Origin of the sequence: Cryobacterium sp. Hh7 (assembly GCF_004403155.1) — a bacterium.
Taxonomy (GTDB): Bacteria; Actinomycetota; Actinomycetes; order Actinomycetales; family Microbacteriaceae; genus Cryobacterium; species Cryobacterium levicorallinum.
Genome location: NZ_SOHG01000019.1, coordinates 1 through 56587 on the forward strand (window position 1 = coordinate 1; position 56587 = coordinate 56587).

Annotated in this window: 56 protein-coding genes (1 of these 56 cut by a window edge); 24 read left to right on the forward strand and 32 right to left on the reverse strand. The window is 63.0% G+C overall.

The genetic code is table 11. The features are described from left to right. Positions 1-447: 447 nt before the first annotated feature. The 3 genes from E3T43_RS07675 to E3T43_RS07685 all read right to left on the reverse strand — a co-directional run bounded on the left by E3T43_RS07675 (position 448) and on the right by E3T43_RS07685 (position 3115). Positions 448-1389, reverse strand: coding sequence for an endonuclease/exonuclease/phosphatase family protein (locus E3T43_RS07675; RefSeq protein ID WP_134471963.1), 942 nt, complete (start codon positions 1387-1389; stop codon positions 448-450). Between the two features lie 1036 nt (positions 1390-2425). After that, positions 2426-2719, reverse strand: coding sequence for a putative quinol monooxygenase (locus E3T43_RS07680; RefSeq protein ID WP_134471964.1), 294 nt, complete (start codon positions 2717-2719; stop codon positions 2426-2428). A gap of 33 nt (positions 2720-2752) precedes the next feature. Next, positions 2753-3115: a DsrE family protein gene (locus E3T43_RS07685; protein WP_241978868.1), complete on the reverse strand. Its 363-nt coding sequence runs from the start codon at positions 3113-3115 to the stop codon at positions 2753-2755. A gap of 65 nt (positions 3116-3180) precedes the next feature. Between E3T43_RS07685 and E3T43_RS19565 the strand changes: the two genes are divergently transcribed. Continuing rightward, on the forward strand, positions 3181-3735 hold the full coding sequence (locus E3T43_RS19565; RefSeq protein WP_092448667.1) for a TetR/AcrR family transcriptional regulator: 555 nt from the start codon (positions 3181-3183) through the stop codon (positions 3733-3735). A gap of 212 nt (positions 3736-3947) precedes the next feature. Here the strand turns inward: E3T43_RS19565 and E3T43_RS07695 are convergent, their stop codons facing one another. Next, on the reverse strand, positions 3948-5309 hold the full coding sequence (locus E3T43_RS07695) for an NAD(P)/FAD-dependent oxidoreductase (protein WP_134471965.1): 1362 nt from the start codon (positions 5307-5309) through the stop codon (positions 3948-3950). Further along, entirely contained in the window at positions 5306-5605 is a 300-nt protein-coding gene (locus E3T43_RS07700) for a thioredoxin family protein (protein ID WP_134471966.1), read from the reverse strand. The genes E3T43_RS07695 and E3T43_RS07700 overlap by 4 nt, the downstream gene beginning before the upstream one ends. A gap of 54 nt (positions 5606-5659) precedes the next feature. On the opposite strand from E3T43_RS07700, the gene E3T43_RS07705 reads away from it, so the two are divergent. Then, the gene (locus E3T43_RS07705; RefSeq protein WP_134471967.1) at positions 5660-6064 is read left to right on the forward strand and encodes a heavy metal-responsive transcriptional regulator; all 405 of its coding nucleotides are present in this window, start codon (positions 5660-5662) and stop codon (positions 6062-6064) included. A gap of 788 nt (positions 6065-6852) precedes the next feature. Here E3T43_RS07705 and E3T43_RS07710 read toward each other — a convergent pair. After that, positions 6853-7203 (reverse strand): hypothetical protein, encoded by a 351-nt coding sequence (locus tag E3T43_RS07710; protein ID WP_134471968.1) that lies wholly within the window; start codon positions 7201-7203, stop codon positions 6853-6855. Positions 7204-7318: 115 nt separating this feature from the next. On the opposite strand from E3T43_RS07710, the gene E3T43_RS07715 reads away from it, so the two are divergent. Genes E3T43_RS07715 through E3T43_RS07725 form a run of 3 tightly spaced genes read left to right on the forward strand, consistent with a single transcriptional unit; the run spans position 7319 to position 8476 of the window. Next, a complete protein-coding gene (locus tag E3T43_RS07715) occupies positions 7319-8035 on the forward strand; it encodes a GNAT family N-acetyltransferase (protein WP_241978869.1) in 717 nt (238 codons plus the stop codon). Continuing rightward, the gene (locus E3T43_RS07720) at positions 8016-8219 is read left to right on the forward strand and encodes a type II toxin-antitoxin system Phd/YefM family antitoxin (protein ID WP_304998994.1); all 204 of its coding nucleotides are present in this window, start codon (positions 8016-8018) and stop codon (positions 8217-8219) included. Before E3T43_RS07715 ends, E3T43_RS07720 begins: the two co-directional genes overlap by 20 nt. Next, entirely contained in the window at positions 8216-8476 is a 261-nt protein-coding gene (locus tag E3T43_RS07725; protein WP_134471970.1) for a Txe/YoeB family addiction module toxin, read from the forward strand. The genes E3T43_RS07720 and E3T43_RS07725 overlap by 4 nt, the downstream gene beginning before the upstream one ends. 889 nt (positions 8477-9365) lie before the next feature. On the opposite strand, the gene E3T43_RS07735 is transcribed toward E3T43_RS07725, so the two are convergent. Genes E3T43_RS07735 through glyA form a run of 6 tightly spaced genes read right to left on the reverse strand, consistent with a single transcriptional unit; the run spans position 9366 to position 17255 of the window. Continuing rightward, the gene (locus E3T43_RS07735) at positions 9366-10739 is read right to left on the reverse strand and encodes an L-serine ammonia-lyase (protein WP_092448676.1); all 1374 of its coding nucleotides are present in this window, start codon (positions 10737-10739) and stop codon (positions 9366-9368) included. Further along, on the reverse strand, positions 10730-11392 hold the full coding sequence (locus tag E3T43_RS07740) for a sarcosine oxidase subunit gamma (protein ID WP_134471971.1): 663 nt from the start codon (positions 11390-11392) through the stop codon (positions 10730-10732). Before E3T43_RS07740 ends, E3T43_RS07735 begins: the two co-directional genes overlap by 10 nt. Continuing rightward, complete coding sequence (locus E3T43_RS07745; protein ID WP_134471972.1) at positions 11385-14333, reverse strand: 2Fe-2S iron-sulfur cluster-binding protein; 2949 nt, start codon at positions 14331-14333, stop codon at positions 11385-11387. Before E3T43_RS07745 ends, E3T43_RS07740 begins: the two co-directional genes overlap by 8 nt. After that, positions 14330-14677 carry a sarcosine oxidase subunit delta gene (locus E3T43_RS07750; protein ID WP_134471973.1) on the reverse strand — a complete coding sequence of 116 codons (348 nt, stop codon included), beginning with the start codon at positions 14675-14677 and terminating at the stop codon, positions 14330-14332. Before E3T43_RS07750 ends, E3T43_RS07745 begins: the two co-directional genes overlap by 4 nt. Positions 14678-14709: 32 nt before the next feature. After that, positions 14710-15930 (reverse strand): sarcosine oxidase subunit beta family protein, encoded by a 1221-nt coding sequence (locus tag E3T43_RS07755; RefSeq protein WP_092448680.1) that lies wholly within the window; start codon positions 15928-15930, stop codon positions 14710-14712. Further along, positions 15927-17255 carry a serine hydroxymethyltransferase gene (glyA, locus tag E3T43_RS07760; RefSeq protein ID WP_134471974.1) on the reverse strand — a complete coding sequence of 443 codons (1329 nt, stop codon included), beginning with the start codon at positions 17253-17255 and terminating at the stop codon, positions 15927-15929. Before glyA ends, E3T43_RS07755 begins: the two co-directional genes overlap by 4 nt. Before the next feature lie 133 nt (positions 17256-17388). Here glyA and E3T43_RS07765 point away from each other — a divergent pair, with 133 nt between their 5' ends. After that, the gene (locus E3T43_RS07765) at positions 17389-18051 is read left to right on the forward strand and encodes a GntR family transcriptional regulator (RefSeq protein ID WP_134471975.1); all 663 of its coding nucleotides are present in this window, start codon (positions 17389-17391) and stop codon (positions 18049-18051) included. A gap of 26 nt (positions 18052-18077) precedes the next feature. Here E3T43_RS07765 and E3T43_RS07770 read toward each other — a convergent pair whose 3' ends face one another. Then, positions 18078-18767 carry a GntR family transcriptional regulator gene (locus E3T43_RS07770; protein WP_134471976.1) on the reverse strand — a complete coding sequence of 230 codons (690 nt, stop codon included), beginning with the start codon at positions 18765-18767 and terminating at the stop codon, positions 18078-18080. A 120-nt stretch (positions 18768-18887) separates the two neighbouring features. On the opposite strand from E3T43_RS07770, the gene purU reads away from it, so the two are divergent. The 8 genes from purU to E3T43_RS07810 all read left to right on the forward strand — a co-directional run bounded on the left by purU (position 18888) and on the right by E3T43_RS07810 (position 32582). Further along, on the forward strand, positions 18888-19802 hold the full coding sequence (gene purU / locus E3T43_RS07775; RefSeq protein WP_134471977.1) for a formyltetrahydrofolate deformylase: 915 nt from the start codon (positions 18888-18890) through the stop codon (positions 19800-19802). 56 nt (positions 19803-19858) lie between these two features. Further along, the gene (locus E3T43_RS07780; RefSeq protein WP_134471978.1) at positions 19859-22351 is read left to right on the forward strand and encodes an FAD-dependent oxidoreductase; all 2493 of its coding nucleotides are present in this window, start codon (positions 19859-19861) and stop codon (positions 22349-22351) included. A 357-nt stretch (positions 22352-22708) separates the two neighbouring features. Further along, on the forward strand, positions 22709-24703 hold the full coding sequence (locus tag E3T43_RS07785; RefSeq protein WP_134471979.1) for a BCCT family transporter: 1995 nt from the start codon (positions 22709-22711) through the stop codon (positions 24701-24703). 506 nt (positions 24704-25209) lie between these two features. Beyond that, a complete protein-coding gene (gene betA / locus E3T43_RS07790; protein ID WP_134471980.1) occupies positions 25210-26907 on the forward strand; it encodes a choline dehydrogenase in 1698 nt (565 codons plus the stop codon). Between the two features lie 62 nt (positions 26908-26969). Then, a complete protein-coding gene (locus E3T43_RS07795) occupies positions 26970-28460 on the forward strand; it encodes an aldehyde dehydrogenase family protein (RefSeq protein WP_134472023.1) in 1491 nt (496 codons plus the stop codon). Further along, on the forward strand, positions 28457-29491 hold the full coding sequence (locus E3T43_RS07800) for a glycine betaine/L-proline ABC transporter ATP-binding protein (RefSeq protein WP_092448690.1): 1035 nt from the start codon (positions 28457-28459) through the stop codon (positions 29489-29491). The genes E3T43_RS07795 and E3T43_RS07800 overlap by 4 nt, the downstream gene beginning before the upstream one ends. Further along, positions 29491-31536 carry a proline/glycine betaine ABC transporter permease gene (locus E3T43_RS07805; RefSeq protein WP_134471981.1) on the forward strand — a complete coding sequence of 682 codons (2046 nt, stop codon included), beginning with the start codon at positions 29491-29493 and terminating at the stop codon, positions 31534-31536. The genes E3T43_RS07800 and E3T43_RS07805 overlap by 1 nt, the downstream gene beginning before the upstream one ends. Positions 31537-31601: 65 nt before the next feature. Then, positions 31602-32582, forward strand: a complete 981-nt coding sequence (locus tag E3T43_RS07810) for an ABC transporter substrate-binding protein (protein ID WP_174844332.1) — start codon at positions 31602-31604, stop codon at positions 32580-32582. A gap of 202 nt (positions 32583-32784) precedes the next feature. Here E3T43_RS07810 and E3T43_RS07815 read toward each other — a convergent pair whose 3' ends face one another. After that, complete coding sequence (locus E3T43_RS07815) at positions 32785-33717, reverse strand: LysR family transcriptional regulator (RefSeq protein WP_092448692.1); 933 nt, start codon at positions 33715-33717, stop codon at positions 32785-32787. Between the two features lie 155 nt (positions 33718-33872). On the opposite strand from E3T43_RS07815, the gene E3T43_RS07820 reads away from it, so the two are divergent. The 3 genes from E3T43_RS07820 (at position 33873) to fdhA (ending at position 37950) form a co-directional block, all read left to right on the forward strand. Continuing rightward, positions 33873-35177, forward strand: a complete 1305-nt coding sequence (locus E3T43_RS07820; protein WP_134471982.1) for an SRPBCC family protein — start codon at positions 33873-33875, stop codon at positions 35175-35177. Continuing rightward, positions 35174-36589, forward strand: a complete 1416-nt coding sequence (locus E3T43_RS07825) for a ferredoxin reductase (RefSeq protein WP_134471983.1) — start codon at positions 35174-35176, stop codon at positions 36587-36589. Before E3T43_RS07820 ends, E3T43_RS07825 begins: the two co-directional genes overlap by 4 nt. A gap of 140 nt (positions 36590-36729) precedes the next feature. After that, positions 36730-37950 (forward strand): formaldehyde dehydrogenase, glutathione-independent, encoded by a 1221-nt coding sequence (fdhA, locus tag E3T43_RS07830; protein WP_134471984.1) that lies wholly within the window; start codon positions 36730-36732, stop codon positions 37948-37950. On the opposite strand, the gene E3T43_RS19195 is transcribed toward fdhA, so the two are convergent. Continuing rightward, positions 37858-38310, reverse strand: a complete 453-nt coding sequence (locus E3T43_RS19195) for a HipA N-terminal domain-containing protein (protein ID WP_255454186.1) — start codon at positions 38308-38310, stop codon at positions 37858-37860. The two genes, fdhA and E3T43_RS19195, sit on opposite strands and share 93 nt — an antisense overlap. Positions 38311-38316: 6 nt before the next feature. After that, entirely contained in the window at positions 38317-38991 is a 675-nt protein-coding gene (locus tag E3T43_RS07840; protein ID WP_134471985.1) for a haloacid dehalogenase type II, read from the reverse strand. 351 nt (positions 38992-39342) lie between these two features. Between E3T43_RS07840 and E3T43_RS07845 the strand changes: the two genes are divergently transcribed. Then, the gene (locus E3T43_RS07845; protein ID WP_134471986.1) at positions 39343-40170 is read left to right on the forward strand and encodes an SDR family oxidoreductase; all 828 of its coding nucleotides are present in this window, start codon (positions 39343-39345) and stop codon (positions 40168-40170) included. A gap of 247 nt (positions 40171-40417) precedes the next feature. Here E3T43_RS07845 and E3T43_RS18955 read toward each other — a convergent pair whose 3' ends face one another. The 10 genes from E3T43_RS18955 to E3T43_RS07895 form a co-directional block, all read right to left on the reverse strand. Beyond that, positions 40418-40687: a hypothetical protein gene (locus E3T43_RS18955; protein ID WP_174844333.1), complete on the reverse strand. Its 270-nt coding sequence runs from the start codon at positions 40685-40687 to the stop codon at positions 40418-40420. Positions 40688-41157: 470 nt separating this feature from the next. Further along, positions 41158-41466: a hypothetical protein gene (locus E3T43_RS07855; RefSeq protein ID WP_134471987.1), complete on the reverse strand. Its 309-nt coding sequence runs from the start codon at positions 41464-41466 to the stop codon at positions 41158-41160. A 103-nt stretch (positions 41467-41569) separates the two neighbouring features. After that, complete coding sequence (locus tag E3T43_RS07860) at positions 41570-42517, reverse strand: cell wall metabolism sensor histidine kinase WalK (RefSeq protein ID WP_134471988.1); 948 nt, start codon at positions 42515-42517, stop codon at positions 41570-41572. Next, positions 42517-43197 carry a response regulator transcription factor gene (locus E3T43_RS07865; RefSeq protein WP_134471989.1) on the reverse strand — a complete coding sequence of 227 codons (681 nt, stop codon included), beginning with the start codon at positions 43195-43197 and terminating at the stop codon, positions 42517-42519. The genes E3T43_RS07860 and E3T43_RS07865 overlap by 1 nt, the downstream gene beginning before the upstream one ends. Positions 43198-43346: 149 nt before the next feature. Continuing rightward, positions 43347-44009 carry a DedA family protein gene (locus E3T43_RS07870; RefSeq protein WP_241978871.1) on the reverse strand — a complete coding sequence of 221 codons (663 nt, stop codon included), beginning with the start codon at positions 44007-44009 and terminating at the stop codon, positions 43347-43349. Between the two features lie 63 nt (positions 44010-44072). After that, positions 44073-44903 carry a hypothetical protein gene (locus E3T43_RS07875; RefSeq protein WP_134471991.1) on the reverse strand — a complete coding sequence of 277 codons (831 nt, stop codon included), beginning with the start codon at positions 44901-44903 and terminating at the stop codon, positions 44073-44075. 130 nt (positions 44904-45033) lie between these two features. Continuing rightward, complete coding sequence (locus E3T43_RS07880) at positions 45034-46047, reverse strand: HAMP domain-containing sensor histidine kinase (protein WP_134471992.1); 1014 nt, start codon at positions 46045-46047, stop codon at positions 45034-45036. Next, positions 46044-46718: a response regulator transcription factor gene (locus E3T43_RS07885; protein WP_134471993.1), complete on the reverse strand. Its 675-nt coding sequence runs from the start codon at positions 46716-46718 to the stop codon at positions 46044-46046. The genes E3T43_RS07880 and E3T43_RS07885 overlap by 4 nt, the downstream gene beginning before the upstream one ends. Next, a complete protein-coding gene (locus tag E3T43_RS07890; protein ID WP_166791267.1) occupies positions 46708-47295 on the reverse strand; it encodes a phosphatase PAP2 family protein in 588 nt (195 codons plus the stop codon). The genes E3T43_RS07885 and E3T43_RS07890 overlap by 11 nt, the downstream gene beginning before the upstream one ends. 370 nt (positions 47296-47665) lie before the next feature. Continuing rightward, complete coding sequence (locus E3T43_RS07895) at positions 47666-48571, reverse strand: dihydrodipicolinate synthase family protein (protein WP_134471995.1); 906 nt, start codon at positions 48569-48571, stop codon at positions 47666-47668. 66 nt (positions 48572-48637) lie between these two features. Here E3T43_RS07895 and E3T43_RS07900 point away from each other — a divergent pair, with 66 nt between their 5' ends. From E3T43_RS07900 to E3T43_RS18715, 4 genes are all read left to right on the forward strand, one after another. Then, on the forward strand, positions 48638-49246 hold the full coding sequence (locus E3T43_RS07900) for a helix-turn-helix domain-containing protein (protein WP_198414327.1): 609 nt from the start codon (positions 48638-48640) through the stop codon (positions 49244-49246). 13 nt (positions 49247-49259) lie between these two features. After that, positions 49260-49979, forward strand: a complete 720-nt coding sequence (locus E3T43_RS07905) for a B3/4 domain-containing protein (protein ID WP_134471996.1) — start codon at positions 49260-49262, stop codon at positions 49977-49979. A 39-nt stretch (positions 49980-50018) separates the two neighbouring features. Next, positions 50019-50180 (forward strand): hypothetical protein, encoded by a 162-nt coding sequence (locus E3T43_RS18710; RefSeq protein WP_166791268.1) that lies wholly within the window; start codon positions 50019-50021, stop codon positions 50178-50180. 166 nt (positions 50181-50346) lie between these two features. After that, positions 50347-50508, forward strand: a complete 162-nt coding sequence (locus E3T43_RS18715) for a hypothetical protein (protein WP_166791269.1) — start codon at positions 50347-50349, stop codon at positions 50506-50508. 147 nt (positions 50509-50655) lie between these two features. Here E3T43_RS18715 and E3T43_RS07915 read toward each other — a convergent pair whose 3' ends face one another. The 5 genes from E3T43_RS07915 to E3T43_RS07930 all read right to left on the reverse strand — a co-directional run bounded on the left by E3T43_RS07915 (position 50656) and on the right by E3T43_RS07930 (position 54017). Beyond that, the gene (locus E3T43_RS07915) at positions 50656-51117 is read right to left on the reverse strand and encodes an SRPBCC domain-containing protein (RefSeq protein ID WP_166791270.1); all 462 of its coding nucleotides are present in this window, start codon (positions 51115-51117) and stop codon (positions 50656-50658) included. 172 nt (positions 51118-51289) lie between these two features. Beyond that, on the reverse strand, positions 51290-51433 hold the full coding sequence (locus E3T43_RS18720) for a hypothetical protein (RefSeq protein ID WP_166791266.1): 144 nt from the start codon (positions 51431-51433) through the stop codon (positions 51290-51292). 208 nt (positions 51434-51641) lie between these two features. After that, entirely contained in the window at positions 51642-52226 is a 585-nt protein-coding gene (locus E3T43_RS07920; RefSeq protein ID WP_134443878.1) for a helix-turn-helix domain-containing protein, read from the reverse strand. A gap of 113 nt (positions 52227-52339) precedes the next feature. After that, positions 52340-53278, reverse strand: a complete 939-nt coding sequence (gene speB, locus E3T43_RS07925; RefSeq protein ID WP_134471998.1) for an agmatinase — start codon at positions 53276-53278, stop codon at positions 52340-52342. A gap of 70 nt (positions 53279-53348) precedes the next feature. Beyond that, positions 53349-54017, reverse strand: a complete 669-nt coding sequence (locus E3T43_RS07930) for a cyclase family protein (RefSeq protein ID WP_134471999.1) — start codon at positions 54015-54017, stop codon at positions 53349-53351. Positions 54018-54112: 95 nt separating this feature from the next. Here E3T43_RS07930 and E3T43_RS07935 point away from each other — a divergent pair, with 95 nt between their 5' ends. Together E3T43_RS07935 and E3T43_RS07940 are read left to right on the forward strand one after the other, a co-directional pair. Further along, the gene (locus E3T43_RS07935) at positions 54113-55687 is read left to right on the forward strand and encodes a cytosine permease (protein WP_134472000.1); all 1575 of its coding nucleotides are present in this window, start codon (positions 54113-54115) and stop codon (positions 55685-55687) included. 2 nt (positions 55688-55689) lie between these two features. Then, positions 55690-56094 (forward strand): nuclear transport factor 2 family protein, encoded by a 405-nt coding sequence (locus E3T43_RS07940; RefSeq protein WP_134472025.1) that lies wholly within the window; start codon positions 55690-55692, stop codon positions 56092-56094. A 471-nt stretch (positions 56095-56565) separates the two neighbouring features. Here E3T43_RS07940 and E3T43_RS07945 read toward each other — a convergent pair whose 3' ends face one another. Then, positions 56566-56587, reverse strand: partial view of a type II toxin-antitoxin system HipA family toxin gene (locus tag E3T43_RS07945; protein WP_198414328.1) — the end only. 1085 nt of this gene lie beyond the right edge of the window; only the last 22 of its 1107 coding nucleotides appear in the window; the start codon falls outside the window, past its right edge; its stop codon occupies positions 56566-56568.

Genomic DNA, 56587 nt, shown 5'->3' on the forward strand with positions numbered 1-56587 from the left:
CACGGCGGCCCGGGCACCAAGCCCGGGCCGCTACCACCTCGTCAGAACTTTGCTACCAATTACCTGGACTGGCGCTACCATCAAGCGCTACTCGCCAGTGAGTCGGGCCGTGCCGGTCGCCTGCTATATCGCTGCGCGGCGCGCGGCCTCCAGATCGTCGCCCGCCTTTGCTGCTTTTGCTGAGCAGCGTTTTTTCTTTGCTGCAGGTGATGCTCATGGTCTTCCTTTCGCCAGCAGATCCATGCCCCCAATTTAGGCGGGTGCAAGCGGATGTAGGCGCTGCATCCGGGCTGGTCAACTTCTTCGATCAAATACGACGCCGGGCCTCGGCGTTCTCGTTGCCTGGCGCGCCGACCGGACCAGATCGCCGATGCGTCAAAGAGAGGATTCTGATCGCGGAATACCTGAGCTCGCTCCCCGGTTTTGCACACGCTGAGAGAAGGTGGCTCATGGAGCCAGCTGGAATTCAACCCACAACGGAAAGTGGTCAGAGATCCGCCAGGAGACCTCGGTGCGTGTCAGGCTACCGAGCAGGTGTGGCAGAAAGTTGAACGAACCCGCCCGCAGGGTGTAGGTCAGGGAGGTCAGCAGGGATTTTCCGTCTGGGTCCGAGAACCATGCGATCTGGTCATAGAAGTGCCTCGAGGTGTCGTTGTCGAACACCGTTCGTGGGATGTCATTCAGCTCGGTCGGAGGCCACAGCCCGGTCGATACAAATGCTTCAAACAGCGGGTCACCAATGCGGTCGAGGTTGAAATCGCCCAGCACGAGAAGGTTTTGGTTCCATCGGTCGGTCCGATCCGCCCAGGCACGCATCCACTCCGCGAACGCCGTGATCTCCGGCAGCCGCGCAGTCGGGTCAGCCCCCCAGATGACGTGCACGGTGGTCAAGGTGAATTCCGCTGAGCCGCGCACAAAACTGGCGGCGTACGGCGTTCGGGCGAACTGTTCGGCCGGCCCCTCGACCTGTGCTGGCAGCACGATCTCACCCACCAGTCCCGAAGGCTGCACCCGAGTCGAGTCATACAGAAACGTCAACCGTTCTCCGTTTCCTGGACCGCCCTCGGTGACGTCGGAGACGACCACTCTCCAGTCATCTCCGAGCAACTCGAGCAGAAATTGCAGGGCGGTTGTGTTGCGACGCACTTCTTGAACTGCCATCACATCAAAGCAGGCCACGACCGCAGCGATGCACGCGAGGGAGTACCAGTCCCGCTTGGGAGTATCCCCCGGTTCGGCGTGCCACTTGGCTGTCAGATCCCCCAATGCCCGAAGGTTCCAGGTCGCGATCAGTAGATCGGCGGGGTGCTTCGGCGGCACCACTGCGGCCAGCGCTGCTCTGAAAGCGATCAGGTTTTCCGCCACGTCGGGCGGCATTGTTGTCGTCATGATTTGTGAACCAAACTGCTCCGCCCACATGGATGGGCCGTACGGCACTCAGTAATGGAAATCTGAAAAGATCATATCTCCGCCCACTCACGTACGTAAGGTAGCGGCCGCCGCCAGGAACGGTAATTTATCGAACTGGTGGCGACCGCACTTGCGCACCACGCGCCGGCATTGCGCAGCCAGTTCAGGACGTACTCCGAAGCCGTGTCGGCGGCCTCGAGAGCGAACGCGAGGACCGGTCCATCCATCCGTCCATCCATCCGTCCATCCGTCCATCCGTCCATCCGTCCAATACAGCTCGGAGCCGACAATATGCGCATGGGCATGCTCGGCGCTGGACGGTGGCAACGTATTATCCGAGCGCGCGTGCACGATCAGCGTCGGGCACGTGACGCGGTCCAGCGATGCCGGAGTGAACGGACGGAAGTCGTTCTCCACGCCCCGCCGACGTCGCTTCGCACCGAGCGACGCGCGAAGCGTCGCCTCCAGCTGCGCTGTGCGGTCGGGGATCGCCGCGAGCAGCGCAGCGCGATCGGACGCGACCGCCCTGGACTCGCTGCCCAATACGAGGAACAGTGCAGTGAGCGTAGGACTGGTCGCGTGGGTCAGTACTCGTTTGCACTGGTCATCCTGCCGGCATCGACCGTCGCAGTCATCCCGAATGGGGAACGTCTTGCGGGACGCTTAGCCGGGAATGCCCTGGCGTCCCGGTGCGGCTCAGGGGCGCGTACGCGTATTTCCGATGGCGGTAAGGACTCCATCAACGGATGCACCGGCAGTGCATACGAGGAACGTGATCGCGGTGGTCCAGCCAGCAGGGCCGGCCATCACAAAACCTTGACCGCCTGCACGCTGCCCGTTACAGGCTCGCCGCAACGGCCACGAGGCCAACAAATCGTGAGCATGCTCGGGGTCTCCGCCCTTGGACCCGCGCCTGCATCAGGCGTCGGCACCCTGCAGGCTCCACGTCCGTGACACGCGACACATAACGGCGCAGAACCGAGGTCTACCTCAGGTCTGCGCCGCATGGCGTGATTTAGATGTCGGTGGCGATCTCGAACTGCGAGACCTGCGGGGCGCTGACGAGGAGTGAGCCGAGCTCGGTCGCACCCGCGCCGGCACGCCAGGCACGGTAGGCCGAGTCGGCTTCGGCGGAGGCCCATCGCTCCAGCAGGATCAGGTGGGAGGGATCTTCGGCATCGACTAGGACGTCGACACCGAGGCAGCCGTCAAATGCCCGCGTACCGGTGAGGATGTCTCTCAGCATGGCCGGTGCATTGGCGACAGCCTCTGCTTTCAGACGAAGGTCGAGTAGAACGGTGAGTGCCATGGATGCTCCGATCAGTTGGGGTTAGCGTAGCGTCTAGAAGCTGAGGATCTGGTAGCCCTGAACGACCAGGTTGCGGGTGCTCGCTTCGCCCTTGTAGTCGGTGAGTAATGGCCATCCGCCGGTCTCGATCGGGTCGGAGACCCCGTGGGAGGTGACGCAGAAACCGCAGGCACCCAGGATGTTGTCCTGAAGCGCGACGGCGAGCGGGTTCATCTTGTGCTTGGGGTCGGAGATGGCGGCGAGAGACTCAACGCCGGAGCCGTCAAAGACCACCACGACCTCATCGCCGGCCTCCTTGAATTCAAGGGCGGTCTTGAGGCCGCGGTAAACGCGTGAGGTGTCGGAGCCGATGGGCTCGTAGATGACAACGGCGATCTTGAGTTCGGACATAAACATGTACCTCCTAGGTAGACCGATCTGGCCACTATCAACTATACCGATCTGTCTGGTATTGTCCAATCATGGGATCCACGACTACCGCTGCGACACGCAGCGCCCGGGAACGCCTGCTGGCATCCGCGGCTCAGCTGTTTCAGGAACGCGGCATCAACGCGACCGGAATCGACCTCGTCGTTCGCAACGCAGGAGTAGCAAAGGCCAGCCTGTACAACAACTTCGCGAGCAAGGAAGCGCTCGTCGTGGCCTATCTGGAACAAGAGTTGGACGGCTGGGTTCAGCACTCGCGCTCTCTGGACGACCCGTTCGGCGCGCGCCCGGAGCGCGTGGCTGCCCTGTTCGAAGCGCTGGCGGTCTCAGTCGAATCCCACACCTTTCACGGCTGCCCGTTCACCAACGCGGTGATCGAGCTGCCCGAGTGCGTCAGCGTGCGCCGGGTAGCCGAACACTACCGTGAAGTCGTTCGCGCCCACCTCGCTTCCATCGCCGGCGAGGACCCAACCTCCACCTTGGTGTCTCGCCTCTTTCTGCTCTACGACGCGGCCATCACGGCCGCTAAAGTGGGCCGCGACGCTGGACTCGTGCGCCAGGCCAGCACCATGGCACAAGAACTCGTCTAAAACTCAGCTTCCAGGGAAGCGATCAATGAAGACATCAGCTGCGTTGCGGGCATTCGAGCTCAACACCCGACCGGTGCACCCGCCCTTCCGGGTGGCGCCCGACCAACGCTGGGAGGAAGCGACCTCAGAACGCCACCAAGTAGCGCCAAAGACCACATACACGCGTTGATGAGCGTGGGTGCTCCATGGACGGTCGTCTGCGGAGACCTGGGTCAGAGCATGGAGCCAAGGTCGGAACCGACGGACGGATAGGTCGCGGTCGCCGATTTTAGTTGTCGGGTGGTTAGGCCCAGCTTGATTGCGAGGCCGAAGATGTTGATCACTTCCGAGTAGCCGGGGCCGAGCAAATGTGCGCCGAGAATCTGATCGGTTGCTGTATCAATGATGACCTTCGTCGCCGCGACGGTCTCACCGACTCGGTAATTGGCGTACCAACTGCTGGTGTCGTTGTAGCGCACAGCGATATCACGGCCATCACGCACGGCTTCGTGCTCGAGCATGCCGACGCGGTTCAGTTCCGGGATCGTGAACACTGTGGTGGGGACGCCGGCATAGTCCGGCACGGTCATCGTGCCCTTGAGCATGTTGGATGCTGCGACCTTGCCCTCAAAAACGGCGACGGGCGTGAGGCGTTCTCCGGGAGTGTCGGCGGCGTCGCCGGCGGCGAAGACCGACGGATTACTGCGGCTTTGCAGGTGTCCGAACACATCGATCCCCTTCGGGCCCCAGGCAATGTTTGCCGCCGCCAGATTCAGGCCGTCGATGTTGGGCACCCGGCCTGCGCCGTGCACCACCAGATCTGTCTCGACGACGGTCGTGACGCCGTGCTGCTCGACGCTCACTTGAAGCCCCGTGGTGGTGCGCGCCACTGCACTGACCGTGGTGCTGTGCTTGACGCGGATGCCGGCTTGCTCACTGCGCTGCACGAGCAGATCGACGAGATCGGGGTCGAACGCGCGTAACGGCCGCGCCCCGTGATCGATGACCACGCAGTCCACACCAGCGCGGGCTGCGATGTGGGCGAACTCGAAGGAGACGAACCCGCCCCCGACGAATACGATCCGGCCGGGAAGCTCCTCGAGGTTGAGAAAGTCGGTGCTATCGATGAGGTGCTCGTGTCCGGGGAAATCGAGGGGGCGCGGTCGGGCACCAGTCGCTATGAGAAACCGCTTCGCCTGGTGCCGCACGCCGTTGATTTCGAGGTGATGGGGCCCGGTGAAGTGAGCGGCACCGTGAAAAGTGCTCACACCGTTGCGCAGAAGTTCGTCTTCCATGCTCTGAGGCACACCGTCGGTGAAACCGCGCTTGTGACGCATCAGCGCCGCCCAGTCCAGCGTGAGCTCATTCTCGCTGATGCCTTTGCCCTGCATCAGATGGGCGGCGTCGATCACTTCCGCTCCCCGACGGAGAATCTTTTTCGGGTCACACCCGCGCAGCGCACACGTGCCCCCGTACGGCAGGGCATCAACGATCCCCACGCGCCATCCCTGTGCAGCGCACCTATTGGCTGCTGTGGTGCCGGCCATTCCGGCGCCGATCACAAACAGGTCGTATTCCTCAAACGTGTCGCTCATGCTGTGGCGATCGCATCGCGCAGTTGCTCCAGAGTGGGGGCGCCGGCTAATCCCGTGGGAGTCTTATAAATGCGGCACGCCATCCCGACCGACGCCGACTGGTCCGGAAAAAGGTCTGTTCCCCCCACCAGAATGCTCGGGGATCCCCGAAAATTGATTGCCTCTGCGTCTTCCAGATTCTCGACCAACCGCCGGGTCACGACGGTGCCGGGGCGTTCGACTGCGATCACCGCTAGCCGCTCAGCGGTAATTTTCCAGTTCGGGCACCCATTGAAGTACTGCAACGTAATATCCATGCCCTTACCGTAGACGTTGCACCATGGTGCAAGGTCAAGTGGTGGAATGGGACTATGCAAATTAGAGACCTGGCCATCGCGAGTGGCGCAACCGCACAGACCATACGGTTTTATGAGCGGCGCGGTCTGTTGGATCCCGCCGAACGTGCGGGGAACGGTTACCGGCGGTACAACGAAGCGGCCCTCTCGCGTCTGCAGTTCATTCGGTCTGCCAAGACGGCTGGTTTAACCTTGTCCGAAATTGGCAGCATCATCACGGTGAGAGAAGCAGGCGAGGTGCCGTGCGGGCACGTCTTAGACCTTCTCTCGGCGAAACTGACGGATGTGCACCGCCGCCAGCAGGAACTTGCACTTCTTGAATCAGAGTTGCACCACCTCATCGAAGCGAGCCAACCTCTTGATCCGGGCGATTGCGAAGCGGGCAGTGTCTGTCACCTCTTCACCCAAGCTCACCATTAGCGCACAACGTTCATTCACGCCATTAATCGGTGCGAATTCACCGCCATTTACCGCTGCAATTCAGACGTGGAACCATGCGGACTGTCTTCGGCACATGGCCGAGGGACACAAGGGGGACTACAGCAAAATTGGTGCTCCCTCGGGCAAGAGCTGGGACACTTTCGCGAAGTGGTGCATCGGGCAAACTCTTGGTTCTCCGTCGAGTGCGACGTATCAAAAGTCCAACGCCACTTACCTGTTCCAAGCGCCGGTTCAGATTTGGAACAACGGGACTCTTCAGAAGGCTTATCAGAACCGAGTGACAGTACGCACAAGCGACCGGGTCATCGTGACCTCATACATTTCTCGAGCTTAGGGTTAGAGATCATGCCTACTTCGGTCTCGAGCACTGCACTCCTTGATGAACTTTTCTACTACCTCGACGAGTTCACTCCGCCCATCTTTAGCGCCAATCGTGCGCTCACTGTCGTGTCGGTTTCAGCGCCGGACGCCAGTGAACCATCGCCGGTCCTGACTTCCGCTAGTGAGTTCTCATCGCTCTACAGTGAGCTCCTTTCATCCGCGGTAGACGATCCGGCGCCGGTCTCACTTCGAGTAAGGGCCTTCCGTCTGTTTTCGGTCTTGCTCCAGGAAGCAGCGTGGGACCTGTCGGACCCAGGTTCGCGAGGCTACAGACTAGCTAAAGGCAAGTTCATCCCCTGGGACTAGAGCTTGATCAGTGTCACACCGCACGCGAACGTCAGAAGCCCGTGTGAGGCAGTAAGTCTTGTACCGGGCAAAGAAAGCACTCAATTCGGCCGGTCGCTGCCGTTACTGGTGAGCAAGAAATTGGAGGCCGCTGCAGTTGCGGCGGCATGGACGTGCCGGTCGTGGGCATCAGAGCCGTGGAACGCGATGAACCCGTCAAAGTCGGCGATAATCTCGTCAAAATTCTCGATGAGGTCATCGTCGATACGACGGGTGATGTTTCCGTCGAGTTCAGGCTTCACGCCCCGTCGACCACGAACTATTTTGGTGACGACGTCAATCGTTGCGTGGAGCTGGAACAACTGCTGCGTCTTGTTGAGCATGAGGAAGAGCCAGTCACGCGTCGTTCGACTCAGCAAGACATTGGCGTCGACGAAGACTCTGTGAAGCATGAGCCTCAGAGTATCGGTTGAGCAACAGCCACTACTTGTGTCCCCGTCCAGGTTCGGCTACCGGGACACAGTGTGTGCCGCGCGGTCGGGCCAGTCACGATGAGATGCTAGTTCTGTGGAATTGAACCAGGGCACCGATGCGCAAGCCGTTTTCATCCGCCCCTATGGTCAAGCGGATGCCGCAGACACATTGGCAATATTCCTTGCTGCGGTGACCGAGACCGCTGCCGCCGACTACTCGCCGGAGCAGATTCAGGCGTGGGCTCGGCCAGAAGCGCGAGATCTGCCCACCTGGCATGCGTCGATGCAGGATCGGAACAGTTACGTGGCCACCGTGGATGGCGCACCAGCAGGCTTCTCCGATGTGAACCCTGCTGGGTATATCGACATGCTGTTCGTTGCCCCTCGATACCAGCGACAAGGGGTAGCACGACAACTGATCGGACGCGTTGAGGTCCACGCGCGTCAGGCGCAGCTGACAGAACTGATCGCCGACGTCAGCATCACAGCCCGCCCGTTCTTCGAGCGCCAGGGATTCACCGTCGAGGTAGAACAGCACTCGATGATGGGCGGCGTGTCGCTGACCAATTACAAGATGAAAAAGAAGCTCCTCGACAGCGCGGTGTGCCTGAGCGGGCAGCTTGTCTGCCACACCCAGGACCAGGCGAACACTGTCCGGGATCACCTACCACTGCACCTTGCCCTGACCCGCGCCGAACCGGGATGCTGTTCGTTTAACGTCACCCCGACGAGCGATCCGCTGGTCTGGCAGGTCGAGGATTACTTCGAGCACGCAGCCGCCGTCAAGGCTCATCCAGCAGGTCAACGATGACCACACCGTTGTCGAGGTCGCCTCCCGGCACGGAAACGCGGTGATCATGTCGAAAGACGACTACGACGCGATAACCGAAACTGCCTACCTGCTTCGGAACCCTGCGAATGCCGAGCGGCTGCTCACGGCGATCGAGCGGGTGCGGCGCGGAGAGTTCGAGCAGCACGACCTGACAACCGAGTGAGTCGGACTGTCGCCTTCGACCCGAATGGGTGGGACGACTACATCTACTGGCAAACCCAGGACCGCAAGACTCTGAGGCGCATCAACCAGCTAGTCAGCGACGCGTTGAGCGATCCGTTCGCGGGGAGAGGCAAACCTGAGCCCCTCAAGCACATCCTTGCCGGCGCGTGGTCCCGCCGCATCGACGACACGAATCGGCTGGTCTACTACGTCACGGATGACCACATCATCATCCTGCAAGCTCGCGACCGCTACTGACCCGAGGTCTACGTGTCCTGCAAGAGGTCTCCCTGTGGCACGGCTCGACCATCGGAATGACTGCTGCCGGTATCTGGGTTCGGTTCTCCCGTTGCTGAGTTGCCTCGCCCGACAACACGATGATGCGATCGATCTCGAGCGCATCGAGCAGCGCTGCCATGGCGTAGCCCTGCTGCGCAAAGGTCTGCCCCGTCGCAAGCGGTGTTCCCAGACACCCAGGCATGCTCGGAACAATGATTCGGAACCCGTTCACGCGCAGGTACTCGACCACCACGAGCCCTCGATCCCACCCGCCGAGGATGCCGTAGATGGCGAGAATCGGCTCGCCCCTGCCTCGCTCGGCGAACTCAACCGGTCCCGATGCCGTTGAAACGGTTCGCGGGTTTTCCGCCAGGCACGCGCGCAAGTCTTTGGACGAGGGCGATCTCAACGCGGTGGCCAGGACCCACTATCGCTTCGACGGCATGCGTGGTCAATGGCGCGAAATTCCGCGCGTGCAATTTCAGAGCGGATGCTGGCCCGCGCTCCCAACACAGGCTCGCGCTCATCCGTGGCGAGCGCACTATTCGCCCGGGCACCGTCGAGTGTCACCTCCGTGGCCTCGACGGTTGACCGAACGCTACCCGCGACGGCATGACGCGAGACGGCCCATCCGAATATGAAACAGACAGGGATGGCCTTCGCCTCACGGCCGACAGCCGACAGCCGACAGCCGACAGCAAATCAGCGCCAGCCCTGACCGCATCCTCGCCGGAGCCGACTCGATCACCGCACTGGTACATGTACCTCGATCGAGACGAGCGCCATCGCGTCGCTCAAGTCGCTGTGCAGCATACCGGCACGGTGCCCGTCATCGTCGGGATCGGCACCGGGCGGATTGGATGCTCCTTCAGCACTCGATCACGTTCACCGCGAGGCCACCTCGGGACGTCTCCTTGTACTTGGTCATCATGTCGGCACCGGTGTCCCGCATGGTCTTGATCGCTTTGTCGAGTGACACCTTGTGGCTGCCGTCTCCGTGCAGGGCGAGGCGGGCAGCGTTGATGGCTTTCACGCTGGCAATAGCGTTGCGCTCGATGCACGGGATCTGCACGAGCCCGCCCACGGGATCGCAGGTCAGGCCCAGATTGTGTTCGATTCCGATTTCCGCAGCGTTCTCCGCCTGGATGGGAGTTCCTCCCAGCGCTTCGCAAAGGGCGCCGGCGGCCATGGAGCAGGCCGCGCCGACTTCGCCCTGGCACCCGACTTCAGCGCCTGAGATGGACGCATTGAGCTTGAACAGGATTCCGATCGCCGCGGCCGTCAGCAGGAAACGCACGACACCGTCGTCGTCGGCCCCCGGGACGAACTTCACGTAGTAGTGCAGCACGGCTGGGATGATCCCGGCCGCCCCGTTGGTGGGCGCCGTGACGATCCGCCCACCGGCCGCATTTTCCTCGTTGACGGCCAGCGCAAAAAGATTCACCCATTCCATCGCCCGCAGGGGGTCGGTGGTGTCCTCCGGCGCCTGCAGTGCGCGGAACAGCCCCGGTGCCCGGCGCGTGACCTGCAGGCCACCAGGCAGAATACCGTCGGCAGCGCATCCGTTGGCCACGCACGTCTGCATGACGGACCAAATGTTCAGCAGCTTCGTGCGTAGCTCGATCTCCGTGTGCCAGGTGCGCTCGTTGGCCAGCATCACGTCGGAGATGCCGAGTCCCTCCCGGGCGCAGATTGCCAGCAGTTCATCGGCCGTCGTAAACGGATGCGGCAGGACGGTTTCGTCCACAACCACACGATCCGCACCCACGGCATCCTCATCCACGACGAAGCCTCCACCGACGGAGTAGTAGGTGCGCTCCCGCACCACGCCACCATCGTGGCTCATGACCCGAAAGATCATGCCGTTCGGGTGTGCGGGCAATGATTTGCGCCGATGTAGGAGCACGTCCTCGGTGAAGTTGAAGTCGATGCCGTGCCTACCGGCCAGCATCAACCGTGCGTCGAGTGCGGCCGCCGCCACCTGGTCGTCGGCCGTTGCCGTGTCCACGGTTTCCGGGTCCAGGCCCTGGAGCCCGAGAACCACAGCCTTGTCCGAGCCATGGCCACGGCCGGTCGCGCCCAGCGAGCCGAACAGCTCTGCCTGAACCCGCACGATTCCGTCGAGCAGACCGTCCCGCGCCAGACCCTCGGCGAAGCGTTTCGCCGCGCGCATCGGACCCACCGTGTGGGAGGACGAGGGCCCGATGCCCACGGAAAAAAGGTCCAACACGCTCAATGCCATGTCGTGCTCTCCGCTACCGTGAACTCGCGCATCCCGTCCAGGAGCCAGCGTCCCAGGTAGTCGGCAAATGATGCCCGAGGGAATGCGCGGAACGTTTCGTTCTCAGTTTTCCACAGGACGACCGGAACGTTGCCGATCACGGTGGCGATTGCCACGCCGGTCGAGAAGGCGCGGGGATGCAAGTCGGCCGCGCAGCTCTTCTCCAACACTGCCCGGGCGGAGGGGCCGGCTAGTTCGAACGTCGTGCGGTTGCTGGAGAGATCGACGGTTTGTCCGGCTCCATCGCCGAGGGCCGCCACTAGCTCGGCAGCGAGTGTGCCGTCAAGTGCCTCCTCCTCGGCAACCAGCAGAAACTCATCCGGACCCAGCCACAGCACGGCCATTCCGGCGACCCCTGTGGTCACCTGCCCACACGCGGTCGGCAGCCCTCCGGTGACGGCGCCGATGCGGCGACCACCCTCGGAGAGCGGGTCGACACGGATGCCCACCATGACTTGGAAGGGGATCTCCCGGAGGGAGACCCGAGCCTCGGCCGACGCGGTTTTCGCGAATTCCGCCCAAAGATGTTCCGCGGGACTGTGGCGACGCGCCGTCAGGTGCGTTTGCTGGACATCCGTTATTTGAGCATCCGTGCTTTCAATCGTGTTAACCATCTCGGCGCTTCCCTTCGGCATCAAAAAGTACTGTTTCCCCAACGACGACGTCCACGAGCTCTGTTCCGAAGACGGCCACCAGGTGTTCCCCGATCCGGTCTCGACCGTTCTTGATCAGCGCGAGCCCGAAGGACCGGCCCAGAGCAGCACTGTGATAACTCGACGTCACAAAACCCTGCATCGGAACGGGTCCGACTGCGGGGGTGATGGGCACACCGGCGTCGATGAGTTGGGTACCTTCCGGCAACCGGATCGTCCCATCCGTGGGCATTACGCTCACCAGGTGTTTCCGGCCCTCCGAGCGCACACCGGCACGCTCATATGAGCGTTTGCCGATGAAGTCCTTGACCTTGGACACCACCCATTCCATGCCCGCGTCCTGCGGGGTGACGGTACCGTCGGTGTCCTGGCCGACGATCGGGTATCCCTTTTCTGCGCGCAACACGTGCATGGTTTCCGTACCGTATGGGGTGATCGTGAACTCTGCGCCGGCCTCGGTCACGTCTTCCCAAGTCTGCAGCCCGTACCAGGCGGGAACGTTGATCTCGTAAGCCAGCTCGCCGGAAAAGGAGATTCGGCAGATTCGAGCGGCAACGCCGGAGGCGAGCACCGTTTCGCGGAACGTCATAAAAGGGAAGGCCTCGGTAGACAGATCAAGCCCCGGCGCCAGCTTGCCGAGCACCGCACGGGACTTCGGCCCGACGACGGCGATCGTGGTCCATTGCTCCGTCACTGACGTGCAGCTCACGTCCAGCTCCGGCCACTCGGTCTGCAGCCATTCCTCGAGCCAGTCCAGCACCTTCGCTGCACCGCCGGTTGTGGTGGTCATGAAGTAGCGGTCGTCATCCAGTCGAAGCGTCACGCCGTCGTCGAAGATCATGCCGTCGGGGGTGCACATGACGCCGTAACGGGCAGAGCCGGGCGCGAGCTTCTTGAAGGCATTGGTGTAAATGCGGTTGAGAAACTCCCCCGCTCCGGTGCCGCGGATTTCAATCTTGCCCAGAGTCGTGGCATCCATGTAGCCCACAGAGTCGCGCACAGCCGCGCATTCGCGCAGCACGGCAGCGTCCATGTCCTCGCCCGCAAGCGGGTAGTACCACGGACGTTTCCACTGGCCGACGTCCTCGAACAGCGCACCGCGCTGTTCATGCCAGGTGTGGATGGACGTCCGGCGAGCGGCGTCAAACAGGTCCCCGCGCTTTCGACCGGCCAAGGCCACGAACGACACTGGCGTGAACGGAGCACGGTACGTCGTGGTGCCGATCGAGCCGATGTCGGCGTCAACGGCGGTGCCCTGCCGGCGAAAAGCAGCAGCAATGACGCCGATCGCGTTCACACCAGAGGTCTTTCCCTGGTCATTGGCGGTGCTGATAGAGGTATAGCGCTTGATGTGCTCCACGCTGCGGAGCCCCGCCCCCGTAGACCGCCAGACATCGGCCACGCTTTGGTCGCGTTGAAAATCGACGAAGTGGTGGTTCCAGTCGGACGTCGTCCCTTTGGTTCCGCCGACCAGCCAGAGGGCACGGGTCGGCGCGACGGGCTGCGCCGGACGAGCGGGACGGGCCAACGTGGCGATGGCAGCAGCTACGGCCGCTCCCGTGGAGAAACCGGCGTTGACAGCGGCAATCGCTCCCGCGGAGACACCCTCGGCGATACAGTCGGCCAGTGCATAGCTCCCCCGCGCTGCGCCGACGACCTGCTGCTCGCGAACCACCGTCGACGGTACGAAACCGACGAGATCCTGGTCCCAACGCACCTTGCCCTGGGCCTGACTGTGCAGGTGTACCACGGGGCTCCAACCGCCGGAGATTGCCAGGAGGTCAGCCTCGAATTCCTCAATGCCACCCACCGGCGCACCGTCGTCGTCGATCCGGGCGACCGAGACCCGCGCCAGGCGCTGCTCACCCACGGTGTCAACCACAGCACTGCCGTAGAGAACGCGTACGCCCGTTTTGGCCGTCACGAGCGCTGCGAGCGCCGACGGCGCTGGCCGAGCGTCGACTACCGCTGCCACCTCTATACCCACCGCACACAGGTCGGACGCGAGCAGGTATGCGCTGTCGTTTGTGGTCCCGATCACGACGCGGGAGCCCGCTGCCACACCGTACCGGTTGAGGTACGTGCGGGCAGCAGACGCCAGCATGATGCCGGGGCGGTCGTTGTTTTCGAAGACGATCGGTCGTTCGTGCGCGCCGGTCGCCAGCACCACCTGGTTCGCACGGATGTGCCAGATGCGCAGGTGCGAGACGCCGTCGGCCGGGGCCGTCTGCAGATGATCGGTACGGTTCTCGACGGCGATGAGGAAGTTGCTGTCGTAGGAGCCGAACACCGTGGTGCGGCACAGGATCGTGCACTCGGGGATGCTGGCAAGTTCGGCTCTGATGTCGGCGACCCACTCGAGGGCATCGACGCCGGCTACCTGCTCATCACGGCCGGAAAGCAGTGTTCCGCCCAGCTCGGGCTGGTCGTCGATAAGGATTATGCGGGCGCCAGTGCGGGCCGCCTCCCGTGCCGCTGCCAGCCCGGCTGGACCGCCGCCGACCACCAGAACGTCGGTGTGAACATACTTCTTGTCGTACACCGCTTCGTCATCGCTCGGGTCGAGCTGACCCAGACCGGACAGGAATTCAGCCTCAAGACCGTCAACCAAGTCCACGGTCGTGGCTGGGAGCATAGATTCGGCGACGTGGCCGGGGAATCGTCCCGCCACCTTGACCAGCGCATTGGACTCCTCCACGCCGGCGGACATGATGCCGCGCGGTCGGTTCGCATACAGAGAATTGCCAACCGACACGCGGCCTGCGGCGAGCAGCGCGGAGGCCAGAGTGTCGCCAGGATGGCCGGCGTACCCGACGCCGTCCACGGTGAAGTTGAAAACCGTACCGCGGTCAATTCGTCCGCCATGGCTGAGCCGATTGGATTGAGTGTGCTGACCGGTCATAGCTGGACTCCTTCCGGTGTTCCTTGGCGGGTAGTACTCGTGGCCAGACCGGTCGTGGGTTGCGACGTCCGCAGGACTGGCGGCTCCTGGCCAATGCGATAGACGGCCGTGATGTCATAGCTCACGGTGTCCCGGAGCATATTGAACCACTTTCGGCATCCCGCACTGTGCACCCATCGCTCCGCAAAGAGCCCTTTCGTGTTCTGGCGGTAGAAGAGGTACTCCGCCCACTCCCGGTCGGTGAGTTCTGCCGGATGCTCGGGGTAGGCCACGTGGGCTTGTCCCCCATAATGAAATTCGGTTTCGTTGCGCGGCCCGCAGTTGGGGCATGGAAACAGCAGCATGGCGTGCTCCTTACGTTCTGGGGGGTCGATTTCTAGTGAGCCACGGCGGCGGCGCCGTGCTCGTCGATCAGGGCGCCGGTTTCGAAACGTTCCAGAGAGAACGGCTTGTTCAGGGCGTGCGGGGCCCCGGTGGCGATGGTGTGGGCGAAGGTCAGGCCCGCTGCCGGCGTTCCCTTGAAGCCGCCGGTTCCCCACCCGCAGTTCACGTACATATTCTCAACCGGTGTGGTCCCGATGATGGGCGAGGCATCCATTGTGGTGTCGACGATGCCGCCCCAGGTGCGCAGCACATGGGCCCGGGCGAAGATCGGAAACAGCTCGACGGCGGCGGCCATCTGCTCTTCGATGACGTGGAAGGATCCACGCTGGCCATAGCCGTTGTACGAGTCGACTCCGGCCCCCATCACCAGTTCGCCCTTGTGGGCCTGGGAGACATACACGTGTACCTGATTCGACATCACCACCGTCGGGTGAACGGGTTCGTGCAGCTCGGACACCAACGCCTGCAGCGGGTGGGACTGGATCGGCAGCCGAAACCCGGCCATTTCGGCGAGCAACGAACTGTGTCCGGCCGCGCACAGTCCCACTTTGCCGGTGCTGATGGTGCCACGGCTGGTTTCCACGCCCGTGACCCGCTCGCCGTCTTTGATGAAGCCGGTGACCTCACAGTTCTGGATGATGTCGACCCCCAGCTCGTCGCATTTGCGGGCAAACGCCCACGCCACGTGATCATGCTTGGCGATGCCGGCCCGGGGTTGGTAGGTGGCACCCATGACCGGGTAACGGATGTTGTCGCTGATGTTCAGGATCGGGCAGAGTTCCTTCACCTGCTTCGGGTCGAGCCATTCGGCGTCGACCCCGTTGAGTTGGTTGGCGCCGACCCGACGGATGCTTTCACGAACGTCCCCAAGAGTATGGGCGAGGTTCATGACGCCACGCTGGCTGAAGAGAAAGTCGTATTCGAGCTCTTCCGGCAGGATCTCCCAGAGTTTGAGCGATTGCTCGTAGATCGCCGCGCTCTCATCCCACAGGTAGTTAGAGCGGATGATGGTGGTATTGCGGGCCATATTCCCGCCCGCCAGCCAGCCCTTCTCCAGGATCGCGATGTTCGTCATCCCGTGATTCTTCGCCAGGTAATACGCCGTCGCCAACCCGTGACCGCCGCCACCGATGATCACGGCGTCGTACGACTTCTTGGGATCGGGGTTGTGCCACAGGAACTCCGGGTGCTCCTTCAGCTGTTGGGTACTCACTGGGCGACTCCGCTCAGCACGGCCACGATTGGTTCTTCGGACGATACCGGCGCGGATAGCTGCGGATACAGCGGAAATTTCTCTGTCAGCTTCCGAACCCGCTCGCGCAACAGGATCGCGGAATCCTCACTCAGGTCACCCGAAATGGCGGCCGCGATAATGTCAGCGACCTCGGTGAATTCGGCACGGCCAAATCCGCGGGTGGCCAGTGCCGGTGTGCCGATCCGCAGCCCGGAGGAAATCATGGGCGGCCTCGGGTCGAACGGAACGGCGTTACGGTTCACGGTAATGCCAATGCGGTGCAGCCGATCCTCGCCTTGCTGGCCGTCAAGGGCGGAGTTGCGTAGGTCGACCAACACGAGGTGCACGTCCGTGCCGCCGCCCACCACGGAGATTCCGTATTCCGCGACATCCGGGGCGAGCAGACGTTCGGCGAGGATTTTGGCACCCTCGAGGGTGCGTTCCTGGCGCTCGCGGAAAGCTTGCGTGGCGGCAATTTTGAAGGCGACCGCCTTCGCGGCGATGACGTGTTCCAACGGGCCGCCCTGCTGACCGGGAAACACCGCGCTGTTGATCTTTCGTGCCAGGGACTCACGGCTGAGGATCACCCCGCCCCGAGGGCCACCCAGGGTCTTGTGTGTCGTCGTGGTGACGACGTCGGCGTACGGAACCGGGTTCGAGTGCAGACCAGCAGCTACCAGCCCGGCGAAGTGCGCCATATCCACCATCAGATATGCGCCGGCGAGGTCTGCGATGCGGCGGAACTCCGCAAAATCGAGCTGTCGGGTGTATGCGGACCACCCGGCCACGATCAGTTTGGGTTGGTGTTCCAACGTGAGCGCTTCCAGTTCGGCCATATCCACGGTCATGTCTGATTCGCGCACGTGGTAGGCAATGGCGTTGTACAACTTGCCGGAGAAATTCAGCCGCATGCCGTGCGTCAGGTGCCCGCCGTGGGACAGGTCCAATCCCAGGATGGTGTCGCCGGGGTTTAGGAGCGCCGCCATGGCGGCAGCGTTGGCTTGCGCGCCCGAGTGTGGCTGCACGTTGGCGGCCTCGGCACCAAAGAGTGCCTTCACTCGGTCGATCGCCAGCTGTTCAATCACGTCAATGTGCTCGCAGCCACCGTAATAGCGCTTGCCCGGGTAACCCTCCGCGTACTTGTTGGTCAGTACCGAGCCCTGTGCTTCCATGACGGCTGCGGGGGCGAAATTTTCAGAGGCGATCATTTCCAGTGTCGATTGCTGACGAGCCAGCTCTCGAGTGATGGCCTCGCCGACCTCGGCATCTACGCTGGACAGAGTACCGGTGAGCACATCGGCCATGGGTTAGCTCCTTGCAAATCGCCGCTAATACGTAACTATTAGCCAATTGATATATTAGATTAAGTGCAACAATATAGTGCGGCCAGTTCGACGTCAAGGACTTCCTCTGGGGCAAGCGACCCGAGGAGAAACCATGACGAGCACTACAGCAGCGGCTGAACCGGATCTGTCGTTGTCAGAGCATGCCTACCGCAGTCTGCGCGACCAGCTGATCATGCTGGAGATACGCCCGGGCGATGCCATCAACGATTCAGCCCTGGCGGCGAGCCTCGGTATTGGGCGCACCCCCGTGCGCGAGGCGCTCAAGCGACTCGAGAGCGATCACCTCGTCGTCTCGTACCCGCGCCGCGGAACTTTTGCCACTCGCGTCGACTTCACCGAGTTGGCAGACATTTCGGAGATCCGCCAATTACTGGAGCCACTCGCGGCCCGACGTGCGGCGCGGAACGCCACGGCGCCAATGCGCGCAAAATTCCGAGATTTAGCCGCTAATATTGCCTGTTCAGAACCTGGCAACTCGGACCAGCATGACCTGATGCGCTTTGACATCAAAGTACACCGGCAGATCTATGCCGCAGCCGGCAATGCGCATCTGGAAGACGTGCTGATCCGGTACGATAACCTGGCAACGCGCATCTGGTGTCTGGTGCTCGACAAAATCCCGTCCGTGGCCGGGCACATCACCGAGCATGTCAAGCTGCTCCAGGCCATCGCCGACGGTGACGGCGAACTTTCCGCTGGGCTGGCCCTCGAGCACGTGACCAACTTCGAGAAGACCATCCGCACCGCCCTTTAGACGGTTCCTGGTGGGCGGCTCCTGCCTCAGGCAGCGAAAAGAGCTTCGCGTACCGCCTGCTCGAAGCCACTCACGTGGATCCGCGCGAGTTCGGCGGCACCTGCCTCATCTCCGTCGATAACGGCACGGAGCAGGTCCACATGCTCATGGACGTGCCGGGACAGGTCGGGCAGGCGATCCAGGACCATGCACCAGATTCGTGTCGCAAGATTGTCGTAGCGGATCAGGACATCTTCGAGGTGGGGATTGGCGGCCGCCGCATAGATGCCGCGGTGCACGCTGGCGTCCAACCGCAGTGTTTCGACGACGGACGCTGCGCTCGCGTCGAATCCCTCGACGGCGAGCATGACCTCCCGCAACTGTTCCCTGGCAGACACCGTGGCCACGCGGGCAGCCCGGGAAGCGGCAAGGGGTTCCAGCTGCGTGCGGATTTCGGAAATGAACGCAAGGTCAGTAACGTCCACGCGGGTCGCGAAAGTTCCTCTCCGCGGGTAGGACACAACGAGGCGATCGAGCTCCAGCCGTTTCAAGGCTTCGCGCACCGGCGTGCGCCCGACGCCCAAGTCTTTGGCGAGCTCGCCATCACTGAGTAGATCGCCAGGCTTGATGTCCAGAGTCAGCAGCCGATCGCGAACGCGCTCGTAGGCTACATCCGCCAACGACCTCCGTGCGGCATCAGCACCAGCACCAGCACTCACCCAAGCTTCAACCGCCATTCGTTGACCCCTTTCAAATCGAGCAAGAAGGCTATTGACCTATCTCAGTCGCCAGTATACGCTGATCACCAAATCAGATATATCAGTAGTAATACTGCCAATATATATAAGGGCGGAGACATGACGCTAATGGCGACAGACTCATCTACCAGCACACTGCCTCAATCGGAGGTTCTTGGGCAAGAGCAGACGAAGAAGTTCGTTCTCACATTGTCGTGCGTCGAACGCGCAGGCATCGTCCACGCGGTCACAACGTTCCTCTTCGAGCGTGGCTTCAACATTGAAGAACACCAGCAGTTCGATGACGGCCTCCGAGAGACTCTGCATCTCCGCACCGCATTCTCGGGCCCTTCTACCTACACCCCGGACGGTCTCGAGGATGAATTCCGATCGATTGCTGCCCGCTTCGACATGAAATTTAGCTTTCATGACGAGACGAAGCAACGCATCCTGGTCATGGTGTCCAAGTTCGGGCACTGCCTGAACGACTTGCTCTTTCGCTGGCGGGGCGGAAGCCTCCACGGCGACATTGCCCTTGTGGTTTCCAATCATGAAACCCACCGGGCAATGGTTGAGGCCGCCGGCGTCCCCTTCATCTACCTCCCGGTGACCCCCGCGACCAAATTGGACGCCGAGCGGCGCCTACTGGAACTGGTGGAGGAGCAGAAAATCGACCTCGTCGTGCTTGCCCGGTACATGCAGGTTCTGTCCGATGACCTCTGCCGCTCGCTGGAAGGCCGCGCTATCAACATCCACCATTCCTTTCTCCCGGGATTCAAGGGCGCACGCCCTTACCACCAGGCCTACGACCGTGGCGTAAAGCTGGTGGGCGCCACGGCCCACTACGTCACTGCGGAACTCGATGAGGGGCCAATCATCGAACAGGAAGTCATCAGGGTCGACCACAGCTATGGACCGACCGCTCTTTCAACAGTCGGACGGGACGCCGAAGCACTGGCACTCTCCCGGGCCGTGCGCTGGCACTGCGAACACCGTGTACTTCTGGATCGGAACAGCACCGTCGTGTTCCGGTAAGTAGAAGCCACCAAACCAGCAGGTATTGACACACAAAAATCAGGAGGAGAAACCACATGGCATCGACGCCAAGCATTGTCATTATCGGAGCTGGAATAGTCGGAACGAACCTGGCCGATGAACTCGTCACCCGGGGTTGGAACAACATCACTGTCCTGGACCAAGGGCCGCTGCACATGCCCGGGGGCTCAACGTCCCACGCCCCCGGTCTCGTCTTCCAGACAAACGCCTCGAAATCCATGGCACTCTTCGCCAAATACACGGTGGAGAAGCTGCTCTCCTTGACCGAAGACGGCGTCAACTGCTTCAACCAGGTCGGCGGCCTCGAAGTCGCCACCACCGAGACCCGTCTCGCTGACCTGAAGCGAAAGCTCGGATACGCAGCGTCGTATGGAATTACCGGAAAAATCCTTTCACGTGAAGAGTGCATGGAGCTCTACCCGCTCCTGAACGAGGAAGATATCCTCGGTGGACTACATGTGCCCAGCGACGGCCTGGCCAACGCCGCCCGCGCCGTTCAGTTGCTGATCAAGCGCACGGAAGCCGCGGGCGTCCAGTACCTGGGCAACACCACTGTCACGGGTATTGAACAGTCCGGCCGGCGCGTCACAGGTGTCCAGACGTCCGACGGTGTTATCCCCGCGGACATCGTGGTTTCCTGCGCAGGCTTTTGGGGGGCCAAGATCGGCGAAATGATCGGCATGTCCGTTCCTCTTCTACCCTTGGCCCACCAGTACGTCACGACCACTCCGGTACCAGCGTTGAAGGGCAAGAACAGCCTGCCCAACGGGGCCTCCTTACCTATCCTGCGACACCAGGACCAGGACCTGTACTACCGCGAGCACGGCGAGCGCTACGGCATCGGTTCCTACGCCCACCGCCCAATGCCCGTGGACCTCGACGAACTCGGCACCTTTGAGCCCGCCACGATCAGCGAACACAACATGCCCTCCCGGCTGGACTTCACCGTGGATGACTTCCTTCCGGCCTGGGAGGCCACCAAGCGGATCCTGCCCGCGCTTTCGGAAAGCAATATAGAGGATGGCTTCAATGGCATTTTCTCCTTCACCCCCGACGGCGGATCCCTGGTGGGCGAGTCCAAGGAGTTGGACGGCTTCTTCGTTGCCGAAGCCGTGTGGGTGACCCACTCTGCTGGTATCGCCCGCGCCGTTGCCCAACTGCTGACCACCGGAAGGTCGGAGATCGATCTGGGTGATTGTGATATTCACCGCTTTGAAGAGGTCCAGTTAACCCCGGAATACGTCAGCGAAACATCACAGCAGAATTTCGTCGAAATCTACGACGTCCTCCACCCACTCCAGTCCAAGCTGTCCCCCCGCAACCTCCGCGTGAGTCCGTTCCACGCGCGCCACAAGCAGTTGGGCGGGTTCTTCCTGGAGAGCGGCGGATGGGAACGCCCCTACTGGTTCGAAGCAAACGCGGAGCTGTTGAAGGAGATGCCGGACAGCTGGCTGCCGCCAGCTCGCGACGCGTGGTCGGGGATGTTCAGCTCGCCCATTGCTGCCGCGGAAGCGTGGAAGACCCGCACGGCAGTTGCCATGTACGACATGACTCCGCTCAAGCGCCTCGAGGTCTCCGGCCCGGGCGCTCTGAAGCTGCTGCAGGAACTCACCACTGCGGACCTGGCCAAGAAGCCCGGTGCAGTCACTTACACCCTCCTGCTGGACGACGCCGGCGGCATCCGAAGCGACATCACCGTGGCCCGGTTGAGCGAAGACACCTTCCAGCTCGGAGCCAACGGAAACATCGACACTGCCTACTTTGAAAGGGCAGCCCGCCATCAGACTGAAAGTGGGAGCGCCAGCGACTGGGTACAGGTGCGCGACACGACGGGCGGTACGTGCTGCATTGGCCTCTGGGGGCCCCTCGCTCGGGACCTGATCAGCACCGTCAGCAGCGATGATTTCAGCAATGAAGGTCTCAAATACTTCCGCGCTAAAAAGGTAGTCATCGGCGGCGTCAACGTAACGGCCATGCGCTTGTCCTACGTCGGCGAACTGGGCTGGGAACTCTACACAAGTGCCGACAACGGTCAGCGCCTCTGGGATGCGCTCTGGAAGGCCGGCCAGCCTCACGGTGTCATAGCGGCAGGCCGTGCAGCCTTTGGTGCGCTGCGTCTTGAAAAGGGTTACCGATCCTGGGGCACGGACATGACGACCGAGCACGACCCCCTGGAAGCCGGACTGGGATTCGCCGTGAAGATGACCAAGGCATCCTTCGTCGGAAAAAAAGCGCTGGAAGACCGTAGCGAGGAAAACTCCGAACGGAACCTGTGCTGCCTGACGGTCGACGACGGCCGGAGTATCGTCCTGGGCAAGGAACCGGTATTTTACAAGGACCAGGCGGTCGGCTACGTCACCAGCGCCGCCTACGGCTACACCGTCGCTAAACCGATCGCCTACGCGTACCTTCCGGCGGCTGTCACGGTCGGGGACTCTGTTGAGATCGAGTACTTCGGCCGGCGCATTCAGGCCACGGTCACCGCAGATCCGCTCTACGACCCCACGATGTCCAGGTTGCGCGGCTAACGCCCCGCCGGGGCCGTTATGAAAATGGAGTGCCAGCACCTCTGAGGGTCGATGCGCGGTGTGCGCAAACCCGGGCCACGACTTCCCGTTTAGCCGTAAGCCGGGAGCAAGCTCTGCTGGCGGTCCGGACTGAAGCACTCAGCCGTGATGCACGACCGCGAAGAAATCTCTGGACACACATCCAGGCCTGCAATACGATGCCTCAGATATATCTTTACTGGTGATTTAGGAATATCAGCCGTCAAAGGCCGAATTATAATTTTCGATTTGGAGGAGGCTCTCAACCTTCTGCCCGATCTGACCCCAAGGGCCATGTGTAACCACAGGCCTATGCCGCATCGAACAAAGGACACGCTTATGCCTTTTAATAGTGACCTAAAATCCCATACACCCGAGGAGTTACCTGCCAACAATGATGTGGCAGAGACTCCGCGTAATGACGAGTCCCGAAGGGGGGAGAAGAGTAATGCAATCATTGGTGTCTCCGGCGAAGTAGACACAATCCCCGCACGCGCCGTGCCGGACGCCGAGTACGGGCAAATCCTCGAAGAATTGCGTCATGCCCAGACCGAGCAGGCAGTTGCGGATCGCCGCAACCATAAGCTCAGTCTCGACAAAATCATCTTCGGGATCACCGGCGCAATCGCCATTGCCTTTGTTGTCTGGGGCTTTGTGGGACGCGATAGTTTGTCCAGCACTTCCACGGGTGCCCTCAATTGGGTCATGGAGTACACCGGCTGGCTCTTCATGCTCGTGGCATCGCTCTTCGTGATCTTTGTCCTGTGGCTGGCCCTGGGTAAGTTCGGCAACATCCCGCTGGGTAAGGACGGCGAAAGGCCCGAATTCCGCACTGTCTCCTGGATCGCAATGATGTTCGCCGCCGGCATGGGCATCGGGCTGATGTTCTACGGCGTGGCCGAACCCCTTTATCACTATATCTCTCCCCCGCCCGGCACCGTGGACGGACGAACCCCCGAAGCCATCCAGACTGCCATGGCCACCTCGATCTTCCACTGGACGCTGCACCCCTGGGCCATGTATGCCATTGTCGGCATCCCAATTGCCTACGGGACGTACCGCCTGGGTCGCAGGCAATTGATCTCCGTCGCATTCACGTCACTCTTCGGAGTCAGGACGGTCGAAGGGCCAGTCGGGAAGTTCATCAACATCCTGGCCATTTTCGCCACCTTGTTTGGAACCGCTGCATCGTTGGGCCTTGGTGCCCTGCAGATTGGCAGCGGCATGACGTCCAACGGTTGGTTCGGCGAGATCGGCACCCCCGTGCTCGTGGCGATTGTCGCTGTCCTAACCTTGTGCTTCGTCGCTTCAGCCGTCTCTGGAATCAGCCGCGGTATCAAGTGGCTTTCCAACATCAACATGGTCCTGGCCGTCGTCCTGGCATTGATCGTCTTCGTCGCGGGCCCCACTCTTTTCATCCTTAACTTGATCCCCTCTGCAGTTGGCGAGTACGCCCGCGACCTGGCCGAAATGTCGTCCCGGACTGAAGCGGTCGGCGATGAGTCGCTGCGCAGCTGGATGAGCAGCTGGACAATCTTCTACTGGGCCTGGTGGATCTCATGGACCCCGTTCGTCGGTCTCTTCATCGCCCGCATTAGCCGCGGTCGCACCATCCGCCAGCTCGTCACCGGAGTGCTTCTGGTGCCCAGCGTCGTCAGCGTGATCTGGTTTGCCGTCTTCGGAGGCGCAGCCTTCCAAATTCAGCAGGAAGCCGACAGAACCAACACCCCGGGCCTGGTCACCGTGGTCGACGGGACACCGACCGTCAACTTCGACGGAGCACTCTTCGACCTGATCAAGAACCTGAGCATGCCTGACTGGGCCACTACTGCCGTTATCGTGCTGGCCATGGTTTTGGTCGCTATCTTCTTTATCACTGGTGCCGACGCTGCCTCAATCGTGATGGGATCGCTCAGCTCCAATGGCGCCGAGCACCCCCGCCGCGGAGTGATCATCTTCTGGGGCTGCCTCACCGGTGCCGTGGCTGCGGTCATGTTGCTGGCCGGCGGCGATGCACCATCGGAAGCCTTGGCGGGCCTGCAACGAATAACCATCGTGGCAGCGCTACCGTTCGTCATCGTCATGGTGTTGCTCTGCTTCGCTCTCACCAAGGACCTGCGTCGCGATCCTCTCTTCCTGCGGCGTCGCCTGGCCACATCCGTCGTAGAGCGAGCAATGCGCACCGGCGTGGAACAACACGGCGGCGTGCAGTTCGACCTCGTGACAAAGCACGACTGCGCCGAGAAATGCTCCGACTTGGACTGCCCGGGGGGCACTCGCACGGGGAGCATCCCAACCTTCGAGCCCCAGCAGCCGGGCCCGGACGGTAAATAGCGGCGCACCTTAGGTAGCAGCCCACCTCGGCGGCACGCGGCTTCTTCAGGCCCGTGCCGCCGAGCCTCACCCACCCCCAACGAATAGCAAAGGTATGTACATGTCCCAGCTCCGCGACCAACAACAGACGCTACGGATTAGCAGCGAAGGGAAAGATTTCGTGGATATCCAGTTGGAGTGCTCAAATCCAGTCACTGTTCAGCTGCAACTGGATGGCGGCTGCAATTGCCAACACGACCAAGGGAACCGCCCGGGCTCGTATGTTGACAGTGACCTCGGTCCTCGCTGACGGCAGCGGCGTCCCGCGCCCTGATTAATAGTCCTTGGCGCCCGGCCGCATTTTCGGAACTGTTTCCACAGCGACGCGCAATGGACCACATCCGCGAATACCGCATCCACACACGGCTCAGCAAACGGCTCAGCAAACGGCAGATCCTGTCCGTTCGTCCTTAATATTGCTGGCCCTCCAAAATGACTCCCAGATCACGCCCAAGGAGATTCACCTTATGACGAACGAGAGCTTCGATTACGTGATAGTCGGCGGCGGAAGCGCCGGATCGGTCCTCGCAGACAGGCTGAGCGCCGACGGACAGCACACGGTGCTGGTCCTTGAAGCGGGCCGCAGCGACTACCCGTGGGACCTTTTCATCCAGATGCCGGCGGCCCTCACCTTCCCCAGCGGCAACAGGTTCTACGACTGGCAATACGAATCCGACCCCGAACCCCGCATGCACGGTCGGAAGATCGCCCACGCCCGCGGCAAAGTGCTCGGCGGCTCCAGCTCCATCAACGGGATGATCTTCCAGCGCGGTAACCCCCTGGACTACGAACGCTGGGGAGCGGACGCCGGCATGGAGACCTGGGACTTCGCGCACTGTCTGCCCTACTTCAAACGCATGGAAACCACGCGGGCCGCAGCTCCGGACGATGACTTGCGCGGCCATGACGGACCTCTGGTCCTGGAACGCGGGCCCGCCCGCAATCCCCTGTTCCAGGCCTTCTTCCGCGCCGCCGAGGAAGCGGGTCACAAACGCACCGATGACGTCAACGGGTACAGGCAGGAAGGCTTCGGCCCGTTCGACCGTAACATCCACAAGGGCCAGCGGCTGTCGGCTTCCCGGGCTTACCTTCGCCCCAACAAGGGCCGTCGGAACCTGACGGTCCGCACCCGGGCGCTGGTGGCCAGGGTCAACTTCGACGGCACAACGGCAACGGGGGTCAGCTACCGCCGGAACGGGAGGCTGCACACCGTCAGCGCCAAGGAGGTGGTGCTGTGCGGCGGGGCCATCAACACGCCCCAGTTGCTGCAACTGTCCGGCATTGGTGATTCGGCCCACCTCTCGTCGCTGGGCATCACGACTGTCGTGGCTCTGCCCGGTGTCGGCGAAAACCTGCAAGACCACCTGGAGGTCTATGTCCAGCACTCCTGCAAGCAGCCCGTGTCCATGCAGCCTAGCCTCAGCCTCTGGCGCTACCCATTGATCGGACTCCAGTGGCTGCTGAGCCGCAAGGGCCCGGCTGCCACCAACCATTTCGAAGGAGGCGGATTCGTTCGCTCCAACGATGACGTCACCTACCCCAACTTGATGTTTCACTTCCTGCCGGTGGCTGTGCGCTACGACGGCCAGAAGGCCGATGCCAAACACGGGTATCAGGTCCACGTCGGCCCCATGTACTCCGACACCAGGGGCAGTCTGAAGATCATCTCCACGAACCCGGCCACGCACCCGTCCCTGCAATTCAACTATCTGTCCACGGACCAGGACCGGCGCGAATGGGTCGAAGCCATCCGGGTTACCCGCGACATTCTCGGCCGGCCGGCCCTGGCTCCCTACAGCGGCGGCGAACTCTCACCCGGCCCGTCCGTGCAGACGGACGAGGAAATCCTGGACTGGGTGGCTCGGGACGCCGAAACGGCGCTCCATCCCTCCTGTACCGCCAAGATGGGCCCTGCCTCTGACCCCCTGGCGGTGGTGGATCCGCTCACCATGAAGGTCCACGGGACCTCGGGGCTCCGCGTGGCTGACGCCTCCGCGATGCCCTATGTGACCAACGGCAACATCTACGCACCGGTCATGATGCTCGCCGAAAAGGCTGCGGACCTCATCCTGGACCGTACGCCACTGGCACCCCAGCACGCCGACTTCTACCGGCACGCACCTGCAGCTACTACCGAGGCCGCGCCCAGTATGGGTCTCGCATGAACCGCGTTCAGGGTGTTCAGCTGACCGGCCTTGGAACCGTCACGGTCCCCGATGCCGCACCGGTGCCGGGGCTGTTTGCGAACGGCCGGTGGACTGAAACGGCCGCCGGGTACACCCGGGTCATCCGCTGCCCGGCGGACGGTGAACAGGTCGCCGAGGTTGCCGAATGCACGGCCGCCGACGCCGGGGAAGCTGTCTCCAGCGCCCGTCGAGCGTTCGACAGCGGAACGTGGCCGGGAACCAGCGAGAAGGCGCGTGGCCAGGTCCTGCTCCGCACCGCCGAATTGCTGGAGCGCGACAAGGCCCTGTATGCCCGGGCCGAGGCCCTCGACACGGGCAAACGCTACGTCGAAGCGGAATACGACATCGACGATATCGCCGCATGCTTCAGGTACTACGGCGGCATCGCCGGGACGGACGCAGGCCGTGTGATCGACACCGGAAATCCCGGCAGCATCAGCCGCGTTGTCCACGCACCGGTCGGGGTTTGCGGACTCATCACGCCATGGAACTACCCCCTCCTGCAGGCCTCCTGGAAGGTGGCCCCGGCCCTGCTGGCCGGCAATACCTTCGTCCTGAAACCCAGCGAATTGACTCCCTCCACGGCCATCCTGCTGATGGAAACGCTCCTGGAAGCCGGGTTGCCGCCCGGCGTCGCAAACCTCGTCACCGGCACGGGCCCCGAGGTCGGCGCCGTCCTGAGCGAAAGCCCGGACGTTGACCTGGTCTCCTTCACCGGCGGCCTGGCCACCGGGATCAGCATCATGAAGGCCGCGGCCGACACCGTGAAGCGGGTCGCCCTGGAACTGGGCGGGAAGAATCCGAACATTGTCTTCGCTGACGCCGACCGCGAGTCTGCTTTGGATAATGCCCTCACTGCGGTGTTCCTGCATTCCGGGCAGGTGTGCTCGGCCGGCACGAGGCTCATTATTGAGGAATCGATCCACGACGAGTTCATGGCCGAACTGGTGCGGCGCGCCCAGTCCATCCGGCTTGGCGGTCCCTTCGACGAGCGCGCGGAAACCGGCCCGCTGATTTCGGCCGCGCACCGTGACAGGGTCCACGCCTATGTCCAGGCCGGCATCGCGGAAGGAGCCACGCTGCTGTGCGGCGGATATATCCCCGACACCGGCGCGCTGGCAATCGGCAGCTACTACCCTCCCACCATCCTGGATGACTGCCACACGTCCATGAACGCCGTCCAGGAAGAGTCGTTTGGACCGGTCCTGACCGTGGAGACCTTCAGCACTGAGCAGGAAGCCATCATGCTGGCGAACGACACCGCCTACGGGCTGGCTGGCGCCGTCTGGACGAATGACGGTTCCCGCGCCCAGCGCGTTGCCGGATCGCTCCGGCACGGAACGGTGTGGATCAACGACTACCACCCCTACCTTCCCCAAGCTGAGTGGGGCGGGTTCGGCAAGTCGGGAAACGGCCGCGAACTTGGGCTCCAGGGTCTCGCGGAGTACCGAGAAACCAAACACATCTGGCAAAACATCAACCCCCAGCCCAGCCACTGGTTCGAGTCTCCACCGGCAGGAGTACAGCAATGAACAGTCCCGACATCTCCGTGCGCAACCTTTGGAAGGTCTTCGGACCGGGGGGTGACCAGATTCCCGGAAACCCCGAACTCTCGGGCCTTAACTCAGCGGAACTGCTGGAACGTACCGGCTGCAACGCTGCCGTCCGTGACCTGAGTTTCGACGTCGCCAAAGGCGAGGTCTTCGTGGTCATGGGACTTTCCGGATCCGGCAAGTCCACCCTGATCCGGTGCCTGACCCGGCTGATCGAACCCACCTCCGGGCAGGTCCTGGTGGACGGCAAGGATGTTCTCCAGGCAGGCATGGCCGAGCTCCGCGAACTGCGCCGGCGGAAGATGTCCATGGTGTTCCAGCATTTCGGCCTCCTCCCGCACCGCACCGTCCTTGACAACGTCTCTTACGGGCTGCAGATCCGCGGGGCGGCCAAAAAAGAACGCTTCACCCGGGCCCGGGAGATCATCGAACTCGTGGGCCTCAAGGGCTACGAACAGCACTACCCGGACCAGCTGTCCGGCGGGATGCAGCAGCGCGTGGGCCTGGGCCGGGCCCTTGCCGGGGATCCGGACACCATCCTCTTCGACGAGCCCTTCTCCGCCTTGGATCCGCTCATTCGCCGTGATATGCAGGCCGAAGTCATCCGGCTGCACAAGGAAATGGGCAAGACCATGGTTTTCGTGACCCACGACCTCTCCGAGGCGCTCAAGCTCGGCGACCGCATCCTGATCATGCGCAACGGAGAGACGGTCCAGTGCGGCACGGGAGATGAGCTGGTGGGGTCCCCGGCGGACAAATACATTGAGGACTTCGTGTCCGAAGTCCTCCGCGCGGATGTCCTGACCCTGAAGTGGATCACCCGGCCCGTTGAAGCCGCAACACCGGCTGACGCGCCCGTTCTCAGTTCACGGATGATCATCCGCGATGCCATCGCGGCGGTCATGCAGTCCCCCTGCCCCGTCCTGGTGGAGGATTCCGGCCGGATCACCGGGCAGATCGACCGTGACAGCATCCTCTCGGTACTACAGCGCACGGAAGCAGCGGCCTAGTGTCCGTCCTCGTTCGGGATCGGGCCACGGCGCAGCCCGCACCGTTCCCCTCCCCCTCCCGTACCCGCGAACCGCGCCGCAGGCCCACCAGACGCACCATCCTGTTGGCCAGCGCAGTCGTCGTCTGGATCCTGGGATTCGTTTTCCTGCATGGAACCTCCACCCTGACGCTGCCGGCCTCTGAGCTGACGGACCTGCACCGCTCCCTCAACCAGTTCAACGTTTGGGTAGCGGCAAACCGCGCGGACAACCCCGTCTTCCTGTACGTCTTAACGCCCTTGCGTGCCGGCGTCGACGCCGTGGCCAACCTGTTCATCACCACCTTTGCGGCGAGTTCCACGGGCCTTCGTCTGCCGGAAATCGGCTGGCTCGGAACGGTGGGCTTGCTGGGGTGGATCGCGTTGGCGATCGGAAATGCCCGGGTCGCACTGTTGACGGTGACCATCTTTATCTTCTTTGGCTTCCAGGGCCTGTTCCTCGAAGCCACCTACACGTTCGCCTTGGTCGTCACCGCTGTGCTGCTGACCCTTCTGGTTGGAATCCCACTCGGTGTCCTGGCCGGCGTGTACGGCCGCGTCGCCAAGTTGATCACGCCGGTACTGGACTTCATGCAGACGCTGCCAACGTTCGTGTACCTGGCCCCCCTGGCTTTGATCTTCCTCATCGGCCCCGCATCGGCCGTTATCGCGACAGTGATCTACGCGGCTCCGCCCGTGATCCGCCTGACGGCGCACGGCATCCGCGGCATCCCCGAGAACACCCGCGAAGCATCCGACTCACTGGGCACAACTGGTGTGCAGCGGCTCCTTACCCTGCAGCTTCCCATGGCCCGCCGCACCATCGTCATGGGAATCAACCAGAGCACCATGGCTGCCCTGTCCATGGTCACCATCGCCGCCCTGATCGCAGCCCCCGGGCTCGGCCAGGTGGTGGTCCGGGCGCTGCAGTCGCTGGACGTCGGCACGGCCGTCAACGCTGGACTCTCCATAGTCCTGCTGGCGATCATGCTGGACCGGGTGACCACCGCCGCAAGCCGCCGCGCGGAACCAGGGGCAGCCCGCAACCGCAGGGTCTCCCGCAGGACCAGATTCATCCTCCTGGGCATAACCCTGGTGCTAGCCCTGGTCATGGTGCAGTTATCCCGGACCATGCTGTGGGCCGCCGCATTCCCGGCCAACCTTGACATCGGCCGGGTGATCGTCCAAGCCGTGAGCTCGGCCAGCGAATGGACGCAGGCCAACCTATCCCTCTTCACCGTCTCCTTCCGGGAAGCCGTCACCACCGGGATCCTCAACCCGTTCCAGTCGCTGCTCACCGAGACGCCCTTCTACATCCTGGTGGCCGCTATTGCCCTAGCCGCCTACGCCCTGGGCGGCTGGAAGCTCTCGGCCCTGACCACTGCCTGCCTGGGCGTTATTATCTACCTCGGCCTCTGGAGCGACTCCATGGTCACCCTGGCCGCAACGCTGGTAGCAACCACGGTGGTCATGGTCCTGGGTATAGTCTTCGGCGTCGCCATGGGACGGTCCGCTCGGGTGGACCAGATTATGCGGCCCATGCTGGACGCGGGCCAGACCATGCCCGCCTTTGTCTACCTGGTCCCGTTCCTGGGCCTCTTCGGCGCCACCCGTTTTACAGCGATCATCGCCGGAATCATCTACGCCGCCCCCGTGGCCATCAAGATCACGGCCGACGGCATCGCGGCGATCTCCCCCACCGTTGTCGAAGCCGCCGTATCCAGCGGCTCCACCCCCTGGCAGGTCATCACCAAGGTCCAGCTTCCGATGGCCAGGCAGACCCTGGCCCTCGCCGCGAACCAGGGCCTGATCTATGTCCTGGCCATGGTGGTGGTGGGTGCGCTCGTGGGCGCAGGCGGCCTCGGGTACGACGTCGTTGCTGGCTTCGTGCAAAGCTCGCTCTTCGGCAAGGGCCTCGCTGCAGGCCTTGCCATCGTCTTCCTCGGCATACTGCTGGACAGGATGACCCAGGCCGCCGCAGCCACACCGGCGCGAAAAACCCCTTCGCCCAAAACGTCGACAACCTGACCGCATGATCGCCCTGCGCCCGGCGCGGTGGACCCCCGCATTCCCCCCAATAAGGAGATCAGATAATGAACAAAGCTAGATTGCTGTTGAATCGAACTGTCCCGGCAGCGGCTGGAGCTGCTGCCGCGATCATGCTGTTCGCAGGCTGCGGCGGTGCCTCCGTCAATCAGTCGGCTGCCGACCCGGCTGCCGATGGCGCGACGGCCTGCGGAACGGTCAACGTCGCAATGAACGCCTGGGTGGGGTACACGGCCAATGCCGCCGTGTACAGCTATGTGGCGAAGAACGAGTTGGGCTGCACCGTGGTGCAGAAGGACCTGAATGAGCAGATTTCGTGGCAGGGCTTTGCCTCCGGCGAGGTGGACATCGTGATCGAGAACTGGGGCCACGATGATCTCGCCAAGCAGTACATCACCGATCAGAAAGTGGCCGTCGACGCTGGCGCCACCGGAAACGTGGGCTACATCGGCTGGTACGTGGCGCCCTGGATGGCCGAGAAATATCCGGACATCACGGAATGGGAGAACCTGAACAAGTATGCCTCGATGCTCGCCACGTCCGAATCCGGAGGCAAAGGGCAGCTACTCGACGGCGATCCCGCCTTCGTCACCAATGACGAGGCGCTGGTGAAGAACCTCAATCTGGACTACAAGGTGGTGTTCTCCGGTTCGGAGGCCGCCCTGATCCAGTCATTCCGTACAGCGGAGCAGAATAAGACGCCGATTCTGGGCTATTTCTACGAGCCGCAGTGGTTCCTGGCCCAGGTGCCGCTTAAAAAGGTCAACTTGCCGGCGTGGACCGAGGGCTGCGACGCGAACGCGGAAGAAGTCGCCTGTGACTACCCGGAATACAAGCTCAACAAGATTATTTCGAAGAAGTTTGCGGACAGTGGATCGCCCGCAGCCAAGCTTGCGAAATCATTCAACTGGACCAATGAGGACCAGAATGCGGTTGCTACGGATATCCAGGGCGGCATGATGCCCGAGGAGGCGGCAAAGAAATGGGTGGATGCTAACGAGGATGCTGTGAACGCCTGGCTCAACTAGTCCAGAACGTTCAGATTATGCGGCGGCGAGTCCTCCCTGGGCTGTCTCACTGATCTCAGCCGGGTCGGTAGACTCACCCACCCACCGGAAATCCGTGGGTGGGTGAGTGACTTGTTTTCAGCTCCTTGTTCGGGCAGCGCGAACGTGTCGCCACCATGCGGATCTGCTGGCCCTGTCTGCGACGAATCGTGGGCATCCGCTCTCAGAGATCGTCTTCGGGTCGGGCGGTGAGGATCCGATTGGCGCTGACCTGCAAAATGCCGAGCGACTCCTGGATCAGGGGCGATGTGATGCTGCCCTTGCGCACCGCAGCGACAATGCGGCGCGAGGGTTTGCCCTTGCCGGCAATGCGCAGTCGAACCACGTTTTCGGCACCGTGCAGCGGCGCCAGTCGCGGCAGCAGTCCCAAGCCCAGCCCCGCACCAACGAAGGCGATCTGGGTTTCCCATTCCACGGCCTCATGGGCAATTCGCGGTGTCACCCCGACTGCCGTGAACGCCGCCGTAAATAGGGCATGGTACGTGGAACCGGCGGCCTCGGTGATCCAGGGTTCCGTGGCCAGCTCCTCGAGCGTCACCGTTTGCCGTGATGCCAACGGATGGTCGGCGGGAATGATCACGTCCAGGGGATCGTCGAGCAGAACAGTCTGTTCGAAGCGCGCATCATCCTCAACCGGGGTGTCGGACTGCATGGCGACGATGACCGCGAGGTCGATTCGCTCGGCAACCAACAAGTCGAAGCAGCGAGCCGGGTTGGCCTCGAGTACCTGTACCTCCAGCAGGGGGCGTGTCGAGCGCAGCGTGGCGGCCAGCGGCGCGAGCAGCTGGGCAGCCGCCGTGGAGAATCCACCGAGCCCCAAACGGGACGGCACCTGGTCGCCGGCCTCCATGGCCGCGGCGCGCAGGCTCTCCCATTCCGCAATGAGCGCGTCCGAGCCCGCCACGAGATAGCGGCCCGTGGCGGTTAGCCGTACCCCTCGACCGTCCTTCGTCAGCAGCTGCATTCCGAGCACACGCTGGAGCTCCCGCAATTGCGCGGAGACCGCAGAGGGAGAATAACCCGTGAGCGCCGCCGTAGCCCCAACGGTGCCGCACCGGCCAAGTACCCGAAGTGTTATAAGCCGTGGATCGATCATGCACTTATTCTGCACTGTTATTTGCTAAATCTTGCGCTTTTGTTGCAGATCTATGCTCCCTAATCTCAGGATTAGCCGTTTTCGACAACGCCGGTTGCCCCCCACTCCGGGTCTCACTCATCGCACACTCATCCAACCCTCTCGGGAGGAAACCCATGGCTGCTCCAGTACACATGCCCCTCAATTCACGTGGAAGACTCGCTTCATACTTGCCAGCCGAGCAGATGGCGGAAATTACCGAGTTGTTTGATTTTCGGCGGGTGGGATATTCCCTCAATTCCCCCTTCTACACCGATCCGACGATTTTCAACATTGACATGAAGGCCATTTTTGGCCAGCATTGGATCTTTGCCGCCAGCATCGCCGAGCTCCCGGAACCAGGAGACTACGTCACTGTCGATTACGGCCCGTATTCCCTGATCGTGCTGCGCGACGACGACGGCGGCGTGAACGTGCTGCACAACGTGTGCCGCCACCGGGGCGCCCGCGTCCTGACCGAAGCTTCGGGGACCACGGGCAACCTGGTCTGCGGCTATCACTCGTGGACCTACTCCCCCCGCGGCGATTTGGTCCATGCCTCGGCACCGGGGGAAACGCAGTTCGACAAGGGCTGTTTCGGTCTCAAGCGCGCCCACAGCCGCGTGTTCGCAGGACTCATCTTCGTCTGCATTGCGGATGAGCCGCCAACGGACTTCGACGAAACCGGAAAGATCTTCGAACCCTACCTTGCGCCCCACGACCTATCGAAGACGAAAATCGCTTACCAGCAGAACATCGTCGAGGAGGGCAACTGGAAGCTCGTCATGGAGAACAACCGTGAGTGCTACCACTGCGACGGCCACCCAGAACTCGCCTGCTCCCTCTTTCCCACCTGGGGCCTGACGGAGGGCCTGATCCCGCTCCATCTTGAGGAGGTGTGGGGCCGAAACAAGGAAGCACAGTCCTCGCTCGAGGACCGTTGCCGCCGTTATGGCCTTCCCTATGAGGCCGTCGAGGAACTCGACACCCGCGTAGGGGGAATCCGCATCTCACGAGACGCTCTCGACGGCGACGGCGAATCGTTCTCGCCCGACGGGCGCAGACTCTCCAAGAAGCTGCTCGGCGACTTGCGCGACTTCCGCCTTGGCCGCTGCTCGATGCACCTGCAGCCCAACAGCTGGTTCCATTTCGTCGCGGACCACATCATCACGTTCGCCGTCTTCCCCGTCAATGAGCACCAGACGCTGGTACGCACCACCTGGCTGGTGGCTGACGACGCCGTGGAAGGCGTCGATTACGACCTGGAGAAGCTCACCCACACCTGGAAGCAGACCAATCTGCAGGACAAGGCGTTCGTGGAGTTGTGCCAGAAGGGCGCCAGCAGCCCCGCCTACGAGCCCGGCCCGTACATGAAGAGTGAATACCAGGTCGAGGCATTCATCAACTGGTATGTACAGCGCGTGCAGGAGCACTTGGCATGATTGAACTCGGCACCGTCACGGCCATCCAGGAGCCACAGCGCATTCGCGGCCTGGAGATGCCGTGGAACAGGGTGCTGGGCAGCACCGATGGACCCGCCGGTGCGGCCCGCGCATTGGGACCCTGGAATCCGCAGGAGCTTATGGCCGAATGTGTCGAGACCATTCCCGAGGCGGGCGGCATGATGACCTTCGTGTTCCGCCGCTCCGACGGGGCGCCCCTGGCGTTCCGTCCGGGCCAGTACGTGAATGTCGCCTTTCCCGTGAACGGCGAGGACCAGGACGCCGTGGACCGCAGCTACTCGCTGTCCAGTTCGCCCACCAAGCCGTGGACCTTTGAGATAACAGTCAAATGCGACCCCACGGGGCAGGTCTCGCCGTGGGTGCACGCGAACGTCAAACCCGGCACCGTCCTGGAGATGCTCGGGCCGGTCGGCGCCTTCCACCTGCCCGACGTCGACCGGCGGGCACGGTACCTCTTACTGGCGGCCGGCTCCGGCATCACCCCCATCATGTCGATGGTGCGGACCATCCACTCCCTGCCCGGACAGGCCGATGTCGTGCTGCTCTTCCACGGAGCGGAGGCTGGAGGGTTTGCCTTCCACCAGGAGTTGAACTACATCGCCTCCGTGGACTCACGCGTCAAGGTCTTCTACTCCCTGGGCGACCGCAGTGAACCCGAGGGGTGGCAAGGGCTCACCGGAAGGCTAACGGCGGCCATGCTCGACCAGGTAGCCCCGGATGCCAACGGGCGCCAGGTTTATGCCTGCGGCCCCGAGGGTTACCTGAACGCAGCCACCGAGCTCCTTGAGAAAGTCGGCGTCGACGACACCTCCATCCACGTGGAATTCTTCTCGGGAGACCGCCAGACCATTCTTGAATACCAGGCGGAGGTCGCGCTTGCAGTGGACATTGCCGAGGAAATCGCCGAGGAAATCGCCGATTCCGCCGAGGACTACTACGAAAGCCAGCCCGCAGCATTCGGGCTCTACGAGCCCGGCTACGATGCCGCGGGAACCCTGGAGGCCACGGGGCTGCCGCTGGAAACCGTCGACTCGGACTCGTCCTGTCCCGAAGCCCCCGACGCCAGTCCGGATGTGGGGCCGGAGGCCGGGTCCACCGATGTCTCGAACTTCGACACGGTCGGCACGGGAAGTCTCACCCTTTCCTTCCTGCGCACCGGCATCAACGTGCGCATCGACCCCACCGAACATATCCTCGGGGTGGCCCAGCGTGCGGGCGTCAGGATTGGCGCGAACTGCAGGGAAGGCATGTGCGGCTCCTGCAAGGTCGTCAAGCTTTCCGGGGAAGTCGACATGAACCACCAGGGCGGGATCCGGGCTCGGGAAATCGATGCAGGCAAGTTCCTGCCGTGCTGCTCGACCGCGCTCACTGATTTAGTGATCGATGCCTAGCCGCCTCCAGCTTCTCCCCGCCGGGAGCGTATCAATAGACCCGATTTGCTTCACGAAAGTGACAACAACGTCCTCACAGGCAGTCTGATGCGACCAGCATCACCGTGAGGGTTCGATCGCCAACCCATAGGAGCCATTTAATGTCAGGTAACAAAGCCGTTGCATACAAGGCGCCGGGGATCGTGGAAATCATCGATACCCCGTATCCCACCTTTGAACTGCAAGCCGGCCCAGGCGTCAATCCCCTCAATGTCGGCCGGAAGATCCCGCACGGGGTCATCCTGCGCACCGTGAGCACCAACATCTGCGGCTCGGACCAGCACATGGTTCGTGGCCGCACGACCGCCCCGGCCGGTCTCGTCCTGGGGCACGAGATCACCGGGGAAGTCATCGAGACCGGGCCCGACGTCGAGTTCATCAAGGTCGGGGACATCGTTTCGGTCCCCTTCAACATATCCTGCGGACGTTGCCGGAATTGCAAGGAAGGCAAGACCGGAATCTGCCTGAACGTGAACCCAGACCGTCCCGGTTCCGCCTACGGCTATGTCGACATGGGCGGATGGGTCGGCGGGCAGGCGGAGTTCGTCCTGGTCCCCTACGCGGACTGGAACCTGCTGCGGTTCCCCGATCGGGACCAGGCCCTGGAAAAGATCATGGACCTGACCATGCTCTCGGACATCCTCCCGACCGGTTTCCACGGGGCCGTTACTGCGGGTGTCGGCGTCGGGTCCACCGTCTATGTTGCCGGGGCCGGTCCCGTGGGGCTGGCCGCGGCAGCCAGCGCCCAACTGCTGGGGGCTGCGGTGGTCATCGTGGGGGATCTGAATGAGGATCGCCTGGCCCAGGCCCGATCCTTTGGCTGCGAAACCGTTAATGTGGCCAACGGGGACCCGGCTGACCAGATCGAGCAGCTTCTCGGGGTCCGGGAGGTCGATGCCGGTATCGACGCGGTCGGTTTCGAGGCCCGCGGCCACGGACATGGTGCCGGGGCCCAGGAGGCGCCGGCCACCGTGCTCAATTCACTGATGGATCTCACCGCCGCCGGCGGGTCCCTGGGCATTCCCGGCCTGTATGTCACCGGGGATCCGGGCGCCGCGGACGAGGCGGCCCAAAAGGGCAGCCTGTCATTATCCTTGGGCACCGGCTGGGCGAAGTCCCTCTCCTTTGCTACCGGCCAGTGTCCGGTCATGAAGTACAACCGGCAGCTGATGATGGCGATCCTGCATGACAGGATCCAGATCGCCAAGGCGGTCAACGCCACAGCCATTTCACTCCAGGATGCCCCGCGGGGGTACGCGGAATTCGATGCGGGCGCCGCCACGAAGTATGTCCTGGACCCGAACGGCTACCTCAGCAAATAGTCCGACAGGCAGGTTAGAGCAGTCGGTGCACCACCCATATCGTGCGGGCGGTGCACCGCCCAATCCGTCTTCGAAGCGCTTGAACGTGTTGCGGATCAGGTGAATGTTATGCCGATGTCGGCACGGTGGCTTGATGACGTGGGTCTGAATGGCACCGGCTACGTCGCGGCCGAACTGGGCCGGCAACGCAATAGTGTCGTCGCTGGAGACTCTGATCTCGGCAGCGAGGTTGTCCAGGGCGGTGCCTTCCGGCAAAAGTTCTGCGAAGAAGTTGCGTCTTCGCCCCGCCCGGCTGCGGTTGCTGACGAGGTCGAACGGCACCGAAGCGGAGAGGATCGTGCTGCCGAGCCCCAAACACACAGCTGCCTAGGCGTTTAGGCGTGCAGCCAACTCGTGGAGGGTGGGAACGGTGTAGTCCGGTTGCGCGAAGTAGCTCGGATAAGGGGCATCGCCTCGGTTGATCCAAGCGGTGCTGAGGCCCGCTTGGGCTGCCCCGTGGATGTCCCAGGGGTGCACGGCGACCAGGAGCATGTCGGCCGACTGAACCCCCAGAGCATTCGCGGCGTAGTGATAGGCGGAACCCACAGGTTTCCACGCCGGTGCGTCCTCGACGGTGAGAAGGGCGTCAAAGTTATCTCGAATCCCCGCCTCGGACAGCATGGCTTGTGCCAACCGTGCCGACCCGTTGGACAAGGTCGCGAGGCGGTACCCCGAGACCTTCAACGCCCTGACCCCATCTGCGACATCCGGGTGCAGGTTCAGCGTCCCGAGGCCCTCCAAGACATGGGATACGGCCTCATCGACAGTGCGCGTCAGGGCGATGCCGCGGAACAGATCATGCAGGATCGCGGTGCCGATCACGGAGAATCTCGCACTGTCGCCAGACGCGGCGAGGGCGAATCCGTCCCGAAGCAATGATGCGAACCAGATCCGGGCCAGATAACCCGGGGCACCGACCTCCACGAAACGATTCTCCATTGGTGACATGTCCGAGAGGGTTTCATTGACATCGAAAACGATTACTGACGCGGCTGCATTCATGATGGGCTCCTTAAGATTGATCAACGTGCCCGAGATCGGAAACCGACGGCGTCTGTTCACGCCGGTCGTGCCTCGACTCAAACACGAAGTCGGACAAACGATGTGGTCGACCCCTTCCACCCAATAGGCAGAGTCACGGCAGCGAACACGATGCGATCCACGGATCCACGGATCCACGGACCTCCAGTCTACGAAAACCTCGCCCGCGCCCTAAAACTGATCCTGTGAGGCGTGGGATGCACCGCCGGGAATTCCTCCCCTGCCTCATGGTTGTCTTCTAGACGTATCGGAATCGGCGGGTGTACTGCCGCCCGACGGACCGTCGCTCAACTCAACGGAAAGAAGATCGCCATGGACCTCAACAAATTGGATCTCGCCAATCGCCGCGGAATCATCACGGGCGCAGGACAAGGCATCGGCCAGGCCATCGCCCTCGAGTTTGGTCGACGCGGTGGCCACCTCCTGCTGGTCGGCCGCCAACTGGCCACACTCACCGAAACCGCCCGCCTCGTCGCCGCCGCGGGCGGAACAACAGAAATCCTCGTCGAAGACCTGACTCAGCCTGGCGCTGTTGAACGGATCGCCGACACCGTTGCACCGTGGAGCACGGTTGACCTGCTCGTCAACAATGCCGGCAATGTACGCGCGGGTCGGCTCGAGCTCACCAGCGATGCGGATGTCCATTCAATGATCGATCTGAACCTCACCGCTCCGATCCTGCTCACCAAAGCCCTCCTACCGGCGCTTCGTCAGAGCGGTAAGGGCCGTGGAAGCATCCTCCTGAACGTTTCCAGCGGGATAGCCCTCGTCGGGATGCCGTTCTATTCGATCTACGCGGCCACGAAATCAGGCCTAGCCCAGTTCGGCGAATCGCTGCGCCGGGAATTGATCGGAACGGGCGTGCACGTTGCGACCGTCTACCCGGGGGCCACCGATACCGCCATGATGACCTCGCAGAACGCCGGCGCCGACCTCGGCTGGGACCGCCGCAGCCTGGCCGACGTCATCACCGATCTGATCGCTGCGTTGCAGGCAGGTGAGCATGAAATCAACACCGCACCCGAGGGCCGCCGAACAATGCAGGAACTCAACCTCACCGACCCATTGGCCGTGGATGCCGCACTGGCTCCCGGCCTCGAAGCCCTCGAACTCGCGGTGCGCGACCACCGCAGCATCTAGCGGCCCAAACTACGAGACCACCACGTGGAGAACACCGCAACCTCAAGCGGATCCAATCTTGCCTCAAAGGCCGATATCCAGACCCGAAGTGGCATTCTGTGCGCTGGAACGCGGCGGGCGTGGCGTACCGGGGCTCACGCATCCTCTTATCCAATCATCCCTGGCGCGTTCACGGTCAAGTCGGGCTGCGCGTTAGCTGGCGCAGGAGGGCCGGGGCTCGGTCCTGAGCGAACTGTTCTGTGGCCCCCTAAGGTGAGCTCGTAGACGTCGGCATCCAGGTTTCCGATGCCGTGCAGCGCAGCGGAGGATTCGTGAGAAACAACCGCCAGCTCGGGTGACCCGCGGCGCTCGGACGCTTTCGGCCGGGGGTCAAGGGAAAGCCGAGCCAGCTGCGCTGGCGTAACTCCCAGACCACGGGCCTGGGGCGGCGAACGCCAGCAGCGAGCGGATCGCTGAATTGCTGATCCGTTGTCTCGCTCTTGGTCGATACCCGCGCAGACCCAATAAGCTTCGTCATTGACGCCTCCCGATGTCTCGCAACCGTCCTTGCCTACCGGCATAGTGTTGACAACCGAGGCGAGACACGCAGCTTCGTACGTTGCCTTCAGACTGCGATGCCCACAACCCGATCACCGAGAAGGATGTCGACCGTGGCGCTCGTCACTATCGCGCAACGTCGACCTGTCCCATCGTGGCGTCAGCCGCCAGCTTGTGAGACGTGGTCTCCACCGTACCGGTGGGATTTGAAAACTAGACCGTCCCTAATCAGACGGCGGACCGCGCCCAGATCCGCAGGATTACCGGGTTTTTCAATCTTTTGAACACCCGGGACACCGATGCGATTTCATTCAAGTGTTGCCAAAATGTTGCCACGCACAGCACGGGACAGTGGACGACTCTGTGGACGCCCGAAGCATTGGGGGAAACCAGATGCTGACGGAGGGATGGCCGAGGCGCATGTGTGCCCCGGCCATCCCTAATTAGGGGTTAGTCCTGTGTGCCGTCTTCGACGGCGACACCGTCGATGTCGTCGCTCGTGTTCTCGGTGTCGGTTTCGGTTTCGGTACCAGACTCGGTGCCGGACTCGTCCGCGGTTTCGCCGTCGTTGGTGCCGTCTTCGACCTCGTCCTGAACGTTATCCGTGTCGACCGTCGTGACGCCCGGTTCCACGTGCGAGGTGGACGATGAGGGGCTGGCGGGAGTGGACTGGGCGCCGGCGGTGAGGGTGATGCCGCCGACGAGGGCCAGGGCCAGAGCGACTGCTGCGCCACCGGCGATTTTCGTCTTCTTCTGCATGGTGTGTGCCTTTCGTGAGTGAGCTCCGCGACTGCGGGGCCATACTTCCAAGCTAGAGAGGGGCACGTGAGATGAGCGTGAGAGCCAGAGCTACTGAGTCACTTTAGGGGCGGAGGGGAAGATTCACTGTCACGGTGGTGCCGAAACCGACCTGCGAGGTGAGCGTGATGCGGCCGTCCTGCGCCTGGACGATCTGCTGCACCAGGCTGAGGCCGATGCCGTGCCCGGGCTGTGATCGCGCCCGGTCCGATCGCCAGAACCGGTCGAAGGCGTGTTTCAGGTCGTTGTTGTCCATGCCGATGCCGGTGTCCCGCACGGTGACGGTGCAGGTGCTGTCGTGGACGGCAGTGCTGACGGTGATGACGCCCGTCGGCGGGGTGAATTTCAACGCGTTGTCGATGACGTTCGCGATCGCTCGAGCGAGCAGGGCCGGGGAGCCCAGAACGGCCGCGGCCCGCCCCGGGTGAACGTCCAGCCGGGCGGCATCCACTGGGCTACTGGCGCGCGCGTCAATGTCGAGGCGGACAAGGTCATTCAGGTCGACGAGTTCGTACGTTTTCTTCAACTCGGCTCCCGCGCCGCGCGATAGCAGCAGGAGGTCATTGGTGAGCTGGGTGAGGCCGCCGACGGCGTCGAGCGCGGTCTGCATCGCCCGCTCATACTCGGCCGGGGTGCGGATGCTGAGCAGGGCGAGTTCGAGTTCGCCCTGAATGACACTGAGCGGGCTGCGCATCTCGTGGGAGGCGCCATCCACGAAGCGTTGCTGCAGCTCGTAGCTTTTCTGCAACGGTGCCAGGGCGGCGCGGGCCATGAGAAAACTCGCGATCGGGATCAGCACCAACAAGACGGCGTAGAGCACGAGCAGGCCGGTGCGGAGGTTGGCGAAGCCCTGCTCGGCCGCGTTGAGGGCGCCGGCACCGTCCGATTCAGCGGCGTCGAAATCGAAGGTTCCGGTGACGAAGATGTAGATGCCAACCGCGAACGCGGCGAACAGCACCAGCTGCACGATCGTGTACGTGACGGTGAGTCGAACCAGCGCGCGGCGAAACATCAGCTGTCCGCTTGGATCAGGTAGCCGGCGCCGCGCCGGGTCTCGATGATGTCCGTTTCGCCGGGCAGGGTGAGTTTCTGCCGCAGGTAGCGGATGTAGGTTTGCACGACGTTGCTGAATCCCTCATAGTTGCTGTCCCACGCATGGTCGATCAGCTCGGTGGCGCTGATGATCGTGCCGGCGTTGCTCATCAAGTATTCCAGCACGGCGAATTCCTTCGCCGTCAACACAATCGTGCGACCGGCCCGGACCGCGGTGCGGGTGGCGGGGTCGAGGGAGATTCCTTGCGCCTGCAGCACGGGTGCGTGCGCCCGCGGAGAACGCCGAAGGAGCGCCCGCACGCGGGCCAACAGCTCGACCAGGTGGAACGGTTTGACGATGTAGTCGTCGGCGCCGGCATCGAGCCCTTCAACCTTGGTACGCATCGAATCCAGCGCGGTCAGCATCAGCACGGGCACGTCGCTATTGATCAAGCGGATGCGTCGGCACACGTCCATCCCTCCGCCCGGCAGTCCCGGGAGCATCAAATCCAGTACGACCAGATCGTAGGTGTCAATTTCGAAGGCCTGGACGCCGTCGGGCGCGGTGTGGGCGACATCGACGGCGTAGCCGGATTCGGTGAGGGTACGACGGATGACGTCCGCGATGCGGACGTCATCCTCGACGACGAGTATCTTCATACGCTGCCCGGCCCGACCGATTGCGGACGTGGCGGGCAGCGGGTGATGGTCATAGCCTCGACCCTAGACCGTGGCCGATGAGACCAGGATGAGAAGCCCGAAACCTCACGGCGATCACTGCGGCATGCACTGCCGCGTTCCGCTGATCCTCACACCCGAGCATTCTGGCGGCGTGAGACGAGGGCTCGGATGACGACGGGAACCACGGAGAGCACAACGATGCCGATCAGCACGAGATCGATGTAGCGTGCGGCGAAGTCGGCGACGCCCGGGATGTGTGCCAGCCCGAAGCCCAGGAGCACCACCGCGGTCGTCCAGAGCACGGCGCCGATGATGTTGAACAGTGTGAACACCCGCCGGCGCATTTTGCCGACGCCGGCCGCGACGGGGGCAAAAGTGCGCACGACCGGTACGAAGCGGGCGATGGTGACGGCCGCCGGGCCGAACCGATCGAAGAACCCCTGCGTTCGGATGACGCTCTTTCGGCTGAACAGGCCGGAGTCGCGCCGGTCGAAAATACGTCGGCCCGTCGTGCGCCCGATGAGGTAGCCGAGCTGGTCGCCCAGCACCGCCGATAGGGCAATGGCCGGGATCACGATCCAGAGCGGCTGGCTGATCACCCCGCCGAGGACGAGCACGCCGGTGAAGAACAGCAGGGTATCGCCGGGCAGGAAGAACCCGACGAGCAGGCCCGTCTCCACGAACACGATCGCGCAGACGACCACGAGACCCCAGACGCCGGCGCCGGCGATCACAGATTGTGGATCCAGAAAACCGGACGTGGGTAGTGCGGTGGCGATCATGGTGTTCATGCTGCAGGGACTTTCTCTGAGTTTTCTGAAGGCGATCCGGGCATCCGCTGCTGCGCGAGGTGTTTAGGCGGTGGCCGTGAGCTGGGCGCCTTCCGGCTGGGCGTCTGCGGTGCGGGCGCGGCGGGTGAGCACGATCACGAGGATGAGGATCACGGCCAGGAACAGCACACTCGTTCCCGTGGTCCCCAGCCCCAGGCCGCCATCAGCGACAGGCTGAGACAGCAGATCGCCGGTGGATGCGCCCAGCGGGCGGGTCAGGATGTAGGCGATCCAGAAGGCGAGCACAGCGTTCAAGTGGAAGACGAAGTACGCTACAGCGACCAGCGCGATGGCGGCGGCGAAGACGAGCAGCGCGACGAAGAAGCCCAGGTTGAGTCCTTCGGCGACGAGGTCGCCCGCCGCAGTCCCGAGGGCGAACGTGAACAACACGGCCAGCCAGTAGAACGACTCCCGCCGAGTCGTGAAGATGGAGTGGATGGACAGGGTCTTCTCCGAGATGGCCCAGACGGTGAAGGTCGCGGCCAGTGCGATGGCGAAGACGACCGTCGTCACCCACAGGGGAACGCCGAGGCTGTCGGTGAGGTTATCGGTGATCAGAGTTCCCACAACGCTGATGAGCACCACGGCCAGCCAGTAAACCGCCGGGGTGTATTTCTGCAATCTGAATTGCACGATCAGCGCGGCGACCAGCAGGACCGCCATAATGATCGACGTGATCGTCAGTCCCAGGTTGAGGTCGACGTTGAGGTCGACGTTGAGGAAGTCCGCGGCGGTCTCCCCCACTGTGGTCGCGAGTACCTTGATCACCCAGAAGATGAGGGTGACCTCGGGCACCTTGGTGAGGATGTTCCGGACGGGCGAAACGGTCGTGGAGCGGGTCGAGGTCGTGGACATGTGTTCCTCCTGGGATGGGGTCGGTAACACCAGCGAACACGGTGGTGTCTAAGACTTCTCACAGAAGAAGGCAATCATCGAAATCGATTTTTCTTACCAGCTGAGCGGCGACCTGCTCGACGGAGCAGGATCAGGATGCGGCTGGCTTCGCGCGCGGGAGGGTGAGGCTGATCGCTGTGCCTGCGGCGCCGCTGTCGACGACGTGCACGGCTCCTCCGTAGCGCACCGCAATTTCCCGCACCAGGGACAGGCCGATACCAAACCCCGTTCGGGCGTCCCCGCCACCGTCCACGGCCGCGCCGGAGTGCGCGAATCGATCAAAGATGCGGGCGGGGTCGATGCCTTGAATGCCGGGGCCGCGATCGCGCACGGTGACCACCACCGTCTTCTTAGTCACGGCCACGCCCACCGCGACGATCGACCCGCTGGGGGCGAAGCGCACAGCGTTATCCAACAGCGCGACCGCGCATCGGGTGATGCTGGAGGCGGGCACGCGCACCGGCGCGGGCTGGGCCGCATCCATTTCAATGGTGATGTTTTTGTCGACGGCGATCAGTGCCATCGATTGCACGGCGGCATCGACGGCAGCGACCAGGTCGACGACGACGGTGTCGTGCACGGCCGCGCCGCCGACTTCAGCAGATTCGAGCAAGTCGTTGACGATGTGGATGAGGTCCTTCGCATCGCTGCGGAGCTCCGCAACGACCGAGGACGACGGGTCATCGGCGGGGAGGGTGCGCTGCAGAATTTGCAGGCGGGCATCAAGCACCGCAAGCGGGGTTCGGAGTTCATGGCTGGCGTCAGCGACAAACGCCCGTTGGATGCGCAGCACATCACCGAGCGGTTGCACGGCCCGGCGGGTGACCAGAAAGCTCAACACCCCGGCCAGAATGATCAATGCCACGCCCAACACTCCCGCGGCCCGCAGCAGGTTGACTGCGCTGACCTGCAGGTTGTCGGTGTCGGGCACCCGTTCGAACAGCTCACCGGGCGAGATCTCGGACAGGATGTAAACGAAGACGGCCACGATGACCACCGCGACAACCGCAGCGCACGCGATCGCGATGCGGGTCCCGACGAGTCGGGAGGCCCGACGGATGGCGAGGGTGTCGCTGTCAACGATGCGGGTTCTGCTTCGGATCATGGCTGTCCCAGGCGGTAACCCTCACCGCGCACGGTGAGGACGATGTCGGTTTCGGTCTTGCGCCGCAGATAATGCACGTAGGTGTCCACCGTCCCGGCGGTGTCCGCGGCGCTGAACACGGTCTGCAGGATCTGCTGGCGGGAGAACGTGCGTTGTGGGGCATCCGCTAACAATTTGAGCAGTTCGTTCTCCTTCACCGTCAGCAGGATGCGCCCGTCATACGGGGAATAGATCGTTCGACTGTCGGGGTAGTACTCCCAGGCGCCCACCAGCACCGTGCGGCCCTCCCCGGTGAAGACCCGACGGATGGCCCGGAGCCGGGCGAAGAGCTCATCGAATTCGAACGGTTTGACCAGGTAATCGTTGGCGCCGATGTCCAGCCCGGCCACCTTGTCCCCCGTCGTTCCCAGCGCAGTGAGGAGCAGGATGGGAGTAGTCACCAGTTTGCGGCGGAGCGCTTCAACCACTCCGAGGCCGTCCAGCGTTGGCAGGCGCCGGTCGATCACCATCACCTCGAACTCGCCGCCGAGACCGGCCGCAAGTCCCTCCGCGCCGTCGGCGACCAGGGTGACATCGTAGTTTTCCGTGAGCACGTCGCGGATCATCGGGCCGAGCTTGGCATCATCTTCGATCAACAACAGCCGGGGGCGAGCTGTGCTCTCATTGGGCATTCCAGACTCCTCCGTGCACGGGTCCAGCGTGGAGGCCGGATCGACGTTCGCTCCAGTGTGCCAGTAGTAGCACCGAGGCGGCGTTCACCAGCGCCACGGCAGCAAGCGAGTACACGATCGACGCCACCACATCCGACGGGTAATGCACCCCCAAATAGACCCGGGACGCAGCCGTGGCGAGCACCACCACCGCGGCCGTTCCAATCACAAACGGATGCCATCGGTGACCGGCCGTGACGAGGACGACCCCGAGCAGGAAGCAGGCGGCGAAGCTGGTGTGTCCGCTCGGAAAGCTGAGACCACCCGGTTCAAGCAGCAGGATGTGCGGCAGCGACGGTATGTCAGGTCGCGCCCGCTGCACCAGGAGTTTGATCACGTCGGCGCCCAGCGTGGGAATCATCACCACCAGCACGAAGCGGATCGCCGCGCCGGGTCGCCGGGTCAACAGCAGCACCGACCCGGCTGCCAACAAGACCAGTACCACGCCCACTGCGGGGCTGAACAGCCAGTCAACGCCGAGGGCCACCGCGTCCAGAGGCGCGCTGTGGTCAGCGTTTACCTGCCGGAGAACATTCATCTCCCCGTCCGTCCACCCCGCCGACCCGGTTAGTACGAACCCAGTGGCTATGACAGTGAGAATGACTCGAGCCGCGGGAAGAGCGGTCCGAACGAAGCTGTGGAGTGGTCGGGTTTCTGAGCTCATCCCCCCAGACTCACCCGTCACGTCACAGAACCGTCTAAGAATTGTGTCTGCCGGGACGGGCTCTCACTGACGATTCAGTCCCGCTCCGCAGGAGTTGGTTCCTTCAACACCTACCCGGAGCAGTTCACCGAACGACGCGATGAACACAAGCAGTGCACCTCCCGGCAAACTGGCCTTGGAAACCGGGTGGACAGCCGCATTCGCAGCGGCCTGCGGGCCGTGGAGGCTGCGGTTGTCGAATAGCTCACGCGGTCTCGGCTCCGAGCTGCAGCCTGGTCATCACAGCTTCGACGCGGGCGCGTGCCGGAGCGTCCAACCCTCGAATGGGGCGCGGCAGACAGTCCGGGGCCACCAAGCCCAGTTGTTCTGCGATCGCGGCAACCACCCGGTAGCTCCCGCCGAGCTCGGCGAAGAGGGCCCACAGCGGCTCGAGCCGCGCGGACAGTTGCTCGGCTTCGCTGGTATCGCCGTGTTGTGCAGCCCGTGTGATCGCGAGGGCGAGTTCGGGGAGTGTTCCGCCGATCACGGAGTACCAGGCGTCGCATCCGGCGTTCAACCCGGTCGCTGCCGAGGCATCACCAGAGACCCCCACTGTCACGTGTGCGGGCACCGCATCCCGGATTGCTTGCACCCGGGCGGCGGCACGGGCTGGCACTCCGGGGACTCCCGGGATCTTGATCGAGGCCACCTGCGGGAGTCGGGCGATGCTGGCGTACAGGTCGTCGGTGAAGGTGACGTGGGTGGTGCCGGGGTTGTCGTAGACGACCAACGGCACAGACAGGTTCGAGGTCACGTCCTCGAACAACCCGAAGACGTCATCGTCCGTGAGCGGCTGGTAGCTGACCGGTGCCAGCAGCACGGCGCGTGCGCCGGCTTCCTGCGCGTCTTCCGCCAGAGCGAGGACGTGCGACGTGCGGAGCGCACCAATGCCGACGATAACTGGCACCGTCTCGGCGTGCTGGACGGCGCACAGTGCCACGCGGCGTCGCTCCTCGCGGTCCAGATACAGGTACGACCCGGTCGAGCCGAGAGCGGTGATCGAGTCGACACCCGCAGCGACCAACTTCCCGATCAGAGCCGCGTAGGCGGTCTCGTCGAATGCGTCGTTGCGGAGCGGCGTCAAGGGGAAGGCGCTCAGACCGGTGAACATGGGCACTCCATTCGGATGGCAGTAGCTGCGGCAGTCCTTCCAGCATAGTGCACTATGATGCACCGTATGGGTGTTGAACGGGATGACTTGGCGGCGGTCATCGGCGCGCGCATTCGAGCGGGCCGGCATGCCCTGAAGTGGACGCTCGATGAGGTGGCGGCGCAGTCCGGGGTCAGCCGTCGGATGATCGTCACGGTCGAAAAAGGCGAGGCCAACCCGAGCGTGGCGACCCTGCTCCTTCTCAGTGATGCGCTCGGAATCGGCCTTCCGACGCTGGTCGCAGCCCGGGACGGTGTTCCAGCGGCACTGACGCGTCGCGGCGACGGCGCCGAACTGTGGTCAAGCCCGAGCGGCGGTAGTGGAATTTTGCTTGCGGGTACCCCATCGCCCGACGTCTTGGAACTGTGGCAGTGGACCCTCGCCCCCGGAGATACCCACGAAAGCACGCCCCATGTTGCAGGCACACGAGAGATCCTGCACGTCGGCCGAGGCGTGGTGAACCTCACCGCCGGCCCCGATGAGGTGAACCTCAGCCCCGGCGATACCTTCGCGTTCGATGGCGACCAAGCGCACGCCTACGCGAACACGTCGAATTCCACTGCGGAGTTCACGCTTGCCGTCTTCGAGCCCGGCGTCGGTACGTCCAGCCCACGCCCCTCCCACCAGACCACCTGACGGCAGGAACACCATGACGACCTATCACGACCTCCTCAGCGGGGCCCGCGTCGACGATGAGATCTTCACTCTTCGACCGGACTACCGCGCCTGCCTCCTCACGGTGTCTGGCCTCACCCCGGGGGAAAGCGACGACGCCAGTGACGCTCTGCTGCACGAGGCGGAGACAACAGCCCGGCACCTCCTGGCAGCAGCACCGGTCGAGGAGGTGCCGCACGTTGCGGCGTGGCGGGATGCCTACCGTGGCTTCGGTGCGAAACCACAACGCACGCGGAACAGCCTCGAGGCGCTCCTTCGCCGGGCCGGGGACGGGCTGCCACGGGTGAACCGGCTGACAGACCTCTATAACGCGATCTCTGTCCTGCATCAGGTGCCTCTCGGCGGCGAAGACCTTGACCGTTACGTCGGCGCACCCCGCCTCATCCGTGCCACTGGCGACGAAACTTTCGATACCACTGCCGGCGGCGCCGACGTCACCGAGCACCCCGACTCCGGTGAGGTCGTCTGGTGCGATGACGCCGGCGTCACCTGCCGACGGTGGAACTGGCGTCAAGGCCGCCGCACGCAGCTGCGCGACAGCACCACACGTGCCCTGTTCATCTTGGACGCGCTCGCCCCGATGACCGACGAGCAGCTGCACACAGCGACCGAAGACCTCGCCACCCACCTCGCCCGGCTCGGCCCCGACGTCGTCGTCGAATCACGAATCCTCGCGCGCCCCACCCCCACCTGACCTCGCCACTCGCGTTCTACCTCCCGGAACAGGACTGCCATGACGCCTTCACCGGACAAGCACGACGCCTCGACCGTTGGCGACCTCACCTGGGCCGTCCATGGTGGTAACCGCATCGACGCCGGTACGGGCGCGATCCGGAGCCCGTTGGTGATGGCGAACTCCTATTTGCTGCCCGAGGACCCGGCATCGATGAACTGATCAGCGACCGAGCAGCTGGTCTGCGGGCGGAATGGTTCCGCCAACCAGGAGGCCCTTGAAATAAAGATCGCAGCGCTCGAAGGCGGGGAGGTGACGGTAGCGTTCGCGACCGGCGTCGCGGCCCTACACGGGGGTATTCTTCACCCGGCTGCGCGCTGGCGATCACGTGATCGTCTCCGACGTCACCGACGAGGCCGTCTGGCGACTGTTCTCTGAGCTGCTGCCGGAACGGTACGGGATCGAAGCGTCCTTCGTCGACGTCGCCGGCCTCGACGCGGTCCGGGAAGCAATCCGGCAACGCCGCCCTGATCGACCGAATCCGCCATGACGCCTGGGTCGACGTCTGCGGGGTTACGAACCGCGCCCTGAGCAGATTCTGAGAGCTTTCACGCGCATCCTCTGAGCTCCGCCAAGTAGTCCGCCACCGGCCGAGCAACGTGGCCAACTCGTCGAGCGACTCCCCCGTGAGCGTGAACTACTCAGCGACACCCTCGAAGAGCATCGAGAGCTCGTCGAGTTCGACGTCCCAGCCCTCCCGGTTCTGCTCAAGACGTTCGCGACGGTAGCGGGTGCCGCCGGGGAGGGTGTCGAAGCCCGATTCGATCACCGTGACATCCGTCCCGATCCCAGCATCGGCGATGGTGAAGCGCACGTGCGTCGAGTACTCGTCGAGCTGTTCGGAGGGGATGCCCGACCAACGGAAGCCGAACGAGCCGTCGGGCACGACCTCGGTGATTTCGATCGGGAAGCTGCCGTAGTCATCCCAGTCGATGCTGCCAGTGGCACCGGGCTCGAGGGCGGTGAACACCACACCGTCGCCAAACCACTTGACCATCACCTCGGGATCGGTCAGGGCCTTCCAGACGCGCGCGCGCGAAGCCTCGATGTGCACGGTACGGGTCACGGTGTGCCCCTTGATTCTTGCCTGATCAGACACGGTGTTTCCTTCACATTCAAGCCGAGCACGACGGGACAGTGCCCGCCGAGCGGCACGTCAACACGTTCTGCAAACGCACCTCGTCGAGCCTACCCATGATTGCCTATCTACTCACGGCCGGGAGAGCGCCGTGAACGCGGAGGTGTGCTCGGCAATGGATAGCTGCAAACGCCTACGGAACGGCGAGCAGCATCGCCGGCACGCCCCACTTCATCCCGCGCCGCGTGTTAATCGCGTCGATCACGATGGCGGTCGGCATGAACCGGCGCAAGAAAGAATAGGTGCGGGCGGTGGCGGCCAGAATGAGATCGAACATGGCGCGGCCTTTCAGATGCTCGGCAACAAGAACCTGAAAGACAAAGAGTCGTCAAGCCGTCGCAACGAGCGACGGCGCATAAAAGAGGCTGCCTACGATTATTTTAGAACCGGATGTCGGCAGGCGAAAGTATCGCGCACACCATTTCCCAGAGGAGTCTTCCTGCACCGGATCGCGCTCAAACCGTTGCGCCGAACTGTGGGAACCGTCAGGACGAGCCGCTCCATGCGGCCGGAACGATGGTCCAGAGAAGCTCGGTCTGTCCCCCACTGCGGTTGTCCCAAGAGTGGGGTTGGCGCCCCGCGACGGTCATCGTGTCCCCCTCCGATAGTTCAACTTCGCCTCCTACCAGCCGAAGGACGAGGCTCCCGGATAACACGTGTAACACCTCGACATCGCAGTTGATCGTGTATAGCGCGTCTCCCCCTGAGGCTCCGGGGGCGAGGGTCGAGCGGAGTACTTGCACCCGTGACTCGCCCCGTGGGGTGAGCAGCTTTTCGATCGCGCCCTTCCCACCCATGTTGATGAGTGCCGCGTCGGCGAGGGCTATGACCTCGTTATCGGGCGCCTCGAAGAGCGAGCCGAGCTGAAGGGAAAGCACCTGGCACAGTGCCACGAGCGAAGACACGCTGGGCGAGGTCTCGTCTCGCTCCACTCTGCTAATGAAGCCGGTGCTGAGGTTACTTGCCTCGGCTACGTCCGCGATCGTCAAGGCCTGGGCTAGCCGCGTTGCCCGGAGTTTCGCTCCGATCGCGAGCGGTGCGCCCGATGGTGCCGGGTTGAGAGCTCGCACAGTGCCTTGCCTTTCTTAACGCGTTTCGACCTGACGTGGGACTGTTTCCCAGTATCTCGCGATCTCTCACCGCTCCCCGCCATGCGCACGGCCGGTGTCGCCGCGGGCCGGGCTTAGCGCGGTGTCATGGCCGAAAGGATTTCGTAGGCGACATGGGAGGCGGCAACGGCCGTGATCTGCGCATGGTCGTAGGCGGGGGCGACTTCGACGACGTCGGCTCCGACGATCCGCACGGCGCTCAGCGCACGGATGATGGCCAGCAATTCCCTGCTCGTCAGCCCGCCCGCTTCCGGGGTGCCGGTTCCGGGAGCGTGAGCGGGGTCGAGAACGTCGATATCGACGGACACGTATACCGGGCGGTTGCCGAGGCGGGCCAGCATCCGCTTTACGACTCCGGCAACGCCCTCGGTCTCGACTTCGTGGGCGGCAATGACGGCGAAGCCCAGGCGGGCGTCATCGGTGAGGTCCTTGCGGCCATAGAGCGGGCCACGAATACCGATATGCAGGCTGGCTTCGAGGTCGATTAAACCCTCCTCGGATGCGCGGCGAAAGGGCGTGCCGTGGGTCACAGGTGCGCCGAAGTAGGTGTCCCACGTGTCGAGGTGAGCGTCGAAGTGCAGCACCGCGACCGGACCCGTCACCTTGGTGACCGCCCGCAGCAGGGGAAGGGCGATGGTGTGGTCCCCTCCAATCGTCAGCAGTCGTGTTCCGCCAGCGCCGAGACGCGTTGCCTCTGCCTCAATCTGAGCGACTGCCTCGTCGATATTGAAGGGGTTCGCCGCAATGTCTCCGGCGTCGACGACCTGCTGGGCGGAGAAGGGCTCTACATCCTGCACGGGGTTGTAGGGCCGGAGCAGCCGGGAGGCCTCGCGCACGTGGGCCGGGCCGAAGCGGGCTCCCGGGCGATAGCTGACCCCGCTGTCAAACGGCACCCCCACAACGGCTATGTCTGCGTTGGGCACGTCTTCGATGCGGGGAAGTCGGGCGAAGGTGGCGATGCCGGCATAGCGGGGTGAAATGCTGGCGTCGGATGGGCCGATCGGATTGTTCATGGGAGCTTTCTTGGAGGGAATCGGTGGAAGAGTGATCTGCGAGCCGGTGGTGACAGGGAGTGCGGCCTGCCTATGGCGTAAGTTGCAGCGCGACAGCCCGCACGGGCGCTCCATCCGCCGCGTCGAAGGCGATGGGCAGCAGGGAGATGAAGGGCTCATCGAAGTCGACCGACGCAAGATTCGTGAGGTTCTCGCAGATCACGCCGTCAACGTCTGCAATGAGGTGATGCACGGGAAAGCCCTCACCGTGATGGGTGGAGTCCGGTGTCTCATCGATGTTGATCGCGTCGATCCCGAAGGTGCGGATGCCCAGGGCAATGAGTTTGGCACAGGCATCGGCGTCGAGGAATGGATTGTCGAAGTAGGTCGGTGAGCCGCAGTGCGCGCTCCATCCCGTGTGGAGAAGCACGATAGCTCCCGGCAGAAGTTGCGCCTCGACGGGCTTGAAGTACGACCACGTGATGCGACCGCGCGCGCCCGCGGCACGGGCGTCGACGAGTACACCTGTGCCGACGAACCGGTCCAGCGGCAACTCATCGAGTTTCTTGGCCGCATCATCAAAGTGGTACGGAGCGTCAACGTGGGTGCCCGTTTGTGACCCCATGGACACCGAGAGAAGGTTAAAGCCGTCGCGATCGATCGTGCTGTGCGGGTCAAACCGTGGCACAGGATCTCCCGGATAGACCTGGGTGTCTGCGTTCACCAGGAGGGAGAGATCCACGACCTTGTTTGTCTTCATAGTCAAAAACTATTGCACAGGAGACAACATCCCGCTAGTGTCAATCAAAACCTGCCGCCTCCGCCGGCCCCCCTCCACGAGTCAAAGGCAAACCCATGAGTGACAACAATGGCGTCCATCACACCGCGCCCGCCGTCGAGCTAAACGCGCGGCCAAAAATCACCGAGGTTGAAACCCTCGGCGTCGACACCATTCCCGACGCCGACCGTACCTCGACCTGGCTCGACCTCCTCCGCATCCAGTTCGGCGGCGCGAACACGTTTGCCACCGTGCTGCTCGGTACCTTCCCGATCGTCCTTGGCCTATCCTTCTGGCAAGCCGCCCTCGCAACGATCTGCGGAGTGCTCGTCGGCACGTTCTTCCTGATGCCGATGGGACTATTCGGCCCGAAAACAGGCACCAACAACGCGGTGTCATCCGCTGCATTCTTCGGCGTGCGCGGGCGAGTGGTCGGCTCGTTCCTCTCCCTTCTCACCGCCATCGCCTTCTACTCCATCTCAGTGTGGGTCAGTGGCGACGCACTCGTGGGTGCGCTCACCCGGCTTGGAGGCATACCGGACTCAATCGGACTTCGCACCCTGGTCTACGGAGTGATCGGAGTGATCGTCATCGTCGTGGTGGTGTTCGGTTATCAGTTCATGCTGCTGGTGAACAAGACCGCGGTCATCGCCAACACGATTCTCATCCTGCTGGCTATCGTCGCGTTCAACGGTGTGTTTGACAGCTCCTACAATCCCGGACCCGCGGCCTTCGCGCTCGGCTCCTTCTGGCCGACATTCGTCGCCGCCGCGCTCATCGTGGCTTCCAACCCCATCTCGTTCGGGGCGTTCCTCGGAGATTGGTCCCGGTATATCCCCCGCACCACCCCGCCGCGCAAGATCCTCGGCGCAACACTGATCGGCCAGTCCCTCACCCTCATTCCCTTCCTCTTCGGCGTGGCGACCGCAACGATCGTCGCTGGCGAGAGCGACTACGTCGTCGCCCTCATCCAGGCATCGCCCATCTGGTACGCGGTACTCCTCATGGGAGTGGCCTTCATCGGCGGACTGTCGACGGGCACGACCTCCCTCTACGGCACGGGCCTCGACTTCTCTTCGGTCTTTCCTCGGTTCACCCGTGCCCAGGCCACCATCGGTATCGGCATCGTCGCCTTCCTCTTCATCCTGACCGGGCGCATCTTCTTCGACCTGCTCGGCGCCGTGAACGCTTTCGTCGGCGCCATCATCGTCACGACCACCCCGTGGATGGTCATCATGGCCATTGGCTACATCGTGCGCCGAGGCAGCTTTCGCCCGCGCGATCTCCAGGTTTTCAACCGCGGTGAAATCGGCGGCGCTTACTGGTTCAACAACGGAGTCAACTGGCGCGGAATGGTCGCCTGGATAGGAGCCGCTACCCTCGGACTGCTCTTTGCGAACTACCCGCCCATTATCGTTGGACCCTTCATCAATCTGGGCGGCGGCGTCGATCTCAGCCTCGCGATCGCCGTGATCTCGGCGGCCGTTCTCTATCTTGGAGCGCTTTGGATCTTTCCCGAGCCCCGATTCGTGTTTGGTGATCAAGGCGCACGCGGCGTACCAACCAGAGAATCGACTATCCCTGCCATTGAAACCGACCATTCGTCCACCGCCGCCAAGGTCGCAGCACGCCGAGTCGGATCCGCAGCGTGAGCATGTCCGAAGCAGTGACAGCGGATGCGTTGGCCGCAGCCGACCAGATCGTCGAGGACTTCGGTCATCACCACCGCGACGCCTATTTCGCCCGGTTCAGCCCGCAGGCAACCTTCATGTTCCACAACGTCGGGCGGCGCCTGGAGTCGCGGGAAGAGTATGAGCAGCTCTGGTTGGAATGGGAATCAGACGGATTCAAGGTCATCTCATGCACGTCTACGAACCGCCGCATTCAGCTGGTTGGCTCCGTCGCCGTGTTCACCCACGATGTCGAGACAGTCTCCGAGGTGGCGGGCGAACGGTCGACAAGTCAGGAATCTGAGACCATCGTGCTTTCACTCACAGGCGGAACCTGGCTCGGTATCCACGAGCACCTGTCCATGCGCACCAACAACGCCGCCGACTAACTCCCCCGACGGCGATCGCGGTCGCTCTAAGAAACTCAAGATGATTCGAGCGTCTTCTGCGCCAGCGCAAACAATAGGCAGCTTTCCGGGATAAACGTTGAATAAACGTTGACAGCATCGGGTGTCATGCATCTGTGCGGGCTGGAAATTCCTGATCACGGGAATTCCAATCGCGGTGGTGAGACTTGAACCCAGAACTAATGGAAATACTCCGAATGTGACACGTTCGCCAGTGAAGACAAGACCTGATCAGGTGTCGTTTTGACGACGCTCTCGGGACTTGAACCCGGGACCGACGGTTTGCGCCGGGACTACTTGGTCGGATACTCGGGCCGGATTCAGACCTCGACTTTTCTCGATCTGACCTGGAGCTTCTTGCGTGAGACGTTTTCACCATTATCTCAATACCACGGTCCGTTTCGGTGGGTCTCGGGGCGATAATCGGTGAATAAACATGTGTGCGTCAAGTCTTCACGTGCGGGCGCTGCTACCC

Excerpts from the sequence above, each read along its gene's own strand:
- E3T43_RS07675 (WP_134471963.1), bottom strand. The coding sequence starts at position 1,389 with ATGACGACAACAATGCCGCCCGACGTGGCGGAAAACCTGATCGCTTTC.
- E3T43_RS07680 (WP_134471964.1), bottom strand. The coding sequence starts at position 2,719 with ATGGCACTCACCGTTCTACTCGACCTTCGTCTGAAAGCAGAGGCTGTC.
- E3T43_RS07685 (WP_241978868.1), bottom strand. The coding sequence starts at position 3,115 with ATGTTTATGTCCGAACTCAAGATCGCCGTTGTCATCTACGAGCCCATC.
- E3T43_RS19565 (WP_092448667.1), top strand. The coding sequence starts at position 3,181 with ATGGGATCCACGACTACCGCTGCGACACGCAGCGCCCGGGAACGCCTG.
- E3T43_RS07695 (WP_134471965.1), bottom strand. The coding sequence starts at position 5,309 with ATGAGCGACACGTTTGAGGAATACGACCTGTTTGTGATCGGCGCCGGA.
- E3T43_RS07700 (WP_134471966.1), bottom strand. The coding sequence starts at position 5,605 with ATGGATATTACGTTGCAGTACTTCAATGGGTGCCCGAACTGGAAAATT.
- E3T43_RS07705 (WP_134471967.1), top strand. The coding sequence starts at position 5,660 with ATGCAAATTAGAGACCTGGCCATCGCGAGTGGCGCAACCGCACAGACC.
- E3T43_RS07710 (WP_134471968.1), bottom strand. The coding sequence starts at position 7,203 with ATGCTTCACAGAGTCTTCGTCGACGCCAATGTCTTGCTGAGTCGAACG.
- E3T43_RS07735 (WP_092448676.1), bottom strand. The coding sequence starts at position 10,739 with ATGGCATTGAGCGTGTTGGACCTTTTTTCCGTGGGCATCGGGCCCTCG.
- E3T43_RS07740 (WP_134471971.1), bottom strand. The coding sequence starts at position 11,392 with ATGGTTAACACGATTGAAAGCACGGATGCTCAAATAACGGATGTCCAG.
- E3T43_RS07745 (WP_134471972.1), bottom strand. The coding sequence starts at position 14,333 with ATGACCGGTCAGCACACTCAATCCAATCGGCTCAGCCATGGCGGACGA.
- E3T43_RS07750 (WP_134471973.1), bottom strand. The coding sequence starts at position 14,677 with ATGCTGCTGTTTCCATGCCCCAACTGCGGGCCGCGCAACGAAACCGAA.
- glyA (WP_134471974.1), bottom strand. The coding sequence starts at position 17,255 with ATGGCCGATGTGCTCACCGGTACTCTGTCCAGCGTAGATGCCGAGGTC.
- E3T43_RS07765 (WP_134471975.1), top strand. The coding sequence starts at position 17,389 with ATGACGAGCACTACAGCAGCGGCTGAACCGGATCTGTCGTTGTCAGAG.
- E3T43_RS07770 (WP_134471976.1), bottom strand. The coding sequence starts at position 18,767 with ATGGCGGTTGAAGCTTGGGTGAGTGCTGGTGCTGGTGCTGATGCCGCA.
- purU (WP_134471977.1), top strand. The coding sequence starts at position 18,888 with ATGACGCTAATGGCGACAGACTCATCTACCAGCACACTGCCTCAATCG.
- E3T43_RS07780 (WP_134471978.1), top strand. The coding sequence starts at position 19,859 with ATGGCATCGACGCCAAGCATTGTCATTATCGGAGCTGGAATAGTCGGA.
- E3T43_RS07785 (WP_134471979.1), top strand. The coding sequence starts at position 22,709 with ATGCCTTTTAATAGTGACCTAAAATCCCATACACCCGAGGAGTTACCT.
- betA (WP_134471980.1), top strand. The coding sequence starts at position 25,210 with ATGACGAACGAGAGCTTCGATTACGTGATAGTCGGCGGCGGAAGCGCC.
- E3T43_RS07800 (WP_092448690.1), top strand. The coding sequence starts at position 28,457 with ATGAACAGTCCCGACATCTCCGTGCGCAACCTTTGGAAGGTCTTCGGA.
- E3T43_RS07810 (WP_174844332.1), top strand. The coding sequence starts at position 31,602 with ATGAACAAAGCTAGATTGCTGTTGAATCGAACTGTCCCGGCAGCGGCT.
- E3T43_RS07815 (WP_092448692.1), bottom strand. The coding sequence starts at position 33,717 with ATGATCGATCCACGGCTTATAACACTTCGGGTACTTGGCCGGTGCGGC.
- E3T43_RS07820 (WP_134471982.1), top strand. The coding sequence starts at position 33,873 with ATGGCTGCTCCAGTACACATGCCCCTCAATTCACGTGGAAGACTCGCT.
- E3T43_RS07825 (WP_134471983.1), top strand. The coding sequence starts at position 35,174 with ATGATTGAACTCGGCACCGTCACGGCCATCCAGGAGCCACAGCGCATT.
- fdhA (WP_134471984.1), top strand. The coding sequence starts at position 36,730 with ATGTCAGGTAACAAAGCCGTTGCATACAAGGCGCCGGGGATCGTGGAA.
- E3T43_RS07840 (WP_134471985.1), bottom strand. The coding sequence starts at position 38,991 with ATGAATGCAGCCGCGTCAGTAATCGTTTTCGATGTCAATGAAACCCTC.
- E3T43_RS07845 (WP_134471986.1), top strand. The coding sequence starts at position 39,343 with ATGGACCTCAACAAATTGGATCTCGCCAATCGCCGCGGAATCATCACG.
- E3T43_RS18955 (WP_174844333.1), bottom strand. The coding sequence starts at position 40,687 with ATGACGAAGCTTATTGGGTCTGCGCGGGTATCGACCAAGAGCGAGACA.
- E3T43_RS07855 (WP_134471987.1), bottom strand. The coding sequence starts at position 41,466 with ATGCAGAAGAAGACGAAAATCGCCGGTGGCGCAGCAGTCGCTCTGGCC.
- E3T43_RS07860 (WP_134471988.1), bottom strand. The coding sequence starts at position 42,517 with ATGTTTCGCCGCGCGCTGGTTCGACTCACCGTCACGTACACGATCGTG.
- E3T43_RS07865 (WP_134471989.1), bottom strand. The coding sequence starts at position 43,197 with ATGAAGATACTCGTCGTCGAGGATGACGTCCGCATCGCGGACGTCATC.
- E3T43_RS07870 (WP_241978871.1), bottom strand. The coding sequence starts at position 44,009 with ATGAACACCATGATCGCCACCGCACTACCCACGTCCGGTTTTCTGGAT.
- E3T43_RS07875 (WP_134471991.1), bottom strand. The coding sequence starts at position 44,903 with ATGTCCACGACCTCGACCCGCTCCACGACCGTTTCGCCCGTCCGGAAC.
- E3T43_RS07880 (WP_134471992.1), bottom strand. The coding sequence starts at position 46,047 with ATGATCCGAAGCAGAACCCGCATCGTTGACAGCGACACCCTCGCCATC.
- E3T43_RS07885 (WP_134471993.1), bottom strand. The coding sequence starts at position 46,718 with ATGCCCAATGAGAGCACAGCTCGCCCCCGGCTGTTGTTGATCGAAGAT.
- E3T43_RS07890 (WP_166791267.1), bottom strand. The coding sequence starts at position 47,295 with ATGAATGTTCTCCGGCAGGTAAACGCTGACCACAGCGCGCCTCTGGAC.
- E3T43_RS07895 (WP_134471995.1), bottom strand. The coding sequence starts at position 48,571 with ATGTTCACCGGTCTGAGCGCCTTCCCCTTGACGCCGCTCCGCAACGAC.
- E3T43_RS07900 (WP_198414327.1), top strand. The coding sequence starts at position 48,638 with ATGGGTGTTGAACGGGATGACTTGGCGGCGGTCATCGGCGCGCGCATT.
- E3T43_RS07905 (WP_134471996.1), top strand. The coding sequence starts at position 49,260 with ATGACGACCTATCACGACCTCCTCAGCGGGGCCCGCGTCGACGATGAG.
- E3T43_RS18710 (WP_166791268.1), top strand. The coding sequence starts at position 50,019 with ATGACGCCTTCACCGGACAAGCACGACGCCTCGACCGTTGGCGACCTC.
- E3T43_RS18720 (WP_166791266.1), bottom strand. The coding sequence starts at position 51,433 with ATGTTCGATCTCATTCTGGCCGCCACCGCCCGCACCTATTCTTTCTTG.
- speB (WP_134471998.1), bottom strand. The coding sequence starts at position 53,278 with ATGAACAATCCGATCGGCCCATCCGACGCCAGCATTTCACCCCGCTAT.
- E3T43_RS07930 (WP_134471999.1), bottom strand. The coding sequence starts at position 54,017 with ATGAAGACAAACAAGGTCGTGGATCTCTCCCTCCTGGTGAACGCAGAC.
- E3T43_RS07935 (WP_134472000.1), top strand. The coding sequence starts at position 54,113 with ATGAGTGACAACAATGGCGTCCATCACACCGCGCCCGCCGTCGAGCTA.
- E3T43_RS07940 (WP_134472025.1), top strand. The coding sequence starts at position 55,690 with ATGTCCGAAGCAGTGACAGCGGATGCGTTGGCCGCAGCCGACCAGATC.